Here is a 55806-nt window from a genome sequence, read left to right as displayed (position 1 = left end):
TGCGATATCTTGAACTGTTGTTCCGACTTGTTTCAAAGTAGAAGCAAGTACGAAGTTTGATTCTTTACCATCTTTAGAAGTATATTTACCTTCTTCAACTTGGTCACGGTCTACACCGATAACCCAAACTTTATCGCCTTCGTTTTTGCTTTCATTCAAAGATTTAGCTTCTGAGAAAACACCTGCACCAGTACCACCAGCTGCTTGGTAGATTACGTCTGCTCCTGCAGCGTATTGAGCTGCAGCGATTGTTTTACCTTTAGCGGCATCACCAAATGAACCAGCGTAGTCTACTTGTACTTTGATAGATGGGTCAACTGACTCAACACCAGCTTTGAAACCAGCTGCGAAACGAGAAATAACTTCAGATTCCATACCACCTACAAAACCAACTTGTTTTGTTTTAGTAGTTTTAGCTGCTGCTACACCTGCAAGGTAAGCTGCTTCGTTATCAGCAAATGTTACACTTGCTACGTTCTTTTGATCTTTAATCACATCATCAATCAAAACATAGTTCAAGTCTGCATGCTCTTTCGCTGCTTCTTCAACCGCATTGTGAAGGGCAAAACCAACACCATAAATCAAGTTGTAGCTTCCTGCTGCTTGGTTCAAGTTGTTAGCGTAGTCAGCTTCACTTGTTGATTGGAAGTATGTGTAGCCTTTATCTTTTGCAAGATTGTGCTCTTTACCCCAAGCTTGAAGACCTTCCCAAGCTGATTGGTTGAATGATTTATCATCAACACCACCAGTATCTGTAACGATAGCTGCTTTAGTCTTCAAATCAGAAGATGAAGATGCTGCGTTACGAGAAGAGCGATTACCACATGCAGCAAGTCCAAATGCTGCTACTGCAACTAGACCAAGGCCTAGCCATTGTTTCTTGTTCATTACTGAACCTCCTAAATAAGATGCGCAACGAAGTTGCAAGTATGGATTGATTGGTCACAAGGACCCTTGTCACTCAGGGAGTGACGCAGACTAACTAATGCAAGTCTGTAAATGAGTATGGAAGTAATTCCCCGACCGTCATCTCGACCGTCGATTTATCTTTGGCAACTAAGGTCACCTTTAGATCTTGTTCAAAAAATTCGACCATAACTTGGCGACAAGCTCCACAAGGAGAAATAGGTTTCTCAGTTTGACCATAAACAATCAATTCTGAAAACTCACGTTGTCCTTCAGAAACAGCTTTAAAGATAGCTGTTCTCTCACCACAGTTGGTCAAGGGATAGCTAGCATTTTCAATATTGCATCCTGTATATACACTTCCGTCCTTGGCAACCAAAACGGCACCAATTGGAAAGTGTGAATAGGGTACATAGGCGTTTTTACTAGTCTCAATCGCTAAGTCAATCATCTCAGTAGTCGCCATCTGCTAACTCTCCTTTTAAGATTGCTACACCAGAAGATGTTCCGATACGAGTAGCTCCAGCTTCAACAAAGGCAACAGCATCTGCATAAGAACGAGCTCCACCAGCAGCCTTAACCCCCATTTCAGGTCCAACAGTCTGACGCATTAACTTCACATCTGGTAAGGTTGCACCGCCTGTCGAGAATCCAGTAGAAGTCTTGACAAAGTCTGCTCCTGCTTTCTGGGCTAGCTGACAAGCCTGAACTTTTTCTTCATCAGTTAACAAACAAGCTTCGATAATGACTTTAACGAGTTTGTCTCCGCTTGCTTCAACAACAGCTCGAATATCTGACTCAACTAAATAAGCATTCCCAGACTTGAGTGCTCCAACATTGATAACCATATCAATCTCATCAGCACCATTTTGGATAGCTTCTTTGGTTTCGAAAGCTTTAACAGCAGATGTTGTGGCTCCAAGAGGGAAGCCTACAACCGTACAAACCTTAACATCTGTGTCTGCAAGACCAGATTTGGCATGAGCAACCCAGCACGGATTGACACAAACACTGGCAAAATCATAGTCTTTGGCTTCAGATAACAAACGATCAATTTGTTCCACTGTTGCATCTTGCTTTAAAAGCGTATGATCAATGTATTTATTTAATTTCATTTCGGTTTTTCCTTAAATTAGGAGATGATTTCGATAATTTCACGCGATTTTATCACTTCATCACTTATTTTAATTTTAACATATTTTTGGAAATCTGTAACTAGTTCCGGAGAAATTTTGCCATTTGTATATACTTTTGCAACAATTTCACCCTTTCTGACAAAGTCTCCAACTTTCTTCTCAAAAACAATCCCCGTCTCATAGTCAAGGGCGTCTGTTTTCACTGCACGACCAGCACCCAATCTCATGGCAAAAAGACCAAACTCCATGGCTGGAAGTTCTGCGATAATACCATCCTCCTGAGCAGGAATATCAACTACATGGTCAACTTTTACTGGACGGTAGAGGTCTTCTAAATCTCCACCTTGAGCAGCAACCATCTCTTCGAATTTCTGGAGCGCCTTACCATTTTCAAGATGTTGCCTTACTTCCTCAACAGTTTTTTCAACATTTGCTAAAGACAGCATAATCTGGGCTAACTCGCAGATAAAATGACTAATATCTTCACGTCCCTTACCTTGAAGAATTTCTAGTGCTTCTAGGATTTCCAAGCGGTTTCCAATGGCACGTCCCAAGGGTTGACTCATGTCCGTAATGACTGCTACTGTCTTACGACCTACAGCCTTACCAAGATTTACCATAGTTTGAGCTAATTCACGGGCCTCGTCTACTGTTTTCATGAAGGCACCTTCACCAACAGTAACGTCAAGTAAGATGGCGTCAGCTCCAGCAGCAATCTTTTTACTCATGACCGAACTAGCAATCAAGGGAATAGTATCAACCGTTGCCGTCACATCACGAAGGGCATAGAGCAATTTATCAGCCTTAACCAGTTGATCGGACTGGCCAATGACTGAGACACCAATATCCTGAACTTGTTTGATAAATTCATCCTGATTTCGTTCAATCTGAAAACCTTTGATGGATTCTAGCTTATCAATGGTCCCACCAGTATGACCCAAACCTCGACCACTCATCTTAGCCACTGGAACATCAAAACTAGCTACCAAGGGTGCTAGGATTAAAGTTACCTTATCACCAACTCCACCAGTAGAGTGTTTATCCACCTTAATGCCTTCGATTGGCGATAAATTAAATTCCTGACCTGTCTTAACCATGTTCATAGTCAAGTCAGAAATCTCATCGATAGTCATTCCCTGGAAATATACTGCCATAGCAAAAGCGGCCATCTGGTAGTCAGGGACAGTTCCTGCCACATAACCTTCAATCAACCATTGAATCTCACTGGAGCTTAGTTCTTGGCCGTTTCTTTTTTTCTGGATTAGATCTACTGCTCTCATTCTTTCACACTTCTAAGGATATAATATCCCTTATCTTTTTTTACAATCTCGCAATTGCCAAATACATCTTCCATCTTACTTTTGGCACTAGGAGCTCCTTGTTTCTTTTGGATGACAATAGTCAAATCTCCACCGTCTACTAAAAAGTCTATACTTTTTTCGATGATTTCGTGAACTACTTGCTTGCCTGCACGTATGGGCGGATTCGAAATGACATGGTTAAATTGTCCTTCTACCTGCTCATAAATATTAGACTGGAAGATAGTCGCTTGAACCTTGTTTTTTACTGCATTTTGCTGGGCTAAATCCAGGGCACGATTATTGATGTCCACCATCGTTGCGTGGGCACCATATGCTTTAACCAAAGACAAACCTATCGGACCATAGCCACAACCAACATCAAGAATTTTTTCACCTTTTTCAATATCAAGGCATCTTAACAACAACTGACTTCCAAAGTCAATCATTTTTTTACTAAAGACACCAGCATCTGTCAAAAAGGTCATCTTTTGCCCAAGTAGCTCAACTCTAAGCTCATGAACATCATGGGCTGCATCTGGATTTTCTGCATAATACATTTTACTCATGATACTATTTTACCATAAAAATAAGTTATTTGTAAATCGTTTACAAAGGTATCAAGCCCTTAAATCACATTGTATTTTCTCAAAAATAATATAAGTTTTGATTAGCATTAGGGACCTAGTAAAAAGCTCCCTACTGCCATGGTAATCGGAAAAGCAAAGATACAAGCTAAACCAAAAAAGAAGAGCCAGCACTTTCTTTTAAAGAAAGCGAGCACAAGGTAGGCAAGACCTATGAGGGGCAATAAGATAAACAGAACAAAAGTGGTCCAGTTATAGCTCTGAGTTCCTATCGTAAAGGAGAAATTCACCCAGTTTGGTGATAACCATAAAAAAATAACAAATAGGCTGAACAAACCCAGCGTATTTTCTCTTAATCCAGCTTTCATCTTAGCACCTCCTTTATAGTTTTTACCCTTATATTTTAACAAAGAAAGCGCTTTTTCTCAATTGGTCAGATGGTTATTCTTTCTAAAATATGGTATACTAAGATATCAAACGAGGATATAGTATGACCAACGAATTTTTACATTTTGAAAAGATAAACCGCGAAACTTGGCAATCCTTGCATCGCAAAACAACTCCTCCCTTGACCGAGGAAGAGTTAGATTCTATTAAGAGTTTCAATGATCAGATTAGCCTACAAGATGTTACAGATATCTATCTGCCACTGGCACATTTGATTCAGATTTATAAGCGTTCCAAAGAAGACCTTGCCTTTTCAAAAGGTATTTTCCTTCAAAGAGAGAGCAAAAAACAGCCCTTTATTATCGGAGTTTCTGGGAGTGTTGCTGTCGGTAAATCAACCACTAGTCGACTCTTGCAAATTTTGCTTTCTCGTATAGTCCCTGGAGCAAGTGTTGAACTGGTTACTACGGATGGTTTTTTATACCCAAACAGTGTCTTAATTGAGCAAGACATTCTCAACCGCAAGGGTTTTCCTGAGAGCTACGACATGGAAGCTTTGCTCAATTTCCTAGACCAACTCAAAAATGGGCAGGATGTTGATATTCCTGTTTATTCCCATGAAATCTATGATATCGTGCCAGGTCAAAAACAACGAGTAGAAGCTGCTGATTTTGTCATTGTTGAGGGAATCAACGTATTCCAAAACCCTCATAATGCCCGTCTCTATATTACTGATTTCTTTGACTTTTCAATCTATGTCGATGCTGCAGTCGAAGACATTGAAAGTTGGTATTTGGATCGATTCTTAAAACTCCTTAGCTTTGCTCAAGATGATCCAGGCAACTATTACTATCGTTTCACTCAACTTCCTCTTAGTGAAGTGAAGGATTTTGCTCACCAAGTTTGGACCAGTATCAACCTCACCAATCTCCAAAATTACATTGAACCGACACGAAATCGTGCCGAGGTCATTCTCCATAAATCTAAAAATCACGAAATTGATGAAATTTACTTAAAAAAATAATTTTCCCTTGTCAAAACGTAAGTTTTCAGATATAATGGTATAGTTAGTAAAAATGGAGGTAAGAACATTGGCAAACATTAAATCAGCTATCAAACGCGCTGAATTGAACGTTAAACAAAACGAAAAGAACTCAGCTCAAAAATCAGCTATGCGTACTGCTATCAAAGCTTTTGAAGCAAACCCATCTGAAGAACTTTACCGTGCTGCCAGCTCAGCTATCGATAAAGCAGAAACTAAAGGTTTGATCCACAAAAACAAAGCTAGCCGTGATAAAGCACGTCTTGCAGCTAAACTTGGTTAATCTTTAACTGCATACAAAATGAGCTCTTCGGAGCTTTTTTTGTGCACATTTTTCTGGAGGTCATTATGAAAATAGCTATCATCGGATATTCAGGATCAGGTAAATCTACTCTTGCTGAAAAACTATCTAAGCACTACTCCATTCCAAAACTTCACATGGATACACTTCAATTTCAGCCTGGTTGGCAGGACAGTGACCGTGACTGGATGCTTAAGGAAATGAGGGACTTTTTATCCAAAAACAAAAATTGGGTCATTGATGGCAACTACTCTTGGTGTTGCTATGAGGAAAGAATGGAGCAAGCTGACCAGATTATCTTTTTAAATTTCTCGGCTTGGACTTGTTTGCTAAGAGCCTTTAAGCGTTATTTAAAATATAGAGGAAAAGTCAGAGAAAGTATGGCTGCGGGATGTCCCGAGCAATTCAACTGGGAATTTATCCGTTGGATTCTCTGGGATGGACGAACAAAAAATGCTAAGGATAGATACCAATACTTAAACAATACTTACCCAGAAAAGATGCGTATTCTCCATTCTCAAGCAGAGATTGATCGTTTTTTGCGATCTTTAAAAAAGTAAACAATATAGTAGCATTTCATTAAAATCAGCATGTACTGATTGACTAAAAAAGGAAGATTTTCATCCAGAAAATCTTCCTTTTTTCCATTTATTCAACAATTAAAAATAACTCGAGCAATTTATAAATCAAATATAAGATTCCCTAGAAATGAAGAGAATCGTGTTCATAGTTTCTGAGTTCGTGATACAAAAAACTGAAGGAAGTATAGTCCTACTTCTTTCAGTTTTTTATTGTCTCAATTTGGAAAAAACTTCTCCGATCTTACCTTCGATAACTAAATCAGCTTGGCTGTCTTGAGGAGTACTGGACTTGTTGATAACGACAAGATTTGACCCTGAAAAATAATTGATTAGGCTAGCTGCAGGATAAACGACTAAGGAAGTTCCTCCAATAATCAATAAATCTGCTTGCTGAATGACTTGGGCTGCTCGACTAAAAACATCCATATCCAGAGGTTCCTCATAAAGGGTTACGTCAGGTTTGACCACCTTACCACAATCTAAGCAGTGGGGAACTGAACCTTCAAGTGCCAAAAATGCATTCAAATCATAAAATCGATGACAGCCCAAACAGTAATTACGATCTGCACTACCATGCAGTTTCAAAACTTTTTCAGAACCAGCCATTTCATGCAAGCTATCAATATTTTGCGTCACAATCGACTTTAATTTACCTGTTTTTTCTAACGACGCTAGATAATCATGTGCTAAATTTGGCTTAGCATCCGGATAGACGAGATACTTTTTGTAGAAATCAAAAAAATCCTCTGGATAGCGTTCAAACATGGTGCGTGAAACCAGTTGCTCGGCAGTAAAATGGCGCCCCAACTTAAGACTATAAACACCATCAGAACTTCGAAAATCAGGAATATTAGACTCTGTTGAAACCCCTGCACCACCGAAAAAGACAATTCTTTGACTTTTATCTATCAGTTCCTGTAATTGTTCAATCTTATCCATTTCACCCCTCCTTAAGTTTTTTGTTCTAAAAAAGTTGAAAACCTTTAGTTTCTGTCAACTAGGCTTTCAACTTTATTTGATTATGATTTAAATGTTAAACTGACTACTTTTGATCCTTTGACACAATTTGACTTTCTTCAAAGTCCTTATTCTCATCTATTAGAAGATTGAAGCAATGAACATGCTTATCATTTTGAGAACAAGAGTAATCACATGAATGGAATCTAACTTTAGTCTGCAATCAAGGTTTCTAGACCAACCTTCATCATATCTGTGAAAGTATTTTGGCGCTCTTCTGCAGTTGTATCTTCATCTGGATTAACCAAACTATCTGAAATAGTCATGATAGCAAGAGCATCCACATGGTGTTGGGCAGCAAGATAGTACAGCGCCGCTGCTTCCATTTCTACAGCCTTGACTCCCCATTTACCAAGTTCGATATTTTTTTCAAAGTAGTTTGAGTAGAAAACATCTGAAGACAAAACATTTCCGACGTGAGTGGTCATGCCAAGGTCTTTGGCAATATGGTAGGCTTTATCTAGCAAATCAAAGCTAGCGATTTGTGGAAAATCATATTGAGGCCAGTCATTGCGGATGATGTTTGAGTTGGTTGCAGCTGCTTGTGCCAAAACTAATTCACGAACATGAACATCCTCATTCAAAGAACCAGCAGTTCCGACACGGATCAATTTTTTCACACCGTAATCGACAATCAATTCACGCGCATAGATGGAGATTGATGGCATTCCCATCCCTGTTCCCATGACAGATACACGATGGCCCTTGTAAGTTCCAGTGTAACCAAACATGTTACGAACTTCATTGAAGCATACAGCATCTTCAAGAAAATTCTCAGCGATAAACTTCGCACGAAGAGGATCCCCAGGAAGAAGAATTTTATCAGCAATTTCACCCTGCTTAGCAGCAATATGGATAGACATAGTTTATGATACAAAGAGCGACCAGAAAGCGACTGAAAATTAGGAATCTGACGAGAAATCCTGATTTCACAGTCAGATTATCTATTTTCCGAGCTTTCCGCTCGTGTTCAAATCTGAACACATGCTCTACCTTTCTGTTATTTTTAATTTGTTAATGAATCCAAAAAGGCATAGAGTTTTACATTCATTTCTTGATAATCATATGCACGAATAACTCCAGGCTTTTGAACGTAGGTCAATTTTTGACTTTGTTCTTCCAAAACTTCTTCACCATCCGCAGCAATTAAGAGCTCTACTGCTTCTGGATCAAATTCCAAATGAGCTTGGAAGGCATAGTGTTTAGGACTAAAGCGAATAATTTGACGTGGACAGCCTTGACTGGTCGCAAGGACGACAGCATCTTCTGTCAATCCTGGCATATCGCCATGCCAGTGTCCTGTATTTAGAGTCGGTCCAAAAACTTTGACATGATTGTCTTTTAATCCAGCTTCAGTTAGCGTTATTGGAAAAACACCAATCTCACGCTCTGGACTATGTTCATACTCTGCGCCATAAGCAACAGACAAGAGTTGAGCACCAAGACAGACACCAACAATATAACGATCTGCCTTCATAGCCTTTTGAATCAGCTCAATCTCTGCCTTTGGATCATAATATGGGAATTTTTCTCTATCCTCATCAGGAGATTGAGGACCACCCATAACAATCAGAAAATCAATTCCGTCAACAGTTTCCGGAAGAGACTCTTTTTCGTAGACCTTAGTCGTAGTCACTTGATGGCCACGCTCCTGCGCCCATTTTAGATAAGCGCCCGGCACTTCAAAGGTTTCATGCAGTACAAAATGTACCTTCATCGTTTCTTCTCCCATCTCTTTCGAATCACGTAAGACAGACCAGCCGCAAGTACAAGCGGAATTGTCAAACTCCAAGTTTGGCCTGTAAATCCAAGGCTCAGGGCAATGGCTGTCAGAGGAGCTTTTAAGGTCGTCCCTAAAAAGACGGTCGCTCCTAGTAACATCCCTAGAGCAGGATCTAGATGAATCCCAACTGCTGTCAAAAGCAAGGTCACTAGATAGCCAGATCCAATACCTAAGGCAAATGATGGTGTCAAAGTTCCCCCATACGCACCATTGCGCAAGAGGAGATAAACCAGAAGCCCCTTCACTGCAAGAGCCAGTGGAAGATAAGGAATCGACTGACTAGACAAGAGGACTTGCGCTAGTACCTGGCCATTTCCCATAAAGATAGGGAAAAAGGCTACTAGGCTCCCCAGCACTAGAAAGGCTAGAGGAAGAGCCCAAAGAATCGTCCCATCCTTCCGCCGTTTGTGACTAGCCCGCTTGGCTAGGAAAGCAAAGACCAGAGCCAAGGGAGTGACCAAGAAAGCAATCACAATAGCCTGTAAGAAGCCGCTAGCCGACCATGAGACTGCGGACAGGTGATAAACGGCCTCCTGACCAACGATGGACTGAGCGACCCAGGTGGCCAGATAAGTACTGGTCAAAACCAGTAGAAAGTTCTGCCAACTGAAGGCGAGCCCTAAGGTCTCAAAGACAAACAAGCTACTGGCAAAGGGAACCTGATATACCGCAGCTAAACCAGCTCCAGCACCGCAGGCGATCAAGACTTTTCGCTCTTTGAGGGCTAGAGAAAAACCTTTCGCCAAGCGACCAGCTAGAAGAGCCCCGACCTCACGTGGTGCTCCTTCTTTTCCGACCGATGCACCTGCTCCGACAATCGCAACCTGCATACCTGCATGAAGGAGGTGGGCTAAGGGCGCTGGTTCCCTGTCTCCAGCTAAGTCAATTTGTTGGCGAATAGACAGAATCTTATAACGCTTTTGCAGGACATACCAGAAGCCAGCTGACAAACACCCAGTCACACATAAGACCAAAAATCTACGGAGACCTCCAGCTTCTTGAAATTGCTGGAGTAAATCCGACTTATCTTGGCCAAAAGCCAGCCCTTGCACCCCTTCTAGTAGATAATGACAGGCAATTCCGACCAGACCCGTCCCTACTCCTAATGATAAAGTGGCTAGAAGCACTCTCAGTCCATAGGGAATACTTTGGAGTCGTACTCTCATAGTCTTATAATTCTGCAAGAATAGCTTTCAGCAATCCTTTAAAGTCTCCTTTGACACGTTCGGTAACTTCTACTACTTCTTCGTGGTTAAGTTCCTCTTGGAAACCAGCCGCAAAGTTGGTAATACATGAAATACCAAGAACTTTCAAGCCAGAGTGAGCTGCCACGATAACTTCAGGAACAGTGGACATACCAACCGCATCTGCACCAAGTGTCTTATATGCACGGATTTCAGCTGGAGTTTCATACGTTGGACCAGTTACACCGATATAAACACCGTCATCAAGTTTAACACCAAGCTTTTCAGCAACTGCATGTGCTGTAGCACGATATTCTGGGGTGTAGGCTTTTGACATGTCTGGGAAACGTGGACCGAAGTCATCTAAGTTTTCACCGATTAGAGGATTTTGTCCTGTCATATTGATATGGTCAGTGATAGCCATCAAAGTACCAGGACCAAAGCCGATACCACCAGCAGCGTTGGTCACAATCACACCTTCACAGCCTAAAACTTTCATGACACGAACTGGGAAAGTAACGACTTCAAGAGGATTTCCTTCGTAGAAGTGGAAACGTCCTTGAAGGGCCAAGACTTTACGTCCTGCAAGTTCACCGTAAACCAATTTTCCAGCGTGTCCAACAACAGTCGAACGTCCCCAGTTTGGAATCTCAGCATAGTCTACCACAACTGGATTTTCAATTTCTTCAGCAAGTTCGCCAAGTCCTGATCCAAGAATCAAGCCGAACTCTGGTGTTTCTACTCCCTTTTCTTTTAAGAAAGCAGCTGTTTCATTGATTTTTGCTAATAATGTCATTGTCTGTCTCCTTCATAATCTTTTAAAAATTGACCGATTTTGTCAAAGGTTTTTGCATTTCGAATCGTAATATTACGATAAAAAGGCATCTTTAGCAGGTACTTGTGATAGGCTGTTTTGCTATAGGTTTCTTCTGAGAATTTGCCCCAGAAGATTCCCAGTTTCCCGAAATGAAGCACTTCATCTACCAGTTCCATACTTTCGACTTTCTCGATGACTTGCTTGGTATCCAGTCCCTCAGTATAAAAGAGAACATCCTTTCGAGCCATTTCTTGGAACCACCATTCCGGAAGAGTTCTAAGCTCCTCTTCGTAATCTTCTTGACTTAACAAGGAAAAATGTTGGATAAATGGATAATGCTTGTCAAAGAAAGCTTGTAAGATCTCCACTAGTTGAGTCTTCGAGATACTTGTGTCAAAGAAAATATTGCCACTATTGATGTAGGTTTCAACATTTTCCAATCCCAACTCTGTCAATTCTTGACGAAGCTGGGCCATGACCACCTTATGTTTCCCACCGACATTGATCCCTCTAACCAGTAATGCCAAGCGAGTCATCTTAAACCAATTTATCTAAGAAGCTTTCACCAATCATAGCCTTATCTACGCCAAAGTTATCCGCGATTGTCGCAGAAATATCAGCAAACTGACCGATTGGTAGGTGTCCATTTCCTTTTAGTGATGGGCTGTAGGCCAAAAGTGGAATGTATTCACGAGTATGGTCTGTACCAGCATAAGTAGGATCATTACCATGGTCTGCAGTAATCATGAGTAAATCATCTTCTCTCATAGCAGCGATAAGCTCTGGCAAACGTTCATCAAACTCATGCAAGCAGTCGCGGTAACCATGTGGATCACGGCGGTGACCGTAAAGGGCATCAAAGTCGACCAAGTTAGTGAATGAGAACCCCTTTTCAAACTCAGCAAGTCCCATTGTTGTCAAAAGCGTATCAATTCCATGGCTATTTGACTTATTGTGACCCATATCATGGTTCACCCCAGCACCGTTGAAGATATCGTTGATCTTACCAACCGCATAGGTATCAATGCCTGCTTCGTTTAGTTTGTCCAAAACTGTTGGAGCAAATGGTGATACAGCCAAGTCACGACGATTTGCAGTACGTGTGAAGTTTCCAGGCTCACCAACATAAGGACGTGCAATGATACGACCTAGAAGAGCTGGACGTTCCAATGTAATCGAACGAGCGTACTCACAAATACGATAGAGTTCATCCAAAGGAATAATGTCTTCGTGGGCCGCGATTTGAAGAACTGGATCAGCTGACGTATAGATAATCAACTCGCCTGTTTCCATTTGACGTGGTCCAAAATCATCGATAACAGCAGTTCCTGAGTAAGGTTTGTTTGCTTCACGGATTACTTTACGACCTGAAAATTCTTCAATCTTTGTAAGGATTTCTTCTGGGAATCCATTCCAGAAAGTATCGAAAGGTTCAGTGATATTGAGGCCCATGATTTCCCAGTGACCTGTCATGGTGTCTTTACCTAGTGAAACTTCCTCAAGTTTAGTGTAGTAACCACTAGGATTTGCTTCTGCGGGAACCGTTTTAAGGGCTGTCTCACGCTCGATGTTCCCAAGACCAATCTTAGCCATGTTAGGAACATTCAAACCAACTGATTTTGAAATATGGCCAAGTGTATCAGAAGCTCCATCTGGAACCCCTGCATTGACAAAGTTATTAGCATCTGGTGCTGCACCGATTCCTACAGAATCGAGTACCACCAAGTGAATACGATTAAATTTTGGCATAGTGTGTCTCCTTTTTTGATTATTTTGATTATTTTGATTATTTCCCTTTTGTTGAAGTTAAAACCTGAACGCCAGCTTGCCCTGCAACAATCACTTTATCAACCATTTGATTAAATAAACCGTGCTCAACAATACCGACCTGAAGATCCAGTTGATGACCAAAAGCAATCGGGTCTTCAATAACACCTAAATCAAGATCAATGATGAAATTTTTCATATCCGTCACAAAACGTTGGCCATCTTTTTCACGAAAACTTGGCTTATAACCAGCTTTTTCAAAACGACGGAAAACCTGTTCTGCTCCGTATTGGACAACTTCGACAGGTAGTTTGAAAGCGCCAAGTTTCTCAACCATCTTGCTCTCATCTACCACCCAGATATACTGTTTGGTTGGTGTCGCAACTACTTTTTCCATTAGAAGCGCCCCACCGCCTCCTTTGATACCATTAAACTGGCGATCTACCTCATCAGCTCCATCAACAGTCACATCAACCTCATCCACCTCGTCAATCGACTTAAGTGGGATATTTAATCCTTGTGCCTGTTTTGTCGTTACACTCGAGGTCGTTACGGCTGTAATTTGAAGTCCTTCTTCTTTAATTCTACGTCCGATTTCCTCTACGAAATAATAGGCAGTCGAGCCTGTTCCAAGTCCTACAACCATTCCGTCGGTTACGAACTCAGCAGCCTTGATGCCTGCTATTTTTTTCAGATTTTCCACTTAAACACCTCCAAACAAAAAGCTACTTTTATTATAACATGAATACGCTTTAAATTCATCCTTGCACTAGAAAAACCCGAACATTTTATTTCGGGTTTTTGATTCTTATTTTACCATGTCAGGATCGTAGTCATAAAATCCTGTGTCAAGGAAACGATTTTTTGGATGGAGTTTACGGACTTGCTCATCCAACAAGAAGGCTTGGTCATGCGTAAAGCTTCCCTCTTGAATCAAGCTACGGGCTTGGATGAAGAGTTTTGCAATCTCAACAAAATCTTGCCCTGGAGTATAAAGTCCTTCTAGTTTCCAATGAGTGAAACCATGCTCCACCAACTCTGGCAATTTGGTCATCAAATCGAGGTCGTTATTGGCAAAAATGTGAGTTCCATGATTGTCTTCAAAAATTGAGTAATGGCTATCTGGATCACTAGGCTCTGCTAAGAAGAGGTCGCGTTGACGTGTTTTTTCATCATCAATCTGAGTAAAATTATAGTAATTCTGCAAGAGTGGACGCTTAGAGTGGTGGATAACGCTTGCTCCATAGACCAAAATTTCAGCAGGAATTTCCAAAATTTCAGGCATTTTAAAGAGCTCTGCAGATGGAATTTCACGGGCTAAAACTGCCTCAGAAGCGCCAGCCTTTTGTCCCCAGAAATTGATCTGACGGCTGCTTGTTACCATGGTTGAGGCATCATAGATGGTTTTAAAAGAATAACCATCACGGTTTACCACATAAAAGACACCTGCATCTCCAACAGTGATGTAGTCGGTCTTGATTTCCTCTAGAAAGTCCAAGAATGGCTTGATACGGTCCATCATGTCTTGGTGCATGAGGGCATTGACCGCTACGATCAATTCCTTACCTGCATCATGAACCAGACTAGCGATGGTTCTCAGTTCATCATAAGAAAAAGTCTTTGGTAGGCGAAGTCCAAAATCTTTCTCACCGACATAGATGCGGTCAACTCCCGCCTCTAGTAATTCTTTTACTTGTTCAATGCTTTCAGCAGTTGCTGTAATAATAATCTTTTCCATAAGAAAAATTATACCACATTTCTGAAAAATCAGCTATTCCCTAAAATGATAAATTTACTTATTCTTTTTGTAACCTTACTGTAATAATTTTTTTCTTGAAAAATGGTAAAATGAAAGAGTACTGTTAAGGAGAGAATCATGCCCGTAAGAAAATATCAATCGTATGAGTTTGAAGAAGAGGAAACTCAAACAACGCTATACCAAGACTATGTTCCAGAAACCACTTCCGTTGCTAGTTTGAAGGAAGTTCTTTTCTTTGTAAACATTGCTTGTTTTTGCGTCTTTTTAGCCTTATTTAGCTTCATCTTTTTAGCCCTCAAGTTTAATACAGTTCTGGCTTTTAGCCTAGCAATTGCCTTGAGTTTAGCGGCATCAAACTTTCAACGTTCAATGATTAAGAAGAAATTATATTAGATTCAAAAGGTCGGGATTTTTGTCCCGACCTATTTTTTCTACGATAGCTAAAGAGCTGCGACTAGAAAAGCGATACTTGGTCTACCGCTTTCCAAGTCACAGCCTTTTTTTATTTATTTTTACGCTTGGATGGTGTTTGAATGGCGATTTTTACTTCAAAAATCGTACCATGTGGTTTGTTATCCTTAACACTGATGGTTCCTTTTAAAGCATCGACAATCTGCTTTGCTAAGGACAAACCTAACCCAAAGCCACCTTTTTGGCGAGTACGAGCCTTGTCAACTCGATAAAAGCGATCAAAAATTTTCTTTTTATCTACTGCAGAAATACCAATTCCATCATCAGCTACTGACAAATAGAGATTACGCTCCGTCGTAGCAATGACAAAATGAATATCTCCTTCTTCTTCTGTGTACTTGACAGCATTGTCAAACAAGATAGTCATCAGCTGCTTAAGAAGCAGCTTATCTGTTATGATGGTTCGATGGATGCGATTTTCAAAATGAAAAGCACGGTTGTTTTCAGAAGCAATCATTTCATAGTTAGTAAAGGTTGTGTTAAAGAAGTCTGGCTCTACCTCTCCTAACTCCGGTTTAATACCGTCATCACGACGAGCTAAATTAAGTAGATTAGTCGTTAAAAAGCGCATATTCCGAACTTCTTCTAGACTGGAGGCAATACTCTCACTTGACTCCATAATGGTTGCCTCAGGTTTTCTGAAAAGAGTTTCTAGACGATTTTGGAGAACAGCCAGTGGAGTTCGTAGCTCATGACTGGCATTTTCCACAAAACTCTGTTGCTTTTGCATGCTTTCAAGTAAAGGTTTAACACTGACACGCGCAAGATAAAGGCTGGCAATAATGGATAAAATCCAGAAGCTAGCCATGACTACCACGATTAATTGCTCATGATTTTGACTAATTTGCTCTATCTGACTGGTATTTATCAAAACCGCTGCATACTTAATATTGGTCGAGACAGAATCGATATTTATTTCAGATAGAATCACTCGGTAAATCTCATCCTGACCATAACTATTCTGAACATGAAGTTGTCGAATATGATTCAAATCCTTTTTATTAAAAGTAATCTTATCAAGACCTAAAAAGCGGTTGCCAGTCACTAATTGATTCAAATTTGAATCTAGCAATATCACTTCCGTATTGGAACTAACCGTTGGTTTTTTATCCGTTGATGGAGTCACGGATTGACTATTGAGATCTTTGACTTCATCTGTTGCTCGATTCACAGCCAACTGGATAACATCTTGAGGATTGCCACTGAGAGACAGAAGCTTCTCATCTACTGAGGTGTAGAGACTGGAGTGCATAACCTGCAAGATAATCAAGGTCATAGCAGAGAAAATCAGAGTAAATACTCCAAAGTTACGGATAAAATAACTGAAATCCTCCGCATACCAATTCTTTTTAAATTTATTAAACATGTTTTAAAATATACCCAACACTACGCAAGGTTTGGAGGTTTTCAGCAAAGACTGATCCCTTTAATTTCTTACGAACTTTTGATACGTAAACCTCTACGACAGAGATAGTGGTATCACTGTCGAATCCCCACAAACGGTCAAAAATCTGAGTTTTGGGTAAGATTACATTTTGATTTTGGAGGAAATAAACCAATAGATCAAATTCTTTACCCAATAATTCAACAGCAGTCTCATTGACTTTAACCTCATTAGTAGAGAGATTGACAGTCAAATCACCATAGGAAAGGGTGTTTTCATTGAACTTACCAGAACGTTTGAGCAGTGCTTGAATACGCATCTTGAGTTCTTCTAGATAAAATGGTTTTGTTAGATAATCATCTGCCCCAAGCTCAAATCCGTGTCCCTTATCATCTAGACTTTCCTTGGCTGTCATGATCAGAACAGGAGTCGAAATACCTTTTTCACGCAATTCTTTCAAGACTTGGAATCCATTTTTTTCAGGCAACATCAAGTCCAATAGAATCAAATCATAAACACCACTTTCAGCCTCATAAAGACCTTCTTCTCCATCAAAAACCTGCATGACATCTGCAAAATCATCCAAGAAATCAAATACTGAATTAGACAGGCCTAGGTCATCTTCCACTAATAGAATTTTGATCATCAAAAATTCCTCCTTATTATACCTATTATAGCAAAAATATCTTAAAAAAAACTCAACTTCCCTTGTTTTTCCTAGAGAAAGTTGAGTTTTTGTAATCTATTTAGACTAGAATCTTTTAAGCTTTGCTATATTGAGCTACAACTGCTTCAACTGCTGCTTTTTCACGCTTAATCAATTCAACGCGAGCTGCGATATCCTTAATTCCCATGCGGATATTACGGCTAAGGGCAAGGTCAGAAAGTTGTGGTTCATAGAATGCCTTGTATTCTGCCAAGCGTTGCTCTGTTTTAAAGATGTGTGATGGGAAGATGACAAAACTGTCAAAACTCATATCACCACCAAGAGCTGCCTTAATCCAATCCCAGTTTTCACGTGCCCACACCCATACAGTTTCTTGAGTTGCTTGGTGTCCGAGGAATTGGAGATACCATGCTGAAAGGTCCTGTGGTTTCACGACAAATTTGTCCTTCCAAGTTGCAAGCAGTGTTTGGATGTTCTCTGCATCTGTCGCATAAGCAAGGGCTGCTGCCAATTGGCGTTTAAAGGCGGCATCTGTCGCATGAGTATAAAGATCGAGATAAGTTGCGACCAATTCCTTAGTCTCATGGTGTTTCATTTCATTGATGAGAACTTGTGAACGAATAGCTGCTGGAAGTCCTGAAAGATTATCCTTGTGGGCTGCAAAAATTTGGCTAGCAACTTGACTGGCTTCCTCGTCATTTGAACGAATCATCATGGAAATTGTCAATTGACGAACCAATTCATCCTCATCAGATTCACCTTCTTTAGCTTCAAAACCAAGACGATCATAGTTGTAACGAGCCAGTCTAGCAATAAGGGCTTTAAAGGCTTTTTCTGCCTCTGTTCCTTCATCAATGAAGCGTTCAAGGGCTGTAATAACTTGAGAAACTGCAGCAACAACTAGGTAAGATTCTTCTTGTGCCAATTGATCCACTACTGGAAGCAAGTCTGCGTATGAAATGTGACCAGCTTCAGCTAGCAAACGACGTTCTTGAACGATTTGAAGTTTACTTGTGTTATCAAGTTCTACTAATTCTGAAAGAACAGCATCCAATAAGTCGCCTTGATAGTCTGTAATGTAATGTGCTGTATTTTCTGTGTTAAGACGAAGGGCTCCTTTGTTTTCAGCAAGAAGAGCTGCATAACCTGGAATTTCGATGCTCTCAGTTTCGAGAGTATCTGGCAAGCCTTTCCAGTTGCTGTTAAGTGGCACTACCCAAAGACGGTTCTTGTCTTCATGTTCACCGATAAAGAATTGTTTTTGTGAAATCTTCAAAACATCATTTTCAACTGTAGCAGTAAGGACTGGATAACCAGGTTGTTCCAACCAAGAATCCATGAAGGCTGCTACATCACGACCAGATGCTTGTCCGAGGGCGTTCCAAAGGTCACGACCAATGGTATTTCCGTATTGGTGTTTTTCAAAGTAAGCATGCAAACCTTTGGCAAAATCAGCATCTCCTAGCCAACGGCGAAGCATGTGCATGAGACGACTTCCTTTGGCATAAACGATAGCACCATCGAAGAGCGTATTGATTTCATCTGGGTGGCTAACTTCAACGTGGACAGATTGAACGCCATCTGTCGCATCACGTTTAAGAGCGGCTGGCACTCCACTTGTTTGGAAATCTTCAAAGATATTCCAACTTGGCTCGATGGCATCCACACAGACGTATTCCATCATATTCGCGAAACTTTCATTGAGCCAGAGGTCATCCCACCACTTCATAGTCACAAGGTTACCAAACCATTGGTGAGCAAGCTCGTGGGCAATGACGAGGGCTACTTGTTGACGGCTGGCAAAAGTAGAGTTCTCATCCACAACCAAGTAAACTTCACGATAAGTTACAAGACCCCAGTTTTCCATAGCACCTGCTGAGAAGTCAGGAAGGGCAATGTGAAGAGATTGAGGAATTGGGTACTTGACTCCGTAGTAATCTTCGTAAAACTCGATTGAACGAACAGCGATATCCAGTGAGAAATCAAGGTTTGAAAGTGGATGCGCCTTGGTTGAGTATACACCTACCAAAGTACCATTTTTTGTCTTAGCAGTTACCCCTTGCAAATCACCAGCAACGAAAGCTAGCAAGTAAGAAGACATACGCGGAGTTGTCTCAAACTTCCAGATACCAGTCTCTTTACGGTTTTCAACGTCAATCTCTGGCATGTTAGACAAGGCAAGTTCGCCTTCTGCTTGGTCAAATCGAAGAGCTAGGTCAAAGGTTGCTTTGGCTTCTGGCTCATCCACACATGGGAAGGCTTCGCGGGCAAAGTGACTTTCAAACTGAGTCGACAAAACTTCCTTCTTAACACCATCAACTGTATAGTAAGATGGGTAGATTCCTGTCATGTTATCTGTGATTTTACCTGAAAATGCTAGAACCAATTCGACTGAACCAGCTTCTTCAAGTTCGATATGAAGGGCTTCGTTTTCATTATCAACTGTAAATGGACGAGTTTGACCTGCTACTTCAACAGAAGTAATTTCTAGGTCTTTTTGGTGAAGGGAAATACGGTCACTTTTAGCTTGACCAGTAATAGTTACTTTTCCTGAAAACGTCTTAGTCTCACGACTCAAGTCTAAAAACAAATCATAATGTTCAGGAACAAATTTTTCAATATAATGTTCTACTGCTTGCATCATTTTCTCCTATTCTAAATTTCTGAGCAAATGCTCTAGTTCAAACATACCTATTTTATCATATTTTAAGTCAGAAAAAAGCTTTGGACGGTTATTTCCAAAACTTTCTTCCTTCTAGTAGTCTACAGAGGATAAACCTTGCGAAATTCTTCTAAAACAACCTTGCTGTCAGGTGTAAAAGTCAAACCTGCTTCTCCTAGGCAGTCTCTGAAAAAGTCTTCATGAACCTGACGCCAGTAGGCCAATGATTTGTCTCCTTCGCCTTCCTTGTAGGCATGGTCGGCTGAAACCTGATGGAAAGGCTGAACGGAAACCTTGGTAATTTCGACGATGCAAACAGCTTGATCTTGACTGTCTAAAATAACATCAAAAGTTCCTTCTTTGGGAAGGGGGTCGTCCTCTACTGCGTAAAGATCGTAAGCTGAGGCGGTTGCTGTTTTTTCGCCTTTAAAGACCAGATCCGCTAAAAGGTCTGGATCCACTCCAAAAGCCCAGGCATCTATCTCATCTCCGATAGAGGGGTTGATTTGCTTGTAGGCATTCCACATTTCTTGAGGTGTCATAGGTTGCTCCTTTGTATTTTTTTACTTTCTTCTTTTACACGTTTGAGATGGTCTGGATGGTCAATCTCTAAATTAAAAATCTCTGGAATAGAACTGTAGTGGATCATGCATTTGATATCCATTTGATTCATTTTTTGTATGAAAAAAGTATTCAGATATCCTGCTACGGCGAAATCTATCTTTTTCATCCTTGCTTTGTCCTGCATCTGTCTCAGCATTTCTAACATAATGGGACTTTCCATATCATGCCATTGACTGTTCCTCACAGTCGCAAAAACAAAAGAAGTCAAATCATTCATTCCCACTACAATCTTTGAAATACCAGTTTCCAGTATCCTGTCCAAGTCAAAATAAGCTGATGGTAATTCAATCATTGTTCCAACTTTTCCAGTAAAACCATGCTGGCGCAATACTCTAATAGCTTGTTTTAATTGGTCGGCATCATTGACAAAAGGAAAAATAACAGATAGATTGAGATTGGTTTGATAAACTTCCGTAACAACATGTGCTTCAGCATGAAATTCATCCAAACACGCCAGTAAACGCCTAGTTCCTCTATATCCAAATAAGGGGTGGCATTCATCAAAATACTCTTTTGTCCCGTCTAGACTATTTGCTTCTGCATTTGTTAACTCTGAAAAGCGATACCAGACTTCTTCATCTGGGTACAAATGACAAATAGTGTCTAGATAATCTTTTACAAATTGCTGACAACTTGGTAACAGGATGTTTTGGTTGAGCTCTCTCAGCAAGTATTCGCCACGAATCATGCCGACGTGGTGCAATAGTTGTGGGTAAACTTTTTCAACAATTCTTTCGCCACTAAGAGCTAGTTGATTTTGCATGTCCATTCACCTCGTCTTAAGAGATACAATATCAGATATCATTATATGACGCTTTCATCTAGTTCAAAAGCTTCATAAGGTTCAACTAACTCATATCCTAAAAATTCTGCTACTTTTTTAGAAGCCTCGTTATGAGCATCCCAAAGAGGAAATATATCCCTATTTAAACTCTCTAGAATCATTGCAGCACCAAGCTTTTTAGCAAAGCCATTTCCTTGTTCATTTGGTCTAGTTGCAACTTCCACTTCAACTGCTCCACGGTAAACTAACCCTGAGGAAATCCCAGCAATCAGTTCTTTATTTTTAAGAACCACAAAGCCAAATCCACCTTTTAAAGCAAAATCTTGGTAGGACTCAAAATTCCCTTGTAAATCTTGTGACTATTCTTCCTCAGAAAGGCAGTTATAAATACGATTATCAATAGGTACAATATTGTAACCTTCCTCTATATGAGTAACTAGATCATTTAGAAATTCAACTTGAAAATTTGCCTTATCCTTAAAAGAATAGCGAGTAAAAGAAATTAACCCAACTTGCCGATGCAGAAAATCTTGCCACTTAGTGTCTTCTGATATAATAATCTTATAATCTAAACCATATTGCCTAACAAAATCTTCCCAAAATCTAGAATTTAGCTCCCCTGCTAGGTATAGAAAATTCCCAATATCATAAAAGCTCGTTGTCCTATCACTGTTTCGATAAACAGTCCCGATTTGAGATTTAAGACCATAGAGAACCATATATTTCTTCCATGTTTTAAATAGTTCCATTGTCCCTCTATTTTACCTTCCAATTCTTATAGCTTGTCATGTCCAATTCTGGAAATCCTCGTAACTCTGCCTTCACCTTCAATACTAAGGGTGAGGCATTTTCTTGGGTCATCTGCTCAAGAGGAAGCCAAATTGCCTTTGCTGAATCATTGCTTCCGTCAAGAACTTCATGAGGAAGGGATTTTTGAGAGCGTTCTAAATCAAGTACTATATCATAAAAGGCCATGATATGATGTACTGCAAAGTCTTGCCCCTCTTCTTGAACCATTACATCATAAATCCTAGGATTTGAAGAACGGCTAAGAGTATAGCCTGTCTCTTCCAAAACTTCTCTCTTGAGGGTTTCTGTCAACCCTTCACCTGCTTCCTGACTACCACCAGGTAAATCAAAACGATGCTGATAAGGCCCTCTCGTTTTCTCAATGCAGAGTAATTTCCCATTCTCGTAGCAAATGCCATAGACACCAAAGTGATTTTTGATTTCCATATTCCACTCTTTCTAACAATCCAAGATTGATAACTTACCTCATCCTTTAAAAGAAAAGAGGCTATAGATTTCATGTTCCTTGATATACTTCTTCAATATCTCCATATTCTCTTCAATTTTTGCCTGAATATCTGTCTCTTCACACGTTGACTCAGCAATAAAGAGGTGAATCTTCAATAAATCTGTCAAGTATAGCAGACGACGTTCCATTTCTGATTCAAGACTTGAAGCTTGCTCGATTTTTGCAAGCTTTTGCTCCAAGCTATCACCATTTAAAAATCTCTGATGAACTCTCCTTCTTATTTTTTGAGTGGATTCCTCCCCTTGTTTTAATGGGGATAAAAGCAGTTTTTTATAGGCAGACAGCTTATTTTCTGCCTCTCTTTCCATATAGGCCAATAAAACCAGAGAGCTATCAACAAAGGTCCAAGTGTTATAATTCCCTTCAAATGGGACTTGTATGACACTCTCCAATAATTTCTTAGCCATTTTCTCTTGACCATCCAGATAAAGTAGATAGGCCAGATGATTCAGCGACTCGAGATAGTTAACTTGGGTCTTCTTATTCTTTTTAGAGACCAGGTTCAAATACGATACTAACTCAGCTTCATTTTCAACCTCTTCGATTAGTTCTTTCACTTTCATTTCTTTTCTCCTATCCGACTCACTTTGTGTTACTAAGAAAGGCTTTTCTCAGGTCAATCTTACCGAAATAGATATTCTTTCGCTGTTGTTTGGACGCTTGGGGAAAGATAGCGCTCTATCAAGTCACCTGTCCCTACAATATATTCCTCCAGAGGGACATCTTCTCTTTGCTTCCAAAAATTTGAAAAAGCGAAATAGAACTCCAAAAACTCCGTCAAACTTGCGCTGAGTTTGTAGAAATTAGGATATCCAGGAATGCCCGCGTAAACTGGAGAACTGTCATCTTTCATATCACAGAAAAGAATATCGTCTGTATCTGTAGTAGCGAATATCTGGTATTGCCCTTCACTAAATTGAAGAACATCTTGTAGGGCCCAAGATTCGACTGTCCTTGCAGGAGAATCTAATGGCAACAAAACGATATTAAAATTTTGATTAGCAAAAAATAAATCCTCATTGAACACTATATGTTGATAATAATCAAGTAATTCTCCTGTCAAATTGGAAGACTGGATCCTTAATTTTTCGTTTGAAAAACTCACCGATTGGGGAATAAACGTTGTTTCCTCATAGAGTTTAATAATCTTTTTTAATACAGTAACTACTGCCATTTTTCTCACCTCAGTCAATCCTCTTACGTCTCATTTAAGAATTCCAGCCATATCTTCACATCTGAATTTATCTTATGTGCAATCTCACTCCTTATGAGATTCGTTTATTTATAACGGAACTTCATAAATCTAGGAGAGCTAGTCAGAATCAAAAGGCATAAAGCTATCATGCTGCTGATAATAATTCAAAGCATCAACCAAGTCTTGGAGACTTGCATCTGGCTTTTCTTCAAGCGCTACGGTGAGAACATCAATCAACTGCTCTCCATAGTAGACTAGCTGGAGATCTTGCTCCGCTACGTCCATCGGATAGACATCACGGTCTTCCACAACATCTGGATAATCTGATACCCAATATAGGCTATTAATTCTCAGTTCTCCATATTCCTTAGCATAGAGGCAAAAATCATCTGATGATAACTTGTCCACACGCATCTGCTTGATGATCTGCTCTAGTGAAAGTTCTTGGTATTTCCGCATCCCTTCTCCTTATTAGTCTCACTCTTCAACAAAAGAATTCAAAAAATCCTCAAAAGATGGCCATTGACCATACACCTCAGCTTTTTCTTCTAAAACATAGAAGTAAACATTACCATAATCCTCTTCCCTTAGCGAAAGAGCGTAATTACCAGAACCAGGATCATAGGCAAAATGGAGAAGATCTTTGGCCTTAAATCCTGCAGGCACAGCCTCATCGTCAAACCATTTCATAGACTTCCTCATCTCTTCAAGTGAGTCAAAGGAATTGAAAGGAAAGAGGTGATGTTCATCGTGGACACCCCTTACTTGGGGTTGACCACCGTTGTGCTTGAGATAAAAGTCCAACATAGTTTTTGGTAACTTCTTTCCAAGAATCTCCTCAAATTGTAAAAGATCTTCTTTTGAAATCGGTGAATCTGCATCTAGCACTCTAAACATGATTACTCCCTTCAGTTTTCTACAATTATTCCTCTAAAATATTGTCAATAAAGTCATAGACGTTTGCAGCTACTTTTTGCATTTCTAAGGATCCTAAAGCACCCAAGTCATTTTCATAAATGGAATCATCTGCATTTTTCTTGATAAAATAAGCCAAATCTCCCTCTTGACCAATCAAAAAGAAGTCTGGTTCATCTACTTCTATCTGATAGGTCTCATTTCGCTCTAATAAATCCTCCTTAGCATACAAACAAATACCTGAATCTCCAATTTCATAGGGGTCAATCTCTTTCCACTCCGTTAAAAACTGATAGTAGAGATTGGGTAAGACAAATCCAAACTCATCTCTTTTCATAGTTCACCTCCACATATTCATTAAGTATCAACTATATTACTTCAAAGACCAACCACCATCAATAGTGAGAATTTGCCCCTGCATGGCGCTTGCCTTCCCGCTTGCTAGGAAAAGTGTAAGATATGCCACTTCCTCTGGCTCAATCCAGCGTTTGATAGGTGTTTCACTTGCTACCCAGTCTGCCAGACCACCTGGCTCAAAGTCAGCTGCTGTCATACCAGTCTTAACTGCACCAGGAGCAATGCCAAAGACCTGAATCCCAGCTTCAGCATAGTCCAGAGCTAATTGTTTGGTAAAGCCTGCCAAGGCATGTTTGGACGAGGTATATGCATGACCACCTCCGCCTGCTAGACTTGAGGCAATGGAACACATATTGATGATGATCCCTTTTTTATTCTCCAGCATTTGCGTAAGATAATGTCGCGTCAACTCTACTGGTGTCACATAGTTGATTTCAAAAATTTCTTGGATTTCTTGGGCGGATTGTTCTAGTAAAGGTTTGTAGTCATCCAAAACCCCAGCTGTATTGCAGAGAACATCCACCTGAGGACACCGGTCAAAAATTGGTTCCAAGTCAAGCGTTAAATCACGTTGTAAAAAGTGAAAGTCACCCTGTAAATCAGGATTTTCACCCTGATCCACTCCAAAAACCTGATAACCTTTTTCTAGAAAGAGTCGAGCTTGAGCCAGACCAATTCCTGAGCTAACTCCTGTCACCAAAACTCGTCTAGTCATGAACTTCCACCCAATCCGTCGCTAAGACATCACAAGGAGTTGGGCTCCACATAGAAAAACCTTCCCCTTCACCAGATACGTTGATGAGGAAATAGGGTGTCACTTCAAGGGCGACGCCATTTTGCTCGATAGTATCAAAAAGCTGCACATAGTTTTCAGCCCCACCCCAGCCAGTACGTACATATTTCTTTTTTGCCTTTAGTCCTGGCAGGATTTCTTCAAATGTCATGTTTCTCTCCTTAATAGTTCTCTTGTCTTATTATAACAAAAAACCGTTTTTCAACGGCTTTTTGACTGTGATTTCTGAATTGCAAATTCCACTTACGGCAAATCATTCCCTGCTGCGAGGTAAATCTCATACCATTCTTTTCGAGTCAGGTTGACATGACTTGCTTGGCTTGCTTCTATCAAATGTTTAGGGTTAGTTGTTCCTACTACTGCCTGCATCTTGGCTGGATAGCGTAACACCCAAGCGATAGCAATAGCTGATGGGCTTACACTGTATTTTAAGGCTAATCGATTTAGAACTTGGTTTAGTTGTTTGAACTTCTCATTGCCGACAAAATTCCCTTTGAAATATCCGAACTGCAAGACTGACCAGGCCTGAATAACCATGTCGTTTAATTTGCAGTATTCAAAGACGCTACCATCACGCAAAGCTGCCTTGTCACCTTCCATATTGACATGAAATCCTGCTTCAAATCCTGGCGTGAAAGCTGCGCTTAGTTGTAATTGATTGATAGATAAAGGTTGTTTGACCTCTTTCTTCAGTAATTTCATCATCATAGGATTTTGATTGGAGACACCGAAGTCTCGAACTTTACCTGATTTGTGTAGAATTTCAAAGGCTTGAGCCACTTGATCAGCTTCCATCAAGGCATCTGGGCGATGGAGAAGCAAGCTATCTAGATAATCAACCTGCAATCTTTTTAGAATCCCGTCTACTGATTCTAAAATATAATCTTTTGAAAAATCAAAATAGGTAAATTCTTCTATGCGAATGCCACACTTGGACTGGATCCACATCTTCTCTCGCAGGTCAGGACGATTGTTTAACACTTGACCCAGTAATTCTTCGCAACGACCACCACCGTAGATATCTGCCAAGTCAAAGGCATTGATTCCTACAGATAGGGCTGTTTCAACCAGCTCCTCCACTTCTTTGACCGACTTGTCACTGATTCGCATCATGCCTAGAATGATTTCGGACAATTCTCTTTTCTCTTGACCAAATGGAATGTATTTCATGGCAATTTCCTCCGTTTTTCTTCATTATAAAGCAGAATGACACTTTTATCAACTGATACCTTACAAAAGAAAAGAACCAGTTTAAACTGGTTCTTTTTAAATCTTAGCCGATCACACTTCCGTTTGGTACAGCTGGATCAACTGTGAGAAGGGTTAATTTGCCATCATGTTCAGCTGAGAGAATCATCCCTTGGCTGACATATTTTTTCATCATCTTACGTGGTTTGAGGTTGGCAACGATTTGTACTTTCTTGCCGACCAATTCTTGTTCGTTTGGATAATATTTTGCAATACCAGAAAGGATTTGACGATCTTCACCATCTCCAGCATCCAAGCGGAATTGAAGTAACTTATCAGAACCTTCTACTTTAGAAACTTCTTTGACTTCTGCGACACGGATTTCAACCTTGTCAAAGTCTTCAAACTTGATTTCTTCCTTGTTGAGTTTGAGTTCGACTTCATCTGGATTCCATTCTTTCTCGACGGCTGGCTTGTTGCCTTCCATTTGTTCCTTGATATAGGCGATTTCTTCTTCCATATCGAGACGTGGGAAGATTGGTGTTCCTTTGGCCACTACTGTTACACCTGCAGGGAAATCAGCCAAGCTCAAGTTTTCAAGGCTAGAAACTTCTGCTAGACCAAGTTGTGTCAAGACTGCACGACTGGTTTCCATCATAAATGGCTCAATCAAGTGCGCTACAACACGAAGGCTAGCTGCCAAGTGGCTCATAACACTTGCTAATTGGTCACGGTGCGCTTCGTCCTTAGCCAGTACCCATGGAGCTGTCTCATCGATGTATTTATTAGTACGTGAGATGAGGGTCCAGACTGCTTCAAGTGCACGTGGATAGTCAACTGCTTCCATGTAGGTATTGTAGTCATCGATTGATTGTTCTGACACTTGAGCAAGTTCATTGTCAAAGTCTGTAACACCTTCTACATAGTCAGGGATTTGACCATCAAAATACTTGTTAATCATTGAAACCGTACGGTTGAGGAGGTTTCCGAGGTCATTTGCCAATTCATAGTTGATACGACCTACATAGTCCTCTGGAGTGAATGTGCCATCTGAACCAACTGGAAGGCTACGCATGAGGTAGTAACGAAGTGGATCGAGACCATAGCGCTCTACCAACATTTCAGGATAAACGACATTCCCTTTAGACTTGGACATCTTGCCATCTTTCATGACAAACCAACCGTGGGCAATTAAACGATCTGGCAATTTGATATCCAACATCATAAGAAGGATTGGCCAGTAAATCGAGTGGAAACGAAGGATGTCTTTTCCGACCATTTGGAAGACTGTTCCATTCCAGAACTTATCAAAGTTACCATGCTCATCTTGACCGTAACCAAGAGCCGTCACGTAGTTGAGAAGGGCATCCATCCAAACGTATACCACGTGTTTTGGATTTGATGGGACTTGTACACCCCAGGTAAAGGTTGTACGAGAAACCGCCAAGTCTTCTAAACCTGGCTCAATGAAGTTTTTCAACATTTCATTAAGGCGACCATCTGGAGTGATGAAGTCAGGATGTGATTTGAAAAATTCGACCAAGCGGTCTTGGTATTTGCTGAGGCGAAGGAAGTAAGACTCTTCTGAAACCCATTCAACCTCGTGACCTGATGGAGCGATACCACCCGTCACATTTCCAGCTTCGTCACGGAAAACTTCCGCAAGCTGGCTTTCTGTAAAGAATTCCTCATCTGATACTGAATACCAACCAGAGTATTCACCTAGGTAGATGTCATCTTGAGCTAGCAAGCGTTCAAAAACTTGCGCTACCACTTTTTCATGATAGTCATCTGTGGTACGGATAAATTTATCATATGAGATATCCAGTAATTGCCAGAGTTCTTTAACTCCAACTACCATGCCATCAACATAGGCTTGAGGCGTGATGCCAGCTTCTTCTGCTTTTTGTTGAATCTTTTGGCCATGCTCATCAAGACCAGTCAGATAAAAGACATCGTAGCCCATCAGGCGTTTGTAACGTGCTAAGACATCACATGCGATAGTTGTGTAGGCAGAACCGATATGAAGTTTACCAGATGGATAGTAAATCGGTGTTGTAATATAAAAATTCTTTTCAGACATAATATTTCCTTTCCAGGCTAATGAAACCTGTTTTTCTAACACTTCATTATACCACATTTTTAGTGATTTTCGATAGAGAAATCCATACAAAAAACAAGACAGACAAATGTCTATCTCGTTTTTTATCTTTTAAATTATTCATAGCGAAGAGCTTCGATAGGATCCAGCTTAGAGGCTTTATTGGCTGGTAGAACACCGAATATCATACCGATACCTGCTGAGACCGCTAAACTAAAGAGAGCTATTGGGATGGATACGCCAACTTCGATTCCTGCAATCATATTTTGAAGAAGAACTCCTGCAAGCATGGTCACCCCTGCAGCAAGCAGAAGACCGATGACCCCACCTAATAAGGTTAAAATCATGGATTCAATCAAGAATTGAACCAGTATATTAGCCCGTGTTGCTCCTAGTGCTTTACGTAGACCAATCTCACGGGTACGCTCTGTCACCGAAACAAGCATAATGTTCATAACACCGGTACCACCAACAAAGAGGGAAATCCCAGCAATAGCACTAATAATCGTTGTTATGAAGCCAAAGAGTTGTTGAACTTCTTGGAAGGCGGCAGACGCATCTGCAACTTGATATTCCCCTTGTTGAAGACCTGCAATCTCTGTCATTCTTCTTGCCAACTCTGGTCCTAAAGTCTGGGTTAAGCTAGTATCATTGACACGGAAGACAATATTTGAAATCTCATCTGTGTTAAAATTAGCTGCTAAGGAAATATTGGTCGTAATTGGTAGTCCTCCGACTCCAAATGTTTTCGCAGCCTTAGCTTCTTTACTTGCATAAACACCAATAACACGGTAACTGATTTCATTTACTTCAACAATTTGGTTGAGTGCTTCTTGTGCTGAACCAAAAAGGCTATTGGCTAGTTCTTCATCTAAAATGATCACGTTTGCAAAATCCTTATAATCTTGCGCTCTAAGACTTCGACCTGCAATGATTTCATTTTCGACCGCATCCATATAGGTGACATTCCCACCCGTCATGTTAGCGTGTTCGACCTTTTTATCCTTATAAGTCAAGGTCACATTGGCTGAGTTGGTCACATAGTAGCTATCCACTCCCTTGAGCTTAGCAGCTTCCTTAACCCAAGCTTCTTGTGGTTTTGGAGGTTCAACAAAAACATCTTCCTCTTTACCAGACAGGGTTAGAGCAGATTGCTTCTGGGTGAAGGAACCGTCCTTGCTCTTGGTAGGTGAGAAAAAGACATGAATGTCCTTCTGAGACTTGGTCATATTTTTATTGACCTGGCGAGACATAGAGTCACCCAAGGCCATGATAACGACAACGGAGGATACACCTATGATAATCCCGATCATGGTCAAGAAAGAACGCATCTTGTGGGCCATAATGGATGAAAAGGCAAATTTCAGATTCTGCATCTTAGTTTTCCTCCTTTTCTACGAGACCACTATCAGATGAAATGACGCCATCACGAATGACAATCTGACGCTTGGCGTAAGCAGCGATTTCAGGCTCATGCGTAACCATAATGATGGTTTTTCCTTCTTTATTTAATTCAACTAAGAGTTGCATAATCTGATTTCCAGTTTTAGTATCCAAAGCTCCAGTAGGCTCATCTGCTAAGATGATTGAAGGATTGTTGACCAATGCACGCGCAATGGCAACCCTTTGCTTCTGACCACCTGACAACTCCGAAGGTAAATGATGGCTACGCTCGGTCAGTTCAACCTTTTCCAGATATTCTTCTGCTAATTTGCGACGTTTTGAAGCTGAAACTCCAGCATAAATCAAGGGCAATTCTACGTTTTGAAGAGCATTAAGCTTGGACAAGAGAAAGAATTGTTGAAAGACGAAGCCGATTTCCTGATTTCGAACCTTGGCTAATTGTTTTTCACCCAAACCAGCCACTTCTTTTCCATCTAGAAAATACTGACCACTTGTAGGGGTATCCAACATACCAATAGTATTCATGAGGGTAGACTTCCCTGAACCAGATGGTCCCATGATAGCCACGAATTCTCCCTCGTGAACTTCAAGGTTAATGTTTTTGAGAACTTGAAGCTCTTGATCACCATTTCGATAACTACGGCAGATATTTTTGAGGCTAATTAGTTGCTTCATCAGTCTTCACCTCTTTTCCTTCTTGCAAGGAAGCTGTCGGATTACTGATGACTTTTGCTCCATCTGTCAGACCAGATGTGATTTCTTGGTTTTCTGCATCTGCATTGCCCAATCCAACTTCAACTTTTTTGGCCTTTTGATTTTCATCAAGAATCCAAACATAGTTTTTATCTTCTTCCATGACTACGCTCGAGATTGGAACTATCAATGCTTTACTAGTACTTTTCACTTCGACACTGACTGTAAAGCCCTGTTTCAAGTCACCGATTTCACTAGTTACATCGACTGTATATGGGTATTTAGAACCTGTGTTTGAACCAGCTAAGCTACTGCTTGCTTCACTGTTATTTTTTGGATAATTTGAAATATAGCTAATCTTACCATTCCAAGTTTTATCTGGGTAAACCTTGGAGGTGAAAGTGACTTCTTGACCGACAGAAAGGTTTGCAAGGTTGTACTCAGAAAGCTCTCCCTTGACCTGCAAGTTATCGTTACTTACAATATGCACCAAAACTTGACTATTTCCTGTTGGAGATTTTGAAACGTTACGATTTACTTCTACAACTGTTCCTTCTACCGTACTCAAAACCGTAGCAGCATTCAACTGGGCTTGAGCTTTTTCGAGTTGCGCTTCTGCATCTGCACGCACATCACGAGCGTCGCTGATTTGAGAATCAATAGCAGCTGTGGCAGAACCTGATGACTGAGCTGGCGCTTGGCCAGTTGCTCCTTCTAGACCTGCTTGCGGAAGGCTAGGTGTTGCTGCGGCGGTATTTCGAGACTCATTCAGTTCATTGATATGACGGTTAGCTTTAGCAACAGCACGACTGGCAGCATCATAGGCAGCCTGGGCTTCTGTGCTACTATACTTGACAAGAGCCTGTCCTTCGCTGACCTGATCTCCAACAGAAACCAAGACCTCGTCCAAGTCACCCTTGCTTGCATCATAATAAATGTATTGTTCATTCTGAGCAGTAACACTCCCCGATAGGAGAACTGAAGATGCCACAGCCCCCTCTTTAGCAAGGACAATCTTAGCAGTTTCATCTTTTGCTGCACTTTGGTTTGGTTGTCTTAACAGAAGAACAGCAGCTGCACTCACTACAAGAACTGACGCCACTCCAATAGCAGTAAATAAAGGCCATTTCTTAGCTTTTGACTTTCTTTTCATAGCAATACCCCTTTTATAAATATATATGTTAAGATTATAGCACATATCCTAAAAATGGACAATTTATTTCTCATTATCCAAAAACATTTGCTAAATCTTTTATTGTTGTATTAGTTATATAATACACTTTCTTTTTTATTTTTGCAAGCATTTTCTTAAAATTTTTAAGCGTAGCAGATTTTTGCATTGACTCCCAAAAAAAGATAGAATATGACTAGAAAACAAATAAAGGAGCTTTCTATGAGAGAATATGATATTATTGCTATCGGTGGAGGTAGCGGAGGTATTGCTACCATGAATCGTGCTGGTGAGCATGGTGCTAAAGCGGCAGTTATTGAGGAAAAGAAATTAGGTGGAACCTGTGTCAATATTGGCTGCGTTCCTAAGAAAATCATGTGGTATGGAGCTCAAATCGCAGAGAGCATCCACAAATATGGACCTGACTATGGTTTTACAAGTACTGGTAATGAATTTGATTATGCAACACTTCGGAAAAATCGTGAAGCCTATATTGATCGTGCTCGCTCTTCTTATGGTGGAAGCTTCAAGCGTAACGGAGTTGATTTGATTGAAGGACGCGCCGAATTCGTTGATGCTCATACAGTCAGTGTCAATGGAGAGTTGATCCGTGCTAAACACATCGTGATTGCAACTGGGGCCCATCCTCATATCCCTGCCATTCCTGGTGCTGAACTGGGTGGTAGTTCTGATGATGTCTTTGCTTGGGAAAAGTTGCCAGATTCTGTAGCCATTCTGGGTGCTGGTTACATTGCTGTCGAATTGGCTGGCGTGCTCCATACTCTTGGTGTACAGACAGATTTATTCGTCCGTCGTGAGCGTCCACTTCGTGGATTTGATAGCTATATTGTTGAGAGTCTAGTTCAAGAAATGGCCAACACTGGATTAAACCTCCACACCCATAAGGTTCCTGCTAAACTTGAAGAAACTGAACAAGGCATTACCATTCATTTCGAAGATGGTAGTACTCATACTGCCAGTCAAGTTATCTGGGCAACTGGTCGCCGTCCAAACGTTGAAGGACTCCAGCTAGAAAAGGCAGGCGTTACTCTCAATGAACGTGGTTTCATCCAAGTTGACGAATACCAAAACACAGTCGTTGACGGTATCCACGCTCTTGGCGATGTCACAGGTGAAAAAGAACTGACTCCTGTTGCTATCAAGGCTGGACGTACCCTATCCGAAAGACTTTTCAACGGTAAAACCAATGCCAAAATGGACTACACTACTATTCCAACTGTAGTCTTTTCACACCCAGCTATCGGAACTGTCGGTCTGACTGAGGAAGAAGCCATTAAAGAGTATGGACAAGAAAACATCAAAGTCTATACTTCAAAATTTGCTTCTATGTATTCAGCAGTTACCAGTCACCGTCAAGAAGCTCGCTTCAAGCTCGTTACAGCTGGTGCAGACGAAAAGGTCGTTGGCCTTCATGGTATCGGCTATGGCGTCGATGAAATGATTCAAGGTTTTGCAGTTGCTATTAAGATGGGAGCTACAAAAGCTGATTTTGACGCTACAGTTGCTATCCATCCAACAGGATCGGAAGAATTTGTGACCATGCGTTAACAATTTTAAATGAGATCATCTCGGTCATTCAGATTGAAGAAAAAGTCTATTTTGGACCATTTTCTTCAATCTTTTTCTTTTATTAGAGCAAATTAAAGAACTCTTCCCCATCAGGATTCCTAAGTGTTTACACTATATGCTAGCCAAGCTCCATAAGTGTAATCTGTATTCTAAAAAAATCCTAGCCGACTTTTTTGTATCAATCGGCCGTTACAAATTTGTAACCTTTGTTTTAAAAATAGGTTGACAATTATGTTTCTTAAAGTATAATAGTTACTATAAATTACAAAAGAGGTTAACTATTATGAAAAAAGCACATATTTACGCTATTCCAGCTATCGGGGCTGCTCTGATTGCAGTATTAGCCCAAATCAGTATCCCAATTGGACCTGTACCATTTACTCTGCAAAACTTTGCTATTGGTCTCATCGCTACTGTTTTTAGACCAAGGGAAGCTGTTCTCTCTGTAGGACTGTATCTTTTGCTTGGTGCTATTGGACTTCCCGTTTTTGCTAGTGGTGGAGCTGGTTTCCATGTTTTAGTAGGACCAAGCGCTGGTTATCTTTGGTTTGACTTAGTCTATGCAGGACTTGCATCTTATCTAACACACACAAATAGTGGTGTTGTACGTATTTTCCTAGCCAATCTCTTGGGTGATTCCCTTGTCTTTGTTGGTGGTATTCTCAGCCTCCATTATCTCGCTGGTATGCCTTTTGATAAGGCACTGACTGTCGGTGTGCTTCCCTTTATCATTCCTGATCTTGCAAAAATTATTGCCATTAGTTTTATCGGACGACCACTCCTTCAACGTCTTAGTAATCAACCCTACTTTTCACATAAATAAAGAAAGAAAGGAGGTCGGGAATTTTCTCCCAACCTCCTTTCGTCTGTTTTTTTATGATTGCTTATTGATTTTTGAAGGCATCGACCATCACTTGAAACTCTTCGTTTGAGAGGGTGATTCCTTTCCCCATCTTAGTGTGGTCTGGACTCCAAGCACGAATGTCAAACTTTGCTGGTGCTCCATTAAAGCTGACACGATTGATTTCCTTGGTCCAACCTTTTTCATTCTCTGAGAGTGTGAGTAAGTGTTCTTCGATTTCAAATGTAAATTCTGCCATTGTATTCTCCTTTTGATTGTCTTCACTTGATTATTCGTAAAATCTTGTAGATTTTTTTAAAATTGTATATAATGTTAAAAAGAAGGGAGGCTCCGATGAAAGATTTATTTAAACACATTCAACAAAAGTTCCAAAGCTTTCTCGACGGGCGAGAAGAACCAGATCATTCCAAAGCCGACTCCCTGACAAGTACCATTAAAGAGGCGCTCCTAAAAAAAACTGCTGTCCACATTATTTTTTCTGATACAAGTTTTACAGGGGATATCATCAAATATGATAAGGACCGCCAGCAAATTATCGTTAAAAATTTTGCAAAAAATGTGACACGCATTATTCGAATCCCAGATATTCAGAAAGTGAGTTTTGTTCCCTCAACCGTCCAAACTGCCCAAAAAAATCGATTTAAGAAAGAGTGAGATGAGTTTTCTTCATCTCACTCTTTTCTATTAACGAATTTGTTCAAAATGAAGGTGAACAGCAATGTGTTCTCCGTAACCACTTCTCTCTAAATCACGTTGCAAACGGTAAGAGATATAGTGTTCAGCAATGGTAATGTAGCCTGCGCCAAGCAAGCGATGCTCAACCATTGATTGAATCATGCTGATTGTCGCACGCTCCACTTTTGCCTCTTCTAGATCCAAGACAACCTTTTTAGTTACCTGAGCTAGATTTTGACGTAAATCATCTGTCAAAACATAAACTGTTTGAGCAGCTTTGAGAATAGCTTGATAGATTTTATCTGGATCAAAGTCGGCAACTTGTCCATCACGTTTAATGACTTGCATAGGCTTCTCCTTTTAGTTTGTATTTTCTTTAATGTTTGCTAACATTTTGGTTTCTTCTGCTGTTAATTCGTAATGTTCCAACAAATCTGGTCTACGCTCATAAGTTTTTTTGAGACTTTCATAGAGACGCCATTGACGTATATTTTCATGGTGTCCACTCATGAGCACATCCGGAACTAACATTCCACGAAAATCATAAGGTCTTGTGTATTGAGGATATTCAAGAAGGCCCGATGAAAAGCTATCATCTTGGTGACTAGTTTCCTTCCCAATTACTTCTGGTATCAAGCGAACCGTCGCATCAATCATGGTCATTGCTGCCAGTTCTCCACCAGTTAGAACATAATCACCAAGGGAAATCTCATCTGTTACCAAGGTCTTAATGCGTTCATCATAGCCCTCGTAGTGACCACAGATAAAGATGAGTTCCTCTTCTTGGGCTAAATCTTCAGCATAAGCCTGGTCAAACTGCTTACCTGCAGGATCCAAAAGAATCACGCGCGGATTCTTCTTTTGAATAGCATCAAAGGCATCAAAAATCGGTTGCGCTCGTAGCAACATTCCTTGACCGCCACCGTAGGGTTCATCATCGACATGACGGGCCTTTTCAGCATATTCACGAAAATTATGATACTGGATATCTAAAAGCCCTTTTTCACGAGCTTTCCCAACGATGGAATGTTCTAGAGGCGAGAACATCTCTGGAAAGAGGGTTAAAATATCAATCTTCATCGTCTAACCCTTCTAAGAGTTCTACATCCACACGCTTATTAGGAATATCTACATTGAGGACAACTGGTGGGATATAGGGTAAGAGCAGATCCCGTTTCCCCTTACGCTTAACTACCCAGACATCATTGGCACCTGGTTGCAGAATTTCCTTGATGGTTCCAATCAAGTTGTCACCCTCGTAGACCTCTAGTCCAATAATCTCGTGATAGTAAAATTCACCCTCATCCAGGTCATTAAGGTTTTCTTCTGCAACCTTCAAACTATAGCCCTTGTATTTTTCGATATCATTGATGTGATACATATCCTTAAATTTGATGATATCAAAGTTTTTATGCTTACGGTGACTTGCGATAGTCACTGTTTTAACAAATTGATCCTTCTCATCAAATAAGGCAAGCTCTGCACCTTTTTTAAAGCGTTCTTCCGAAAAATCCGTCACAGATAAGACCCTCATCTCACCTTGTAAACCTTGTGTATTGACGATTTTTCCAACGTTAAAATAGTTCATTTGATCTCCTGTAATTTCCTTATCTCCATTTTCTTCTTACAATTTTTTAATAATATCTACAATTTTTTCTGATTCAGACCACTGTAAATAATGATGACTTCCACCTAGAATAAGTCTAGTCTTAGAAATCCAATATTCTGATTCTCTGTACTCTTTTTCTCTATAAGCCTGACAAAAAATAAATACAGGGATGCGATCCGTTATTGACACATCCTCAAAATCTTCCTTGGTGATCTCAACAGATACCTGAAATCCCGGAACTTGACATTCCAACTCTGAGCCTTTTTCTTGCATTAATTCCCATATCTCTTTATTAATTTCAGGGATAAAGGTGGTTTGAGTTAAGTTCTTAAAATAAAGTTCAGGACCGAATTCTTCAATCAGTCTCATTTGCTTTTCCATTTCTGGATAAGGATTCTTCGAAAAATCAGCAAACATTACTTTTTTAGTTGTCGGTTCAATCGCCACTAAAGCTTGACAATTAAAATCTTTGTTCATCAATTTGCAAGCTAAGATTCCACTCAAGCTATGAACACAAAGTACATAATCAGAAATATTTAGTTTTTTAAGAATTTCATAAACTGCATCTACAAGATTGTCCAGATTTTTTCCAGCTAGGTTCTGAATCGAACTCCTACCTGTGTTTGGAAAATCAATTGTCAAATAACCAATTGTGGGAGGAAGTTTTTCAAGTATAAGTGAAAAATTTTCATAACTAGGTAGCAAACCTGCGCCACTTAAACAAACTAGCACTTTCTTTTGCTTTTGATAAGTAACAGAGAGACTACCAATTTCTGTAGATACTTCAAACCTCTTCATAAAGAAACCACTCATTCTATACAATGATTTATTATATACCCTTACCCTTTATTTTATCATGTTCCAGGGATTTTCACAAGTTGGAGAAAAGAGCAACTATGGATGGTTTCCTGCTAAGAAGCCTTCCAAATCTTGTTCATGTTGATACTTGATGGCTGCTTTTTTGTCTTTTTCAAAAATGGTCTTCGTTAGGTCGATATGGTTGATAGCTGCAATTGCCACTGTGTAGTGAATGATATCTGCCAACTCCTTTGCCAATTCCTCGTTTGAATCTTGGACACCCTCTTTTCTACCTGAACGTCCATTTAAAACCTCAGCGACTTCTCCAACTTCTTCAACTAGTTTTATAAAAAGTCCTTCTTCTGTTCTAGATTGTTGATAATGGTCAAGTAAGTATCCCTCTAGTTGTCTAACTGTTAAATCCTTCATATCCTTCTCCTTGCAAAAAAAGCGAGACCTTGTCCCGCTTTTCTTATTTTTCGTCAATAACGATTCTTACTTTTTTGTCTTCAGTTGGGACAGAGTAGACAATCGTTCTTATCGCAGAAATAGTGCGACCCTTACGACCGATTACACGACCCACATCGCTCTGGTCAAGATCCAAATGATATTCCAAAAATTCTGGTGTATCTTCAATCTTGATAGTTAAGGCATCTGGTTGTGAAATCAAAGGTTTCACAATTGCAATAATGAGATTTTCAATCGTATCCATCTGTCAACCTACTTTAAACTTATTTTGAGAATTTAGAATCGTGGAATTTCTTCAATACGCCTTCTTTTGAAAGGATGTTGCGAACTGTATCTGAAGGTTGAGCTCCATCAGCCAACCATGCCAAAATACGGTCTTCTTTCAAAGTTACTTGGTTTTCCTCAACAAGTGGGTTGTAAGTTCCAACTGTTTCGATGAAACGTCCGTCACGTGGTGAACGTGAATCTGCTACGTTAATACGGTAGAAAGGTTTTTTCTTAGAACCCATACGAGTCAAACGGATTTTTACTGCCATTTTTAATATCTCTTTTCTTTTATTTTTTATTTCGGTGAAATAGCTAAGCTATTTAGCACATGTTCTATTATAACAGATTTCAGAACGGTGTCAAGAAAAAAACTTGACAGACTTTAAAATTTTTAAATTTTTTAGACTAATGGGGATAAATTAGAAAGAAAAAATTAACTTCTACACCTACAAAGCTTATTCTGACAGACTTTATAACAGTCTAAGAAAAAAAGCAGAGATTCATACAGTATCTAGATTTTCCAAAAATTCTTTATCATCAAATATTATTAACAAAACTATCCATACCAAATCCGATGCATTGCTTCAAAGAATTCTTTAGTTGTTTGACTAGCGAGGTCCTTAATTAAAAAATTTTTTCAAATAATTGCCTCATTGACACATAAATTCTTGCTTTCTAAATTTAAGTGTGATATATTTATAACATAAAATTTAAATGTTATATATTTATAACACGAAAAAGGAGTCTATCATGAAAAAAAGTCAAAAAATGCGTGGCCTCATTGCAATGATTGCCGTAGCTCTCTTTATTGATTTTATTGTTTTATTTGGTTCTAATCTTAGTTGGGAACCCAAGTTAGTTATTACTGGTATTTCAGTGTCAGGTCAAATTATAGCTATTTGGAGCTGGCTACATATGAAACCACGGCCTCATAAGAGTCAGAAAGATAAAGGGAAGATTATTTTTGACTTGTCTGCTAAGCTTTACTCGATACTTATTTTTGCAGCAAGCATTTTTTATACAGTAGGGATTTGGGTTGCGACCCCAAGCGTAAGTTCTGGTATTAAAGAATGGATTTTGGGAATTGGCCTCGTTATTGAAGTGATTGTATTTGGTTTTTTCTGTTTGAAAAATGTCAAGGAAACTCCGGACGAACGCTTTTATGCTAATTTAGCCAAGGCAGCTAGCTTGATGTTTGTTTTTATACTAGGTGCACTGACGATCCTAGCAGTTATCATTGGGTATATGGGGTCTCTCACTCTTTACATGGGCCAGATCTTTATTAGCATAGCTGCCTTGATTTGCATCTTTGCGGTTGTCTATCTTATCTTGGAACGGAGAGGATAAGCATGTCCAAAGAAAGCAATATTATTACTAATCTCAAATCTGTTCGTGAGTCCACAGGCATGACCCAGCAGGAGTTAGCCGACCTCATCGGCATGCGACGCGAGACAATTCTGCACTTGGAAAATAACCGTTACAATCCTTCGCTGGAAATGGCTCTTAAAATTGCTCAAGTTTTTAATCTGAAAGTAGAAGACCTCTTTGAACTTAGACAGAAAGAGGAATCATAATTCTTTTCGAGACCTAGTATTAAGTTCATTGCTTCATTAGGAATTGAAGCCAAAAGAAAAATCCTTTGAAAATATACTCATTTAAAATATAGTAATTCTTATGGAATTGACGCACCAAAACACTTAGAAACACTTGTTGAAAAAGACTATGCTACAATTGAAACAGCCTTTGACTCGCTTAACCATCTAAATGCTACCATAAAAAAGAATATTCTTAAAAAGAAGGGGGTTACTGGGCTCTACAAAATGAAGGCTTCTGACTTGAATCAAGCACTTCATGATCATATTTCAGAAGAGGAATTAACTAACTGCTTTTCGATTCGTGGCTATAAACTAACTCCAAAAGGTGAACAAGCTCTCAAAGACCATCAAGCAATCATTGACCGCCATCCTAAAAAGAATCTTTAATCAACCAATACTGGTTGATTTTTTTGTAATTTTTTAAAATACTTACAAATCATTACAATTATTGACAAATACTTATAAAAAGAGTATAGTATTAAAAAAAGGAGGAATTCCTATGTACCAAGCACAAAGATTAGAAGAAATCATAAAACTTTTAGAAGATAGAGGAAGTCTATCGGCAAGAGAAATGGTTGACTATTTCCAAGTATCCAAGGATACTATCCGGAGAGATTTTTCCATTCTTGCAAAGGAAAAGCGAGCGCAACGAACTCACGGAGGTTTGTTGCCAATAAAAAAACAAGTAATTCTTGGTTTTCAAGGTCGAGCAGAACAGTCTTCTAAAGAAAAAGCGAAAATTGCTCATTTAGCTACCCAACTCATTTCTGATTCACAATTAATTTTCTATGATGTTTCAACAACTGTACTTGAGTTAGCAAAAATAACAGATAAAAAAGTTACTATTTTCAGCCATTCATTGGATAATGCACTGGTCTTAGGAGAAAATGAAAATGTCGATTTTAACATTATCGGTGGACGATTTCATAAAAAGAATCGTTTCTATTACTCATTAGAAGAATCCGAATCTTTGAATAGAATTAAATTTGACTTAGCATTTTTTGGTGCAGCTAGTCTTTCAGACGGACAAGTTAGTTTTGAAGATCAAGAAGATGTTCTAATGAAAAAAAGAGCATTTAAAACCAGTAAAATTCGCGTCTTGTTAGCTGAAACCAGCAAGATAAACAAACACACTCATTATATTCTTTCCGAACTTACTGATTTTGATTATTGGATTACAGACAAAGAACCCGACATAGAAATTCAACAATCTTTAGATGGTAAAACAACTATTCTATTTTAAAAAGGAGAAACATATGTCAGTAATAAAGTTAATCATAAGTGATATCGATGGTACCATTTTAGACCAAAAGCACCAATTAGACTCTCATTTACTAGAGCTTATGCCACTTTTAAAACAAAGTGAAATTCCTTTTGTTCTAGCTTCTGCTCGCTCTCCTCTTGGTATAGCTCCAATTTCGAAAGAACTTGGAATCACAGATTTTCCAATTGCAAGTTATAATGGTGCTCTCATTAGTACAGGAGATAAAATTCTGAGTCAGCATACTATTAATAAAAAGGAATTACTCTTACTACATGATTTTTTAACAAAAGAATTTCCGACAGTTTCAATTAATGTTTATTCTGGAAAAGATTGGTACGTCAATACTTTAGATAAATGGGTAGAAATTGAAGCACAGATTACTGGAGAGAGCCCAAAAGTTACTTCACTAGCAGATTTTCTTCAGGAAGAAAAGAATCTTATTCATAAACTTTTACTAATAGATAACGCAGCTACCATCCAGAAACTTAAAGAGACATTAGCAACCATGGATTTCCCTCAAACTGACTTTTACCTTTCGAAGGATAACTATCTAGAAGTTACACATAATCAAGTATCCAAAAAACAAGCTTTATTAGAATTAGCCAAGTATTATCAACTTTCACTTTCTGAAATTATGACTATTGGAGATAATTATAATGATATTCCAATGATTGAGACTGCTGGACTTGGTGTTGCAATGGGAAACGCACCTACAGATGTCAAAACTTGCGCAAATACAGTAACAGATTCTAATGATCAAAATGGGGTAAGTAAGGCCATAAAATTGTATGTACTATCGGAATGATCACAATTGAATATTTGAAATCCACTTTCAATTAGGGTACAATGGTAGAAATGATTTTTGAAAGGATTACCATGAAAAAAATAGCAACACTTCTATTAATCTCAACTTTTGCCCTTGCTGGATGTAGCAGTATCCAACGTAGTCTCCGAGGGGATGACTATGTAGATTCTAGCTTGGCTGCTGAAGAAAGTTCCAAAGCAGCTGCCCAATCTGCCAAGGATCTCAAAGACGCCTTGACAAATGAAAATGCTAACTTCCCACAACTCTCTAAGGAAGTTGCTGAAGACGAAGCTGAAGTCATTCTCCACACCAGTCAAGGAGATATCCGCATCAAACTCTTTCCAAAGCTAGCTCCACTTGCGGTTGAAAATTTCCTAACTCACGCAAAAGAAGGCTACTATAATGGTGTTACCTTCCACCGAGTGATAGATGGCTTCATGGTCCAGACTGGTGATCCAAAAGGAGATGGTACTGGTGGTGAATCCATCTGGCATGATAAGGACAAGACTAAAGACCAGGGAACTGGTTTCAAGAGCGAAATTTCTCCGTATCTCTATAACATTCGTGGTTCTCTCTCTATGGCCAATACTGGTCAACCAAATTCAAATGGTAGCCAGTTCTTCATCAACCAAAATACGACGGATATTTCTGCCAAACTCCCTACGAATAGCTATCCAAAGAAAATTATCGAAGCCTACAAAAAAGGTGGTAATCCTAGTCTAGACGGTAAGCACCCTGTCTTTGGTCAAGTCATCGACGGTATGGATGTTGTTGACAAGATTGCCAAGGCTGAAAAAGACGAAAAAGACAAACCAACTACTGCTATTACTATTGACAGCATTGAAATTGTTAAGGACTACGATTTCAGTAAAAAATAGGATGACCCTAAAATAAGGAGATGTGAAAATGATTTTATTCTGGGGTTCGAAAGGTTACCAAAAGGTCTTAGGACATACTCAAACCACTATCGAGTGTGGTCACTGTAACAACACCGATACTTGGGAAATTTCAGAAACTGGACGTAAGTTTACCCTTTACTGGATTCCACTCTTTCCTTACGGAAAAACTTATTTCGTTTCTTGCCCGATTTGTCACTACGGGAAAGAAATCCAAAAATCTGATATTGAAACCTATTTGAATTACTAGCCAAAAAGCCAAGTCACACAGACTTGGCTTTTTACTATTCTAGTTTTACGAAATTCTCTTTTTATGTCAACTCATTGAAATCCCAGATCTGGTCCATCCAGCCTTCGTAGAAGTCTGGTTCGTGGCAAACCATGAGGATAGAACCCTTGTATTCTTTCAGAGCACGTTTGAGTTCGTCCTTGGCATCCACATCCAAGTGGTTGGTAGGTTCGTCTAGTACAAGGACATTATTCTCGCGGTTCATCAAGAGACAGAAACGAACCTTAGCTTGCTCTCCACCTGACAATACTTGGATTTGACTCTCGATATGTTTAGTCGTCAAACCACAGCGGGCAAGAGCTGCACGGACTTCTGCTTGGTTGAGAGCTGGAAAGGCGTTCCAGACTGCTTCTAGTGGTGTCTGGCGATTGCCTCCTTCCACTTCCTGTTCAAAGTAGCCGAGTTCTAGGTAGTCACCTCGCTCAACCTCTCCAGCAATAGGTGGAATAATCCCCAAAAGACTCTTCAAGAGGGTTGTTTTCCCGATACCATTGGCACCGATGATAGCAACCTTTTGATTGCGCTCAAAGGTGAGGTTTAAGGGTTTAGTAAGGGGACGATCGTAGCCAATCTGCAAGTCCTTGGCTTGGAAGATAAAGCGTCCAGGTGTACGAGCTGTTTTGAATTCAAAGGATGGCTTTGGTTTCTCACTTTGAAGTTCGATGATATCCATCTTGTCTAATTTCTTTTGACGAGACATGGCCATGTTTCGTGTTGCAACACGCGCCTTATTACGGGCTACGAAATCCTTGAGATCCGCAATTTCTTTCTGTTGACGTTCATAGGCCGCTTCCAGTTGCGATTTCTTCATGGCATAGACTTCTTGGAACTGGTAGTAATCTCCAGAGTAGCGTGTCAATTGTTGGTTTTCTACGTGATAAACAATATTGATAACGTCGTTGAGGAAAGGAATATCGTGTGAAATAAGGACAAAGGCATTCTCATAGTTCTGAAGATAGCGTTTGAGCCAGTCGATATGCTCAGCATCCAAGTAGTTGGTTGGCTCGTCAAGAAGCAAGATATCAGGCTTTTCAAGGAGGAGTTTTGCCAAAAGCACCTTGGTTCTTTGCCCACCTGACAAGGCTGTTACATCCGTGTCCATCCCAAAGTCCATGACACCAAGTGCACGCGCTACCTCATCGATCTTAGCATCTAAGGTATAGAAATCACGACTTTCCAAACGGTCTTGGAGTTCTCCAACTTCTTCCATCAATGCATCAATATCAGCGCCCTCTTCTGCCATTTCCATGTAGAGTTCATTGATACGTGCTTCGGCTTTGAATAATTCGTCAAAAGCTGTACGAAGAACGTCACGAACAGTTTGGCCTTCTTTAAGCACCGCATGCTGATCTAGGTAGCCTGCCGTCACATATTTAGACCACTCCACCTTACCTTCATCAGGTAACATTTTACCAGTCACGATGCTCATAAAGGTTGATTTTCCTTCACCATTGGCACCAACCAAACCGATATGTTCACCTTTGAGGAGACGGAAGGATACGTCTTCAAAAATCGCACGATCACCAAAACCGTGACTCAAATTTTTAACTTCTAAGATACTCATTTTAATTCCTTATCTTGTTTTTATGTAGTAGTTTATAGAGGAGCCAAGCTAGGTAGCCACCCAAGGTATTGGTCCACAAATCATCAATCTCAAAGACCCGATTAAAGTCCAAGAAAAAGTCTAGAACTAGTTGCGTGCATTCAATTCCCAAGCTCAATAAAAAGCTAAACAAAATCACTTTCTTAGTATTTCTTAGACTAGGAATGAGATAGAGAAGTTGGAAAATCAGTGGGAAGAGTAAAAGGATATTTAAGGCATTTTGCAAAAAAATCCAGAACAGTTGTAAAAGGCTGGTTACTTCACCCAATTTCCAAAGGGAGTTAAAAGGCGTCAAAAGAAAAACCAGGCGTCCAAAAGTTTGAATACCTGGAGTTTCCACTCCTGTAGGAAGTTGAGGCTGGGGAGTAAAACAAAAACAGACGATACAAAGACTGTATAAAAGCACTCCCAAGCTTAGTAATGTTTTTCGACTCATCTTATGGATTTACTTCAGCTACTGCTTTTTGGCGATCACGCTTCATGGTATTTGAACGCAATTGTCCACAAGCCGCATCGATATCTGTACCATGTTCTTGACGAACGACACAGTTGACACCTTTTTTCTTGAGTGTATCATAGAAAGCCATCACGCGCTCTTTAGGGCTTCGGCTATACTGGTCATGCTCACTAACTGGGTTGTAAGGAATCAAGTTGACATAAGACAATTTCTTGATATTCTTAAGCAATTCTGCCAACTCAAGTGCCTGCTCTACTCCATCGTTAACTTCATTGAGCATGATATACTCAAACGTCACACGGCGATTGGTAGTTTCGATGTAATACTCGATAGCTGCAAAGAGTTTTTCAATTGGAAAGGCACGGTTAATCTTCATGATGCTTGAACGAAGTTCATTGTTTGGCGCATGAAGAGAAACAGCAAGGTTGACCTGTACACCTTCATTAGCAAATTCACGGATTTTGTGAGCCAAACCTGAAGTTGATACTGTGATATGGCGAGCACCGATAGCCATCCCCTTATCGTCATTGATGGTACGGATAAAGTTCAAGACATTATTGTAGTTATCAAAAGGTTCTCCAATACCCATAACAACGATATGGCTTACACGTTCGTCCTGTCCACGTTCGTCAAAATACTTTTGAACCAACATAATCTGAGCAACGATTTCACCGTTATTGAGGTCACGTTGCTTCTTGATCAAGCCTGATGCACAGAAGGTACAACCGATATTGCATCCTACCTGAGTCGTTACACAGACTGACAAACCGTAGTGTTGACGCATCAGCACTGTCTCAATCAACATACCATCTGGCAACTCAAAGAGGTACTTGACCGTTCCATCGGATGACTCTTGAACAATGCGTTGTTTCAAAGGATTTACCACAAATTGGTCGTTGAGTTTGGCAATCAAATCCTTAGACAAGTTGGTCATTTCTTCAAATGATTGAACACGTTTACGGTAAAGCCATTCCCAGATTTGATCAGCACGGAATTTCTTTTCTCCTTGCTCCAAGACCCACTCTTGCATGCCTTGACGTGTTAAACTATAAATCGACGGTTTCATCTTTTCTCCTTATTTTCTAGTCCTTCTTACGGATGACAAAATGACGTTGCCCTTTGTCTTCTTTCTGAGATTTTTGGTCTTTTGAACGGCGTCTATTTCTCTTATCCGTATGATTTTTTTTCTTACTTTGAGAAGTCTTTTTCCCTTTGCGAGAGTCCTTTTCTTCCTCTTTTTTGCGCATCTTTTGGTCAAATGGTGCTCGTTTAGGAGCTTCATTTTCTAAAACAAAATAGGCACAACCATAGCTACAATACTCTAGTAGGTAGTCTTGCAAACGACTGATTTTTTCTAAAGATTCTTCAGCTCGTTCATTCTTATAAAATCCCCGTAAGCGTAACTGCTCATTACTCCAGTCTCCAACAATATAATCAAACTTGGTTAGTACTTCTGAAAAGCGTTGAGTAAAAGCTGTTGCATCAAAAGCATCCTTGCTATTTTCAACTAGAGTAAAAACAAAATCTTCAGCTTCCACTCTGTTTCCAGTCAGTTGAAATTCGGGACCAGGGAATTTATTGTAATTATATAATTCGGGTGCAATTTCTTTACGCATAATCTTCCTTTTTCAACGATTACTTAATACTCTATTCTACCATATTTTTGCCACATTTTCACCTTTAGTATTAAAATGAAAAAAATCTGACGATTTAATACTCTTCAAAAATCAAATTCAAACCACGTCAGCTTCGTCTTGCCGTACTCAAGTACAGCCTGCGGCTCGCTTCCTAGTTTGCTCTTTGATTTTCATTGAGTATAAGAATCTCTATCTAAAAACTCGACTTTTGTAGACAAGAAAAAACTGGGGTTTCCCAGTTTTGAGTGATTATAGGTAAAGTAATTTGAAAAGCGCTACTGCTGCAATACCAGCTGCAATCGGTGCAACTACTGGTACCCAAGCATACCACCATTTTGAATCACCCTTGTGTTGACCAAGGATTGATTTTGGAAGGAAGGCATGAAGGAGACGTGGTCCAAAGTCACGAGCTGGGTTCAAACCAGGTCCTGTAGGTCCTCCAAGTGAAGTAACCAAAGCCATTACTAGGAAACCAAGTGCCAAGTGACCAACAGCAAGGCCTGATGCTGTATGAGGCGCTACTTGAGCTTTAATTGCCAAATCAGAGAAGTCAACATTTTGACCAGCTTGAGTTGCCATTTGTTTCATGTATTGGAGGACTTCAGCTCCAAAGAAGTTCTTTGTCATACCAAGTGCTGCAAAGAAGAGAACGAATGAACCAACAAACTCGTTGATAAAACCGTTAACTGTTGCTGCAAAGCGTGATTCTTTTGTACCTTGGTCAATACTTGAAATTGTTGAGAATGTTCCCAAGATATTGTTTGCTTTTTCAGTTTGCAAGTAGTATGGACGGTGAGTTGCAACAACCAAGGCTTGTCCGAAGATTGCTCCCAAGACTTGTGCAACGATGTACGGTACTACTTGTGCCCAAGGGAAAAGTCCGCTAACTGCTAGACCAAGAGTGAAGGCTGGGTTGATGTGGTTACCAGAAACATTACCAAACATCAAGGCAGGGATCATAACCCCCATACCGTAACCAACAGCGATAACGAGCCAGCCACTTTGGTGACCTTTCGTACCTTTAAGTTCAACGTTGGCAACTGCACCATTTCCCAAGATGATCAAGATGGCTGTTCCCAAAAATTCAGTGGCATATTTGACTGCCCATGCGAAATCCATTGATAGATTCTCCTTAATATTTTTTAGACAATCCCTATTCTATCAATTTTTAAGCCTTTTAGCAACAGATTTTCTAAAAGAATACTGCGGGAAAACGCTTTTATTTTAGTTCTTAAAAAAAGACCTAACAAATCTAGTTTGTTAAGTCAAAATTTTGATTATTCTTGACGCTGACCAAAGTCCTTAATCATCTGATCCATTTCCTCACGACTTGGTGTCGTTAGCATATAGAGATAGTCTCCTTGCAATTCAGCAAAGGCTGCCGGCATAATTTTCTTTACTTTGAACTGCTGACCATATTTAGCGAGCAAGTCTTCTTCTGAATAAACATAGTTAGCATTGGCGCGACGAGATGTTGCTAAGCAATACTGGGTTTCAAACGGAGACTCTGGGAATGCTTCACCTGCAACGATAGCTGCATAGCCCTTGTACAAATCCAAGGAATGCGCATAGTTATAGACATCAATAGTGAAGCCACCTGCTGGACGGTTATTGTACTCAATGGCAATATAATCATCACCCTCACGGAAGAACTCGATATGGAAGAAACGTTCTTTCATACCAAATTCCTTGACAATTGCCTCACCATACTTGCGAAGTTTCGGATCCATATCTTTAAGAACATAATAAGAATTGTCCATCTTGTAAATCATGAGATCAAGGGGTGTATGGGCATAGTCAAAGGTAGTTGAAAAGACAATATTTCCATCTCTATCTACCAAACCATCGAAGGTACAGATTTCACTAGAGGTAACAAATTTTTCAAAGAAATAAATGGTTGAGTGGTCCCATTCAGCCTTAAAGTGATTGACATCATCTTCTGTTTCAAGTTTGAAGGTTGCAGCTGCCCCAACTCCATTGTCAGGTTTTGCAATCATGGGAAGTCCAATTTCTTTCACAGCTTTATCAACATCTGCTTCTGTTTCAATGACAGCACCTGGCACAACTGGAACCCCAGCTTTTTGGAAGAGTTTTTTCATCTCAGACTTGAATTTGGTCTTCTTGAGGTCTTCTGGTTTGGCACCAAAGACATGAAACTGTTCACGAAGAGCAGCATCTAACTCAAGCCAGTATTCATTGTGTGATTCAATGCGGTCAATTGGACCATGCTTATAGAAAAGAAAGGCAACTGCTCGTTTAACCTCATCGATATTTTCAAGATTATCAACTCGGAAGTACTCCGTCAAGCTATTGCGTAATGGTTCATCTAGTTGTTCGTAGGGTTCTTGCCCAATCCCTAGAACTGTGATTCCTTTATTGGCTAGCTCAATACTAAATTGCTGAAAATTTTGTGGGTAATAGGGTGAAATTACAAGATAATTCATAAGCAACTCCTTTTATAGACTCATATGACCGAGGAAATAAGGTATTTGTTTGCGCCACCATTCCCAGTCATGGGCAACATCGTGCCCCCATTCTGCAAACCAGGCAGGAATTTGTTTTTGGTCAAAGGCTTCTTTTAACTTGTAGTAAGAAGGCAGGCCATCTTGTTCCCAAGCACCTAGACCAGTACAAACAATAATCTCAGCCTGACGGTAACGATCTATAAACCAACCATCATTCTGATTCCAGATATAGTCTACTGGTGAATTTTGATAGATAGCATCATCGTTGTAGTAATCTCCAACAAAGAAACGAGCATCATAGACACCACTGAGGGCGATTACCTTGGTAAAGACGTCTGGATGCTGCAGGAAGAAATTCAAAGCGTGATAGGCTCCCATAGAGCATCCTGTTGTCATCATACCGTCAAACCAGCCTGTCTTGTGCTTGATAAAAGGAATAGCTTCTTCAATCACATATCGTTCATAGGAACGGTGCATCTCAGCTTGATCATGACTATTTTTCCAAGTCGCAAGCCAGCTCTCACTATCTACACTTGAAAGGGTAAAGAACTGCACGCGACCTTCTTCAATAAAGGATGCACAAGCATCAATCATTCCAAAATCATAGTATTCATTGTGGCTACCACCTGAAGAAGCAAAGACAACAACTGGGATGCCTCCATGTCCGTATCGATTGACATACATTTCACGATTTAGATGGCCACTCCAGTGGCTAAGATGTTCAATATGCATATCCTGTCTCCTTTATACTAATTACCAATTTTCTGCAAAAAAGCGTAGGCAAGCTGGGAGATTTTCTGACCATGGAATTTCATGGTGGATAGCCCCTGCTTGAACCTTGAGAGAGAGATTTTCTAACTCAACTCCTCCTGCTATCAAATCATGATAATAGCGAAGAGAAGAGTCAATATAGGCCTGCTTGATATTACCAGCCATAAGGGTCTTATCTGTGTCATCTGCCTCTTCCGTCCCGACATAGATGAAGACACGCTGGTCAGGTAATAGTTTTTTACGCTCCATATAGCGATCAAAGGCCTCTTGGTGAAGCCAGTTAGCTGATGAGAACACTCCCAAACACCCAATCTGATCCTGATACTCCAAGCCAATAAACTGGGTAATATTGCCGCCTAGAGAAGACCCAACCATAGCAGTGTGCTTACGGTCTGATTTTGTACGATAGTTTTCATCGATAAAAGGCTTGACTACCTCCATGACAAACTCTGCGTACTCAACTCCCTTACCACCAAATTGTTGGCCAGGAATGTTGGACTCTTGGAATTTCCAAGCTGCATACTCATTCATTCGACCAAGACCATCATTGTCAATAGCCACAACAATCATACGGCTGATATCTGGATTTCGCTTGATGGCTGGGATAATCTTCCAGGAATGTCCAACGTAAGATTCCTTACTATAAAAGACATTTTGTCCATCATGGAAATACACCACAGGATAACTTCTATCCGTGTCTTTTTCATAGTTTTTTGGGAGGAGAACACGTACGCGACGCTCCTTACCTGTGTAGGGAACCACTAATTTATGCTCTCGCATTTTCAGGTAAAAATATGATTGATTCATTGTCAGAAAACTCTCTATATTCAAAATTTTATCTAATTATATCATAAAAATAGAAAAAAAGTCAGTTTCCGTCCAAATTTAGGACAATAAACTAACTTTTTTTACTTATTTTATCTTTTCCTCTGGTTTTTCTGATTAAAGGAGGTCATCGATCAACTCATCGACAGCATCCTTCTCAGCTTGAGGTGTGATTTCAGTAATCATAATTCCTGCTACTGCACGTTCAACCAAACCTTCGACATCCATTCGCGCTTCATACTGCTCAGCATTCTTAATCTTTGGATTTGTCTTCGGACGATCGGGTGCAAAAATCGTACAGCAGTCCTCAAATGGCTGGATAGAGATTTCAAAGGTATCAATTTCCTGAGCAATATCAATGATTTCTAGCTTGTCCATAGTTACAACTGGACGGATGATTGGTGTATTGGTCACCGCGTTGATAGCCTGCATACTTTCAAGGGTTTGGCTAGCCACCTGACCAAGACTTTCACCATTGATGATGACTAAACCTTTTCTCACTTCACGGATACGATCTGTAATGCGCATCATAAAGCGACGAGTCAGCGTCATGAGGTAGGCTTCTGGAGCCTTCGCCTTGATTTCTTCTTGAATCTCAGTGAAAGGTACTTCGATAAACTGGATATTCCCACCAAACTTGGTCAATTTACGGGTCAAATCTTGGGCTTTTTTGAGGGCACCTGGACTTGTGTATGGTGGACTCGCAAAGTGAACAGCCTCAATATCTACACCACGTTTGAGGGCAAGATATCCTGCTACAGGTGAGTCAATCCCTCCTGACAACATGAGCATACCTTTACCAGAAGTTCCGACAGGCAAACCTCCCGCTCCACGAATGGTTTCATATGAAAGGTAGGCTGCTTCTTCACGAATCTCCACTTGCAGATTGATATCAGGATTTTTCATTTGTGCTTGTACATTGGGAATGGCTTCAAAGACTGCACCACCAAGAGTTTGGTTCAACTCACGACTGTCTAACTCAAAGTTGTGGTCGCTTCGCTTGCTTGAGATTTTAAAGGTCATACCTTCCTTGTAGATGTCCTTCATAATCTCTTGGACAGCAGATTTCAGAACTTCTACAGATTTTTCAACCTTGTATACTGGCGAAAAGTTTTGAATTCCGAAAACTTGCTTGAGTGACTCGGCAACTGCTGCATAGTCGGCACCATTTAGATAAGCATGGGCACGATCGCGGTCTGCTGTCACTTTGACTTGAGGATAAATGGACAAAACGTCTGAGATATTATTACGTAGTTTATTGATGAAACGCATCCGATTTTTACCCTTGGTTGAAAGCTCTCCGTAGCGAATCATAATTTCTGAATACTGCATGAATGCTCCTATCTTACTTTTTTAGTTTGATTGTAGATTAATTTTAGTTTGGTCAAAAATTGCTCAACTTGACTCATGTCATTTTCTAGGTCTAGGCTGAGGCGTACTGCTGACTGGGCTTTATCCTTTTCAATCCCCATGGCAATCAGGGTTCCAGCAGGTTTCCCAGCCTTGGACGAGCAAGCTGATGTTGTAGAAATGAAAATATCATAGTCTTCAAAAGCATGAACGATAACTTCCCCACGAACTCCCTTAATTCCGAAGGTCAGAATATGAGGAGCAAAGTCTTCCTCACCTGAGAAAACAAAAATATCTGGATAGTCGAGAAGAGCTTGACGGATGACTTCCTTCATCTGACTCGTTTTGTTAGAAAACAATTCCAATCTTTCCATAGCTAGACGCAGTGCCTTGGCTGTTGCTGCAATTCCTGCTACATTCTCAGTTGTTGAACGATAGTCACGCTCTTGGCCACCACCAGTTAAAAGCGGTGTAATTTTCTTGCCAGACTTGATATAGACAAATCCAACACCACGAACTCCGTGGAATTTATGACTAGAGAAGGTCGCAAAATCCACTCGGTCAGTCAAATACTTTTCTGTCGGAATCTTAGCTAAAGCTTGAACCGCATCAACATGGAAGGAAATCGTTGGCTTATCAGCTAATAGTTCTGATATAGCTTCAATAGGCTGGATTGAGCCGATTTCATTGTTGACTGCCATAACAGAGACTAGCGTTGTATCAGGACGAAGTAGGTTTTCTAAAGCAGTTACATCTACAAATCCTTTTTCATTTACAGGTGCAAAATCCACTTCAAAACCTTGAGTCTTGAGCCAGAGAGCCGACTCCTTGACTGCTGGGTGCTCAATATCAGACACAATAATGTGTTTACCAAATTGCGCTTTTTCAAAAGCCACACCTTTGATAACCCAATTATCCCCTTCAGTCCCACCAGAGGTAAAGAAGATTTCTTCGCTTTTCTTGCCAATCAAATCTGCAATCTGCTGTCGAGAAGCTTCTAAAATTCTGCTAGATTGGTCTCCCAAACGATGGAGACTTGAAGGATTTCCAATAATTTTTGCAGACACTTGCATATAAGTCTCTAACGCTTCAGGGTATGGCTTGGTCGTTGCCGAATTATCAAAGTAAATCATGGTTTCTCACGCTTTCTAAAATCACTCCTTCTATTGTATCACGAAACAGTTCAGGCGACAAGAAAGGCAATTCAGGTTCATTTAAGTTTTTTTTAAAGATTTTCGGTATAATGAATTTTAGTAAAGGAGAGATATTATGTCTAATTATCGTAGAACATCAAAACCCAAAACGGAACACATCAAAAAAGGATTTACTGTTTTTCAAAAAACGATTGCTACTATCGGTAGTATTCTAGGGCTGATTACTGCAAGCATCACCATTATGAATGCTATGAATAACAACAATAATAACTCTAAAAAAGAAACTACGACAACCCAGACAACTGTCATAAAAGAGATTCAAAAGGAATCCCCTCAAGAGAACACTACTCCCAACAAGGATAATACTTCTACAAAAGAAAACACACAAGAAGAAACAACAAGTAAATCTAGTAGCAGTGAAGAAAGCAAGAAAGAAGAGACTAGTAGTAAACAAGAACAACCGACTGTTCCTTCTTCTAGCACTCAAACAACAGATACAAAAGCATCCACTACTAATGGAGCTTCCTAAAAGAACTATCTAACAGCCAGTGATTGAATCGCTGGTTTTTTTATTGCTGTCTTCAGTATTTATCAGCAAAAGTTGATCTTTGCAACAAAAAAATGATCAGCCTTTAAACCAATCATTTTTTGGATATATTTTATACTCAATGAAAATCAAAGAGCAAACTAGGAAGCTAGCCGCAGGTTGCTCAAAACACTGTTTTGAGGTTGTGGATAGAACTGACGAAGTCAGTAACAAATATACGGCAAGGCGACGCTGACGTGGTTTGAAGAGATTTTCGAAGAGTATTAGCTAAAAACTAGAAATAGATAGTTTAAAATAGATACCAGTACTAGAACTCCGTTATTTAGCAAATGAACAGCTATGGAATCAAGGACATTCCCTCTACGAGCATAGGCTAAGTAAAATATCACTCCCAGTAAAAAATAAGTTACAAACTCTATCGGATAAAACATATGCAGATAGCCAAAAATCGCAGAACTTATTAGCAATTTCAACCACTTTTGATCATCTTTAAAAAAATAGTGGCTGAAGAATCCTCTAAATACTAATTCTTCCATGATTGGAGCAAATATACCAATTGCAAAATGAAAGGCGATGAAAAACAGAGGAAAAACTCGAGTGACCTGCTCACTTGTGGCCAGCAAGGCAGCATCGTTAGCGGAAGTTGGATTTCCAGTAACCACTTGAATCAGGAGGGTACCTACAATCGCTACTAGTCGAGTAGCCACATAAAATAAAAGGGCTATTCCAAAATCCTTCCATGTAAACTTGAAAGCCTTCTGCTGATTCGGAATTTTCTTTTTATACTGTCGCCAAACAGCAACTAGCAAGAAGGTAGCAAGTACCAAATACCCAATACTAGTCGTCCACTTTAAGGACAGAGAACTAGAATCTTCGAGAGCCAACATTCTCATGGGAAATGTATTTACATTTATAATCAGTAAGATCATTCCTACAAATTTTAAACTATTTTTCAACTTTTGCAAACCACTACCTCTTCTTTCCTGAACTCCAGCATCTCCACTTACTAACGATACTCATCTGTGTTTTCTTTCCTCTTTATAGATTTCTACTCCCTTGAGCAAGGATAGTAAGACAAGGATGACCCCAATATCTAAATTGATCAAACTACCTCCATTAGCGAATAAATACAAACCCAAACAGGCTTGCGCTAAGGGATAGGCATATTTATTAAATTTCATAGATACTCCCCAAAGCTTTCTACAAATAAAGGAATGAATAGAATAACTTCTTAGTCTTGCTCACATAAGAGCATCAAATTTCAGATTTTCTTTTTTCTACTAGCTATCTCTAAATCCAATCCAATAATACTCTTCTGATTAACTTGTAAGATCAGCTCTATTCTTTTAGGGTTGAACCAGACCACCGATCTACTAAATCATGTTTAGGAACAATCATAGTTTAGCATTTATTTCTAGGAAAAGATTGCTCTTTCTTAAATTGTCATCAAAACATCCTAAATGGTAAAAAAATTGGATTGCGACTTAACCCAATCTAAGGACTTTGTCAGGAGTTAGGAATGTTGGCTCTATAATATTTGTAGTGGGTAAATCCCCTATAGATATTATGGAGCCTATTTTGTGTAGA

General features: G+C 39.9%; 68 protein-coding genes and 1 pseudogene (1 of these 69 only partly in view). 15 read left to right on the top strand and 54 right to left on the bottom strand.

Features of this window, described 5'->3' with window-relative positions; genetic code table 11:
- The 6 genes from ADH81_RS07785 to ADH81_RS07760 form a co-directional block, all read right to left on the bottom strand.
- Positions 1 to 888, bottom strand: partial view of a BMP family lipoprotein gene (locus ADH81_RS07785; RefSeq protein WP_049527914.1) — the 5' portion only. 168 nt of this gene lie to the left of the window's left edge; 888 of the gene's 1056 nt are visible here — the first part of the coding sequence; it begins with the start codon at positions 886 to 888; its stop codon lies off the left edge, out of view.
- A gap of 94 nt (positions 889 to 982) precedes the next feature.
- Positions 983 to 1372 carry a cytidine deaminase gene (locus ADH81_RS07780; RefSeq protein ID WP_049527912.1) on the bottom strand — a complete coding sequence of 130 codons (390 nt, stop codon included), beginning with the start codon at positions 1370 to 1372 and terminating at the stop codon, positions 983 to 985.
- Complete coding sequence (gene deoC / locus ADH81_RS07775; protein ID WP_049527908.1) at positions 1359 to 2021, bottom strand: deoxyribose-phosphate aldolase; 663 nt, start codon at positions 2019 to 2021, stop codon at positions 1359 to 1361. Before deoC ends, ADH81_RS07780 begins: the two co-directional genes overlap by 14 nt.
- Positions 2022 to 2038: 17 nt before the next feature.
- Entirely contained in the window at positions 2039 to 3322 is a 1284-nt protein-coding gene (locus ADH81_RS07770) for a pyrimidine-nucleoside phosphorylase (RefSeq protein ID WP_049527904.1), read from the bottom strand.
- A complete protein-coding gene (locus ADH81_RS07765) occupies positions 3319 to 3909 on the bottom strand; it encodes a class I SAM-dependent methyltransferase (protein WP_152904398.1) in 591 nt (196 codons plus the stop codon). Before ADH81_RS07765 ends, ADH81_RS07770 begins: the two co-directional genes overlap by 4 nt.
- Before the next feature lie 107 nt (positions 3910 to 4016).
- Positions 4017 to 4295 (bottom strand): hypothetical protein, encoded by a 279-nt coding sequence (locus ADH81_RS07760; protein WP_049527900.1) that lies wholly within the window; start codon positions 4293 to 4295, stop codon positions 4017 to 4019.
- Positions 4296 to 4417: 122 nt separating this feature from the next.
- On the opposite strand from ADH81_RS07760, the gene coaA reads away from it, so the two are divergent.
- The 3 genes from coaA to ADH81_RS07745 all read left to right on the top strand — a co-directional run bounded on the left by coaA (position 4418) and on the right by ADH81_RS07745 (position 6217).
- Entirely contained in the window at positions 4418 to 5338 is a 921-nt protein-coding gene (coaA, locus tag ADH81_RS07755; protein ID WP_045763748.1) for a type I pantothenate kinase, read from the top strand.
- Positions 5339 to 5390: 52 nt separating this feature from the next.
- The gene (rpsT, locus tag ADH81_RS07750; RefSeq protein ID WP_029689628.1) at positions 5391 to 5639 is read left to right on the top strand and encodes a 30S ribosomal protein S20; all 249 of its coding nucleotides are present in this window, start codon (positions 5391 to 5393) and stop codon (positions 5637 to 5639) included.
- A gap of 65 nt (positions 5640 to 5704) precedes the next feature.
- Positions 5705 to 6217 (top strand): DNA topology modulation protein, encoded by a 513-nt coding sequence (locus tag ADH81_RS07745; RefSeq protein WP_049527897.1) that lies wholly within the window; start codon positions 5705 to 5707, stop codon positions 6215 to 6217.
- Between the two features lie 228 nt (positions 6218 to 6445).
- On the opposite strand, the gene ADH81_RS07740 is transcribed toward ADH81_RS07745, so the two are convergent.
- The 9 genes from ADH81_RS07740 to ADH81_RS07700 all read right to left on the bottom strand — a co-directional run bounded on the left by ADH81_RS07740 (position 6446) and on the right by ADH81_RS07700 (position 14544).
- Positions 6446 to 7177, bottom strand: coding sequence for an NAD-dependent protein deacylase (locus ADH81_RS07740; RefSeq protein WP_049527895.1), 732 nt, complete (start codon positions 7175 to 7177; stop codon positions 6446 to 6448).
- A gap of 230 nt (positions 7178 to 7407) precedes the next feature.
- Positions 7408 to 8118 (bottom strand): purine-nucleoside phosphorylase, encoded by a 711-nt coding sequence (gene deoD, locus ADH81_RS07735; protein ID WP_045763751.1) that lies wholly within the window; start codon positions 8116 to 8118, stop codon positions 7408 to 7410.
- 143 nt (positions 8119 to 8261) lie between these two features.
- Positions 8262 to 8972 (bottom strand): type 1 glutamine amidotransferase, encoded by a 711-nt coding sequence (locus ADH81_RS07730; protein ID WP_049527951.1) that lies wholly within the window; start codon positions 8970 to 8972, stop codon positions 8262 to 8264.
- On the bottom strand, positions 8969 to 10204 hold the full coding sequence (locus ADH81_RS07725; protein WP_049527950.1) for a chloride channel protein: 1236 nt from the start codon (positions 10202 to 10204) through the stop codon (positions 8969 to 8971). The genes ADH81_RS07730 and ADH81_RS07725 overlap by 4 nt, the downstream gene beginning before the upstream one ends.
- 4 nt (positions 10205 to 10208) lie before the next feature.
- A complete protein-coding gene (locus ADH81_RS07720; protein WP_049527893.1) occupies positions 10209 to 11018 on the bottom strand; it encodes a purine-nucleoside phosphorylase in 810 nt (269 codons plus the stop codon).
- On the bottom strand, positions 11015 to 11575 hold the full coding sequence (locus ADH81_RS07715) for a DUF1697 domain-containing protein (RefSeq protein WP_049527891.1): 561 nt from the start codon (positions 11573 to 11575) through the stop codon (positions 11015 to 11017). The genes ADH81_RS07720 and ADH81_RS07715 overlap by 4 nt, the downstream gene beginning before the upstream one ends.
- A 1-nt stretch (position 11576) precedes the next feature.
- Complete coding sequence (locus ADH81_RS07710) at positions 11577 to 12788, bottom strand: phosphopentomutase (protein ID WP_049527888.1); 1212 nt, start codon at positions 12786 to 12788, stop codon at positions 11577 to 11579.
- A 37-nt stretch (positions 12789 to 12825) separates the two neighbouring features.
- Positions 12826 to 13509 carry a ribose-5-phosphate isomerase RpiA gene (gene rpiA / locus ADH81_RS07705; protein WP_045763755.1) on the bottom strand — a complete coding sequence of 228 codons (684 nt, stop codon included), beginning with the start codon at positions 13507 to 13509 and terminating at the stop codon, positions 12826 to 12828.
- Positions 13510 to 13614: 105 nt separating this feature from the next.
- Entirely contained in the window at positions 13615 to 14544 is a 930-nt protein-coding gene (locus tag ADH81_RS07700; RefSeq protein ID WP_049527885.1) for a peptidase U32 family protein, read from the bottom strand.
- 138 nt (positions 14545 to 14682) lie between these two features.
- Between ADH81_RS07700 and ADH81_RS07695 the strand changes: the two genes are divergently transcribed.
- Positions 14683 to 14958, top strand: a complete 276-nt coding sequence (locus ADH81_RS07695; protein WP_001145235.1) for a DUF3270 family protein — start codon at positions 14683 to 14685, stop codon at positions 14956 to 14958.
- 109 nt (positions 14959 to 15067) lie between these two features.
- On the opposite strand, the gene ADH81_RS07690 is transcribed toward ADH81_RS07695, so the two are convergent.
- From ADH81_RS07690 to ADH81_RS07600, 19 genes and pseudogenes are all read right to left on the bottom strand, one after another.
- Entirely contained in the window at positions 15068 to 16402 is a 1335-nt protein-coding gene (locus tag ADH81_RS07690) for a sensor histidine kinase (RefSeq protein WP_049527883.1), read from the bottom strand.
- Positions 16395 to 17066 carry a response regulator transcription factor gene (locus tag ADH81_RS07685; protein WP_000590623.1) on the bottom strand — a complete coding sequence of 224 codons (672 nt, stop codon included), beginning with the start codon at positions 17064 to 17066 and terminating at the stop codon, positions 16395 to 16397. The genes ADH81_RS07690 and ADH81_RS07685 overlap by 8 nt, the downstream gene beginning before the upstream one ends.
- A 115-nt stretch (positions 17067 to 17181) precedes the next feature.
- Complete coding sequence (locus tag ADH81_RS07680; RefSeq protein ID WP_049527879.1) at positions 17182 to 19728, bottom strand: M1 family metallopeptidase; 2547 nt, start codon at positions 19726 to 19728, stop codon at positions 17182 to 17184.
- A gap of 122 nt (positions 19729 to 19850) precedes the next feature.
- Positions 19851 to 20291 (bottom strand): ASCH domain-containing protein, encoded by a 441-nt coding sequence (locus ADH81_RS07675; protein WP_049527877.1) that lies wholly within the window; start codon positions 20289 to 20291, stop codon positions 19851 to 19853.
- The gene (locus ADH81_RS07670) at positions 20288 to 21136 is read right to left on the bottom strand and encodes a putative PEP-binding protein (protein ID WP_049527876.1); all 849 of its coding nucleotides are present in this window, start codon (positions 21134 to 21136) and stop codon (positions 20288 to 20290) included. The genes ADH81_RS07675 and ADH81_RS07670 overlap by 4 nt, the downstream gene beginning before the upstream one ends.
- Positions 21137 to 21177: 41 nt before the next feature.
- Positions 21178 to 21906, bottom strand: a pseudogene (locus ADH81_RS07665) (GNAT family N-acetyltransferase).
- Positions 21907 to 21913: 7 nt separating this feature from the next.
- On the bottom strand, positions 21914 to 22393 hold the full coding sequence (locus ADH81_RS07660) for an NUDIX hydrolase (protein ID WP_049527874.1): 480 nt from the start codon (positions 22391 to 22393) through the stop codon (positions 21914 to 21916).
- Positions 22394 to 22432: 39 nt separating this feature from the next.
- Positions 22433 to 23038, bottom strand: coding sequence for a DUF6707 family protein (locus tag ADH81_RS07655; RefSeq protein WP_049527871.1), 606 nt, complete (start codon positions 23036 to 23038; stop codon positions 22433 to 22435).
- A gap of 59 nt (positions 23039 to 23097) precedes the next feature.
- Positions 23098 to 23649, bottom strand: coding sequence for a hypothetical protein (locus ADH81_RS07650; RefSeq protein WP_239682094.1), 552 nt, complete (start codon positions 23647 to 23649; stop codon positions 23098 to 23100).
- Between the two features lie 138 nt (positions 23650 to 23787).
- Positions 23788 to 24129 carry a DUF7716 domain-containing protein gene (locus ADH81_RS07645; protein ID WP_049527865.1) on the bottom strand — a complete coding sequence of 114 codons (342 nt, stop codon included), beginning with the start codon at positions 24127 to 24129 and terminating at the stop codon, positions 23788 to 23790.
- A gap of 18 nt (positions 24130 to 24147) precedes the next feature.
- Positions 24148 to 24567: an SMI1/KNR4 family protein gene (locus tag ADH81_RS07640; RefSeq protein ID WP_049527862.1), complete on the bottom strand. Its 420-nt coding sequence runs from the start codon at positions 24565 to 24567 to the stop codon at positions 24148 to 24150.
- 25 nt (positions 24568 to 24592) lie between these two features.
- Positions 24593 to 24922, bottom strand: coding sequence for a hypothetical protein (locus ADH81_RS07635; protein ID WP_049527860.1), 330 nt, complete (start codon positions 24920 to 24922; stop codon positions 24593 to 24595).
- A 36-nt stretch (positions 24923 to 24958) separates the two neighbouring features.
- Positions 24959 to 25657, bottom strand: coding sequence for a 3-oxoacyl-ACP reductase (locus ADH81_RS07630; RefSeq protein ID WP_049527858.1), 699 nt, complete (start codon positions 25655 to 25657; stop codon positions 24959 to 24961).
- Complete coding sequence (locus tag ADH81_RS07625; protein ID WP_000141913.1) at positions 25650 to 25886, bottom strand: DUF2829 domain-containing protein; 237 nt, start codon at positions 25884 to 25886, stop codon at positions 25650 to 25652. The genes ADH81_RS07630 and ADH81_RS07625 overlap by 8 nt, the downstream gene beginning before the upstream one ends.
- A 92-nt stretch (positions 25887 to 25978) precedes the next feature.
- On the bottom strand, positions 25979 to 26905 hold the full coding sequence (locus ADH81_RS07620) for an aldo/keto reductase (RefSeq protein WP_049527855.1): 927 nt from the start codon (positions 26903 to 26905) through the stop codon (positions 25979 to 25981).
- A 103-nt stretch (positions 26906 to 27008) separates the two neighbouring features.
- Entirely contained in the window at positions 27009 to 29006 is a 1998-nt protein-coding gene (gene metG / locus ADH81_RS07615) for a methionine--tRNA ligase (RefSeq protein ID WP_049527852.1), read from the bottom strand.
- 134 nt (positions 29007 to 29140) lie between these two features.
- Entirely contained in the window at positions 29141 to 30400 is a 1260-nt protein-coding gene (locus ADH81_RS07610; protein ID WP_049527850.1) for an ABC transporter permease, read from the bottom strand.
- Position 30401: 1 nt separating this feature from the next.
- Complete coding sequence (locus ADH81_RS07605) at positions 30402 to 31103, bottom strand: ABC transporter ATP-binding protein (protein ID WP_045615203.1); 702 nt, start codon at positions 31101 to 31103, stop codon at positions 30402 to 30404.
- Entirely contained in the window at positions 31087 to 32274 is a 1188-nt protein-coding gene (locus ADH81_RS07600) for an efflux RND transporter periplasmic adaptor subunit (RefSeq protein ID WP_049527847.1), read from the bottom strand. The genes ADH81_RS07605 and ADH81_RS07600 overlap by 17 nt, the downstream gene beginning before the upstream one ends.
- Positions 32275 to 32514: 240 nt before the next feature.
- Here ADH81_RS07600 and gor point away from each other — a divergent pair, with 240 nt between their 5' ends.
- Both gor and ADH81_RS07590 read left to right on the top strand, forming a co-directional pair.
- Positions 32515 to 33861 (top strand): glutathione-disulfide reductase, encoded by a 1347-nt coding sequence (gene gor / locus ADH81_RS07595; RefSeq protein ID WP_049527844.1) that lies wholly within the window; start codon positions 32515 to 32517, stop codon positions 33859 to 33861.
- Between the two features lie 304 nt (positions 33862 to 34165).
- Positions 34166 to 34705: a biotin transporter BioY gene (locus ADH81_RS07590; RefSeq protein WP_049502989.1), complete on the top strand. Its 540-nt coding sequence runs from the start codon at positions 34166 to 34168 to the stop codon at positions 34703 to 34705.
- Positions 34706 to 34766: 61 nt separating this feature from the next.
- On the opposite strand, the gene ADH81_RS07585 is transcribed toward ADH81_RS07590, so the two are convergent.
- Positions 34767 to 34982, bottom strand: a complete 216-nt coding sequence (locus tag ADH81_RS07585) for a YdbC family protein (RefSeq protein WP_000807425.1) — start codon at positions 34980 to 34982, stop codon at positions 34767 to 34769.
- A gap of 95 nt (positions 34983 to 35077) precedes the next feature.
- Between ADH81_RS07585 and ADH81_RS07580 the strand changes: the two genes are divergently transcribed.
- On the top strand, positions 35078 to 35398 hold the full coding sequence (locus ADH81_RS07580; RefSeq protein ID WP_049527842.1) for a hypothetical protein: 321 nt from the start codon (positions 35078 to 35080) through the stop codon (positions 35396 to 35398).
- 30 nt (positions 35399 to 35428) lie between these two features.
- Here the strand turns inward: ADH81_RS07580 and ADH81_RS07575 are convergent, their stop codons facing one another.
- The 7 genes from ADH81_RS07575 to rpsP all read right to left on the bottom strand — a co-directional run bounded on the left by ADH81_RS07575 (position 35429) and on the right by rpsP (position 38830).
- Positions 35429 to 35767, bottom strand: a complete 339-nt coding sequence (locus tag ADH81_RS07575) for an ATP cone domain-containing protein (protein ID WP_001196044.1) — start codon at positions 35765 to 35767, stop codon at positions 35429 to 35431.
- A 12-nt stretch (positions 35768 to 35779) separates the two neighbouring features.
- On the bottom strand, positions 35780 to 36499 hold the full coding sequence (gene trmD, locus ADH81_RS07570) for a tRNA (guanosine(37)-N1)-methyltransferase TrmD (protein WP_049527839.1): 720 nt from the start codon (positions 36497 to 36499) through the stop codon (positions 35780 to 35782).
- The gene (gene rimM, locus ADH81_RS07565) at positions 36489 to 37007 is read right to left on the bottom strand and encodes a ribosome maturation factor RimM (RefSeq protein ID WP_049509146.1); all 519 of its coding nucleotides are present in this window, start codon (positions 37005 to 37007) and stop codon (positions 36489 to 36491) included. Before rimM ends, trmD begins: the two co-directional genes overlap by 11 nt.
- 36 nt (positions 37008 to 37043) lie before the next feature.
- Positions 37044 to 37826, bottom strand: a complete 783-nt coding sequence (locus ADH81_RS07560) for an alpha/beta fold hydrolase (protein ID WP_049527837.1) — start codon at positions 37824 to 37826, stop codon at positions 37044 to 37046.
- 96 nt (positions 37827 to 37922) lie between these two features.
- Entirely contained in the window at positions 37923 to 38255 is a 333-nt protein-coding gene (locus tag ADH81_RS07555) for a MazG nucleotide pyrophosphohydrolase domain-containing protein (RefSeq protein WP_049527834.1), read from the bottom strand.
- A 43-nt stretch (positions 38256 to 38298) separates the two neighbouring features.
- A complete protein-coding gene (gene kphA / locus ADH81_RS07550) occupies positions 38299 to 38538 on the bottom strand; it encodes an RNA-binding protein KphA (protein ID WP_000379617.1) in 240 nt (79 codons plus the stop codon).
- A gap of 19 nt (positions 38539 to 38557) precedes the next feature.
- Complete coding sequence (rpsP, locus tag ADH81_RS07545) at positions 38558 to 38830, bottom strand: 30S ribosomal protein S16 (RefSeq protein ID WP_004253064.1); 273 nt, start codon at positions 38828 to 38830, stop codon at positions 38558 to 38560.
- A 481-nt stretch (positions 38831 to 39311) separates the two neighbouring features.
- Here rpsP and ADH81_RS07540 point away from each other — a divergent pair, with 481 nt between their 5' ends.
- The 7 genes from ADH81_RS07540 (at position 39312) to ADH81_RS07510 (ending at position 43371) form a co-directional block, all read left to right on the top strand.
- On the top strand, positions 39312 to 39908 hold the full coding sequence (locus ADH81_RS07540) for a hypothetical protein (RefSeq protein WP_016465640.1): 597 nt from the start codon (positions 39312 to 39314) through the stop codon (positions 39906 to 39908).
- 2 nt (positions 39909 to 39910) lie between these two features.
- Positions 39911 to 40135, top strand: coding sequence for a helix-turn-helix transcriptional regulator (locus ADH81_RS07535; RefSeq protein WP_049527828.1), 225 nt, complete (start codon positions 39911 to 39913; stop codon positions 40133 to 40135).
- 261 nt (positions 40136 to 40396) lie between these two features.
- Positions 40397 to 40543 carry a hypothetical protein gene (locus tag ADH81_RS11480; protein WP_239682093.1) on the top strand — a complete coding sequence of 49 codons (147 nt, stop codon included), beginning with the start codon at positions 40397 to 40399 and terminating at the stop codon, positions 40541 to 40543.
- Between the two features lie 112 nt (positions 40544 to 40655).
- Entirely contained in the window at positions 40656 to 41399 is a 744-nt protein-coding gene (locus ADH81_RS07525) for a DeoR/GlpR family DNA-binding transcription regulator (RefSeq protein ID WP_049527825.1), read from the top strand.
- A 13-nt stretch (positions 41400 to 41412) separates the two neighbouring features.
- On the top strand, positions 41413 to 42225 hold the full coding sequence (locus tag ADH81_RS07520; protein ID WP_049527823.1) for an HAD family hydrolase: 813 nt from the start codon (positions 41413 to 41415) through the stop codon (positions 42223 to 42225).
- Between the two features lie 71 nt (positions 42226 to 42296).
- Positions 42297 to 43103: a peptidylprolyl isomerase gene (locus tag ADH81_RS07515; protein WP_049527821.1), complete on the top strand. Its 807-nt coding sequence runs from the start codon at positions 42297 to 42299 to the stop codon at positions 43101 to 43103.
- 28 nt (positions 43104 to 43131) lie between these two features.
- On the top strand, positions 43132 to 43371 hold the full coding sequence (locus ADH81_RS07510) for a zinc-ribbon domain-containing protein (protein WP_080979303.1): 240 nt from the start codon (positions 43132 to 43134) through the stop codon (positions 43369 to 43371).
- A gap of 61 nt (positions 43372 to 43432) precedes the next feature.
- Here the strand turns inward: ADH81_RS07510 and abc-f are convergent, their stop codons facing one another.
- The 10 genes from abc-f to ADH81_RS07460 all read right to left on the bottom strand — a co-directional run bounded on the left by abc-f (position 43433) and on the right by ADH81_RS07460 (position 53651).
- Positions 43433 to 44974 (bottom strand): ribosomal protection-like ABC-F family protein, encoded by a 1542-nt coding sequence (gene abc-f / locus ADH81_RS07505; protein ID WP_049527818.1) that lies wholly within the window; start codon positions 44972 to 44974, stop codon positions 43433 to 43435.
- A 1-nt stretch (position 44975) separates the two neighbouring features.
- Positions 44976 to 45449: a VanZ family protein gene (locus ADH81_RS07500; protein WP_049527815.1), complete on the bottom strand. Its 474-nt coding sequence runs from the start codon at positions 45447 to 45449 to the stop codon at positions 44976 to 44978.
- Position 45450: 1 nt separating this feature from the next.
- Positions 45451 to 46536 (bottom strand): 23S rRNA (adenine(2503)-C(2))-methyltransferase RlmN, encoded by a 1086-nt coding sequence (gene rlmN, locus ADH81_RS07495; RefSeq protein ID WP_049527812.1) that lies wholly within the window; start codon positions 46534 to 46536, stop codon positions 45451 to 45453.
- 16 nt (positions 46537 to 46552) lie between these two features.
- Complete coding sequence (locus tag ADH81_RS07490) at positions 46553 to 47086, bottom strand: YutD family protein (protein ID WP_049527810.1); 534 nt, start codon at positions 47084 to 47086, stop codon at positions 46553 to 46555.
- Between the two features lie 270 nt (positions 47087 to 47356).
- Positions 47357 to 48226 carry an aquaglyceroporin Gla gene (gla, locus tag ADH81_RS07485; RefSeq protein ID WP_049503004.1) on the bottom strand — a complete coding sequence of 290 codons (870 nt, stop codon included), beginning with the start codon at positions 48224 to 48226 and terminating at the stop codon, positions 47357 to 47359.
- Between the two features lie 158 nt (positions 48227 to 48384).
- Entirely contained in the window at positions 48385 to 49551 is a 1167-nt protein-coding gene (locus tag ADH81_RS07480; RefSeq protein ID WP_049527809.1) for an ATP-grasp domain-containing protein, read from the bottom strand.
- Between the two features lie 12 nt (positions 49552 to 49563).
- A complete protein-coding gene (locus ADH81_RS07475) occupies positions 49564 to 50304 on the bottom strand; it encodes an esterase family protein (protein WP_049527807.1) in 741 nt (246 codons plus the stop codon).
- A 21-nt stretch (positions 50305 to 50325) separates the two neighbouring features.
- Positions 50326 to 51150, bottom strand: a complete 825-nt coding sequence (locus tag ADH81_RS07470; protein ID WP_049527804.1) for an alpha/beta hydrolase — start codon at positions 51148 to 51150, stop codon at positions 50326 to 50328.
- A gap of 135 nt (positions 51151 to 51285) precedes the next feature.
- Positions 51286 to 52500: a tRNA uracil 4-sulfurtransferase ThiI gene (gene thiI / locus ADH81_RS07465; RefSeq protein WP_049527801.1), complete on the bottom strand. Its 1215-nt coding sequence runs from the start codon at positions 52498 to 52500 to the stop codon at positions 51286 to 51288.
- 8 nt (positions 52501 to 52508) lie between these two features.
- The gene (locus tag ADH81_RS07460) at positions 52509 to 53651 is read right to left on the bottom strand and encodes a cysteine desulfurase family protein (RefSeq protein WP_049527798.1); all 1143 of its coding nucleotides are present in this window, start codon (positions 53649 to 53651) and stop codon (positions 52509 to 52511) included.
- 136 nt (positions 53652 to 53787) lie between these two features.
- On the opposite strand from ADH81_RS07460, the gene ADH81_RS07455 reads away from it, so the two are divergent.
- Entirely contained in the window at positions 53788 to 54201 is a 414-nt protein-coding gene (locus tag ADH81_RS07455) for a DUF6556 family protein (RefSeq protein ID WP_049527794.1), read from the top strand.
- A gap of 281 nt (positions 54202 to 54482) precedes the next feature.
- On the opposite strand, the gene ADH81_RS07445 is transcribed toward ADH81_RS07455, so the two are convergent.
- Entirely contained in the window at positions 54483 to 55184 is a 702-nt protein-coding gene (locus ADH81_RS07445) for a CPBP family intramembrane glutamic endopeptidase (RefSeq protein ID WP_065427777.1), read from the bottom strand.
- A gap of 51 nt (positions 55185 to 55235) precedes the next feature.
- Positions 55236 to 55400, bottom strand: coding sequence for a hypothetical protein (locus tag ADH81_RS11200; RefSeq protein ID WP_161800922.1), 165 nt, complete (start codon positions 55398 to 55400; stop codon positions 55236 to 55238).
- Positions 55401 to 55806 lie beyond the last annotated feature (406 nt).

Source organism: Streptococcus pseudopneumoniae (assembly GCF_001072925.1).
In the GTDB taxonomy this organism is placed as follows: Bacteria; Bacillota; Bacilli; order Lactobacillales; family Streptococcaceae; genus Streptococcus; species Streptococcus pseudopneumoniae_Q.
The sequence above is the reverse complement of the archived record's forward strand: the minus strand, read 5'-3'. Positions and strand labels throughout refer to the sequence as shown.

Coding starts and splice junctions, on each gene's coding strand:
- ADH81_RS07740 (WP_049527895.1), bottom strand. CDS start 7,177: ATGGATAAGATTGAACAATTACAGGAACTGATAGATAAAAGTCAAAGA.
- ADH81_RS07690 (WP_049527883.1), bottom strand. CDS start 16,402: ATGTTTAATAAATTTAAAAAGAATTGGTATGCGGAGGATTTCAGTTAT.
- ADH81_RS07645 (WP_049527865.1), bottom strand. CDS start 24,129: ATGCGGAAATACCAAGAACTTTCACTAGAGCAGATCATCAAGCAGATG.
- ADH81_RS07555 (WP_049527834.1), bottom strand. CDS start 38,255: ATGAAGGATTTAACAGTTAGACAACTAGAGGGATACTTACTTGACCAT.
- ADH81_RS07745 (WP_049527897.1), top strand. CDS start 5,705: ATGAAAATAGCTATCATCGGATATTCAGGATCAGGTAAATCTACTCTT.
- ADH81_RS07490 (WP_049527810.1), bottom strand. CDS start 47,086: ATGCGTAAAGAAATTGCACCCGAATTATATAATTACAATAAATTCCCT.
- ADH81_RS07700 (WP_049527885.1), bottom strand. CDS start 14,544: ATGGAAAAGATTATTATTACAGCAACTGCTGAAAGCATTGAACAAGTA.
- ADH81_RS07520 (WP_049527823.1), top strand. CDS start 41,413: ATGTCAGTAATAAAGTTAATCATAAGTGATATCGATGGTACCATTTTA.
- ADH81_RS07730 (WP_049527951.1), bottom strand. CDS start 8,972: ATGAAGGTACATTTTGTACTGCATGAAACCTTTGAAGTGCCGGGCGCT.
- ADH81_RS07580 (WP_049527842.1), top strand. CDS start 35,078: ATGAAAGATTTATTTAAACACATTCAACAAAAGTTCCAAAGCTTTCTC.
- ADH81_RS07525 (WP_049527825.1), top strand. CDS start 40,656: ATGTACCAAGCACAAAGATTAGAAGAAATCATAAAACTTTTAGAAGAT.
- kphA (WP_000379617.1), bottom strand. CDS start 38,538: ATGGATACGATTGAAAATCTCATTATTGCAATTGTGAAACCTTTGATT.
- ADH81_RS07780 (WP_049527912.1), bottom strand. CDS start 1,372: ATGGCGACTACTGAGATGATTGACTTAGCGATTGAGACTAGTAAAAAC.
- ADH81_RS07685 (WP_000590623.1), bottom strand. CDS start 17,066: ATGATCAAAATTCTATTAGTGGAAGATGACCTAGGCCTGTCTAATTCA.
- ADH81_RS07600 (WP_049527847.1), bottom strand. CDS start 32,274: ATGAAAAGAAAGTCAAAAGCTAAGAAATGGCCTTTATTTACTGCTATT.
- ADH81_RS07480 (WP_049527809.1), bottom strand. CDS start 49,551: ATGAATTATCTTGTAATTTCACCCTATTACCCACAAAATTTTCAGCAA.
- ADH81_RS07655 (WP_049527871.1), bottom strand. CDS start 23,038: ATGAAAGTGAAAGAACTAATCGAAGAGGTTGAAAATGAAGCTGAGTTA.
- ADH81_RS07710 (WP_049527888.1), bottom strand. CDS start 12,788: ATGCCAAAATTTAATCGTATTCACTTGGTGGTACTCGATTCTGTAGGA.
- ADH81_RS07715 (WP_049527891.1), bottom strand. CDS start 11,575: ATGACTCGCTTGGCATTACTGGTTAGAGGGATCAATGTCGGTGGGAAA.
- ADH81_RS07760 (WP_049527900.1), bottom strand. CDS start 4,295: ATGAAAGCTGGATTAAGAGAAAATACGCTGGGTTTGTTCAGCCTATTT.
- ADH81_RS07510 (WP_080979303.1), top strand. CDS start 43,132: ATGATTTTATTCTGGGGTTCGAAAGGTTACCAAAAGGTCTTAGGACAT.
- deoC (WP_049527908.1), bottom strand. CDS start 2,021: ATGAAATTAAATAAATACATTGATCATACGCTTTTAAAGCAAGATGCA.
- rlmN (WP_049527812.1), bottom strand. CDS start 46,536: ATGAAACCGTCGATTTATAGTTTAACACGTCAAGGCATGCAAGAGTGG.
- ADH81_RS11200 (WP_161800922.1), bottom strand. CDS start 55,400: ATGAAATTTAATAAATATGCCTATCCCTTAGCGCAAGCCTGTTTGGGT.
- ADH81_RS07585 (WP_000807425.1), bottom strand. CDS start 34,982: ATGGCAGAATTTACATTTGAAATCGAAGAACACTTACTCACACTCTCA.
- ADH81_RS07675 (WP_049527877.1), bottom strand. CDS start 20,291: ATGACACCTCAAGAAATGTGGAATGCCTACAAGCAAATCAACCCCTCT.
- ADH81_RS07560 (WP_049527837.1), bottom strand. CDS start 37,826: ATGAAGAGGTTTGAAGTATCTACAGAAATTGGTAGTCTCTCTGTTACT.
- rpsP (WP_004253064.1), bottom strand. CDS start 38,830: ATGGCAGTAAAAATCCGTTTGACTCGTATGGGTTCTAAGAAAAAACCT.
- ADH81_RS07610 (WP_049527850.1), bottom strand. CDS start 30,400: ATGCAGAATCTGAAATTTGCCTTTTCATCCATTATGGCCCACAAGATG.
- ADH81_RS07720 (WP_049527893.1), bottom strand. CDS start 11,018: ATGACATTATTAGCAAAAATCAATGAAACAGCTGCTTTCTTAAAAGAA.
- ADH81_RS07695 (WP_001145235.1), top strand. CDS start 14,683: ATGCCCGTAAGAAAATATCAATCGTATGAGTTTGAAGAAGAGGAAACT.
- ADH81_RS07470 (WP_049527804.1), bottom strand. CDS start 51,150: ATGAATCAATCATATTTTTACCTGAAAATGCGAGAGCATAAATTAGTG.
- ADH81_RS07540 (WP_016465640.1), top strand. CDS start 39,312: ATGAAAAAAAGTCAAAAAATGCGTGGCCTCATTGCAATGATTGCCGTA.
- thiI (WP_049527801.1), bottom strand. CDS start 52,500: ATGCAGTATTCAGAAATTATGATTCGCTACGGAGAGCTTTCAACCAAG.
- gla (WP_049503004.1), bottom strand. CDS start 48,226: ATGGATTTCGCATGGGCAGTCAAATATGCCACTGAATTTTTGGGAACA.
- metG (WP_049527852.1), bottom strand. CDS start 29,006: ATGTCTGAAAAGAATTTTTATATTACAACACCGATTTACTATCCATCT.
- ADH81_RS07620 (WP_049527855.1), bottom strand. CDS start 26,905: ATGAAATACATTCCATTTGGTCAAGAGAAAAGAGAATTGTCCGAAATC.
- ADH81_RS07765 (WP_152904398.1), bottom strand. CDS start 3,909: ATGAGTAAAATGTATTATGCAGAAAATCCAGATGCAGCCCATGATGTT.
- ADH81_RS07680 (WP_049527879.1), bottom strand. CDS start 19,728: ATGCAAGCAGTAGAACATTATATTGAAAAATTTGTTCCTGAACATTAT.
- rpsT (WP_029689628.1), top strand. CDS start 5,391: ATGGAGGTAAGAACATTGGCAAACATTAAATCAGCTATCAAACGCGCT.
- ADH81_RS07455 (WP_049527794.1), top strand. CDS start 53,788: ATGTCTAATTATCGTAGAACATCAAAACCCAAAACGGAACACATCAAA.
- ADH81_RS07500 (WP_049527815.1), bottom strand. CDS start 45,449: ATGAGTCGAAAAACATTACTAAGCTTGGGAGTGCTTTTATACAGTCTT.
- coaA (WP_045763748.1), top strand. CDS start 4,418: ATGACCAACGAATTTTTACATTTTGAAAAGATAAACCGCGAAACTTGG.
- ADH81_RS07640 (WP_049527862.1), bottom strand. CDS start 24,567: ATGTTTAGAGTGCTAGATGCAGATTCACCGATTTCAAAAGAAGATCTT.
- ADH81_RS07515 (WP_049527821.1), top strand. CDS start 42,297: ATGAAAAAAATAGCAACACTTCTATTAATCTCAACTTTTGCCCTTGCT.
- ADH81_RS07575 (WP_001196044.1), bottom strand. CDS start 35,767: ATGCAAGTCATTAAACGTGATGGACAAGTTGCCGACTTTGATCCAGAT.
- ADH81_RS07670 (WP_049527876.1), bottom strand. CDS start 21,136: ATGCAAAATCAACTAGCTCTTAGTGGCGAAAGAATTGTTGAAAAAGTT.
- ADH81_RS07770 (WP_049527904.1), bottom strand. CDS start 3,322: ATGAGAGCAGTAGATCTAATCCAGAAAAAAAGAAACGGCCAAGAACTA.
- ADH81_RS07605 (WP_045615203.1), bottom strand. CDS start 31,103: ATGAAGCAACTAATTAGCCTCAAAAATATCTGCCGTAGTTATCGAAAT.
- ADH81_RS07630 (WP_049527858.1), bottom strand. CDS start 25,657: ATGACTAGACGAGTTTTGGTGACAGGAGTTAGCTCAGGAATTGGTCTG.
- ADH81_RS07625 (WP_000141913.1), bottom strand. CDS start 25,886: ATGACATTTGAAGAAATCCTGCCAGGACTAAAGGCAAAAAAGAAATAT.
- ADH81_RS07725 (WP_049527950.1), bottom strand. CDS start 10,204: ATGAGAGTACGACTCCAAAGTATTCCCTATGGACTGAGAGTGCTTCTA.
- rimM (WP_049509146.1), bottom strand. CDS start 37,007: ATGAACTATTTTAACGTTGGAAAAATCGTCAATACACAAGGTTTACAA.
- trmD (WP_049527839.1), bottom strand. CDS start 36,499: ATGAAGATTGATATTTTAACCCTCTTTCCAGAGATGTTCTCGCCTCTA.
- deoD (WP_045763751.1), bottom strand. CDS start 8,118: ATGTCTATCCATATTGCTGCTAAGCAGGGTGAAATTGCTGATAAAATT.
- ADH81_RS07660 (WP_049527874.1), bottom strand. CDS start 22,393: ATGGAAATCAAAAATCACTTTGGTGTCTATGGCATTTGCTACGAGAAT.
- abc-f (WP_049527818.1), bottom strand. CDS start 44,974: ATGAGTATCTTAGAAGTTAAAAATTTGAGTCACGGTTTTGGTGATCGT.
- ADH81_RS07475 (WP_049527807.1), bottom strand. CDS start 50,304: ATGCATATTGAACATCTTAGCCACTGGAGTGGCCATCTAAATCGTGAA.
- ADH81_RS07460 (WP_049527798.1), bottom strand. CDS start 53,651: ATGATTTACTTTGATAATTCGGCAACGACCAAGCCATACCCTGAAGCG.
- ADH81_RS07650 (WP_239682094.1), bottom strand. CDS start 23,649: ATGGCAGTAGTTACTGTATTAAAAAAGATTATTAAACTCTATGAGGAA.
- ADH81_RS07590 (WP_049502989.1), top strand. CDS start 34,166: ATGAAAAAAGCACATATTTACGCTATTCCAGCTATCGGGGCTGCTCTG.
- gor (WP_049527844.1), top strand. CDS start 32,515: ATGAGAGAATATGATATTATTGCTATCGGTGGAGGTAGCGGAGGTATT.
- ADH81_RS07535 (WP_049527828.1), top strand. CDS start 39,911: ATGTCCAAAGAAAGCAATATTATTACTAATCTCAAATCTGTTCGTGAG.
- ADH81_RS07635 (WP_049527860.1), bottom strand. CDS start 24,922: ATGAAAAGAGATGAGTTTGGATTTGTCTTACCCAATCTCTACTATCAG.